Origin of the sequence: Avibacterium paragallinarum, from assembly GCF_900450705.1 — a bacterium.
GTDB lineage: Bacteria > Pseudomonadota > Gammaproteobacteria > Enterobacterales > Pasteurellaceae > Avibacterium > Avibacterium paragallinarum.
This window is the reverse complement of record NZ_UGHK01000002.1, coordinates 625,567-683,237: the sequence shown is the minus strand read 5'-3', so window position 1 is coordinate 683,237 and position 57,671 is coordinate 625,567. Positions and strand designations below refer to the sequence as shown.

The 57,671-nt window shown below is 42.2% G+C and carries 46 protein-coding genes and 3 pseudogenes (1 of these 49 running past the window's edge); 29 read left to right on the top strand and 20 right to left on the bottom strand.

Going from position 1 to position 57,671, the window contains the following annotated elements:
- From rsmH to lpxC, 15 genes are all read left to right on the top strand, one after another.
- Nucleotides 1–82: the final stretch of a 16S rRNA (cytosine(1402)-N(4))-methyltransferase RsmH gene (gene rsmH, locus DXZ23_RS07990; protein WP_021724169.1), read on the top strand. 884 nt of this gene lie to the left of the window's left edge; the window shows 82 of its 966 coding nt (coding positions 885–966); its start codon lies beyond the left edge, outside the window; the stop codon is at nucleotides 80–82.
- 2 nt (nucleotides 83–84) lie between these two features.
- Entirely contained in the window at nucleotides 85–405 is a 321-nt protein-coding gene (ftsL, locus tag DXZ23_RS07985) for a cell division protein FtsL (protein WP_017805966.1), read from the top strand.
- A 12-nt stretch (nucleotides 406–417) separates the two neighbouring features.
- Nucleotides 418–2,220, top strand: a complete 1,803-nt coding sequence (gene ftsI, locus DXZ23_RS07980) for a peptidoglycan glycosyltransferase FtsI (RefSeq protein ID WP_017805967.1) — start codon at nucleotides 418–420, stop codon at nucleotides 2,218–2,220.
- A gap of 21 nt (nucleotides 2,221–2,241) precedes the next feature.
- Nucleotides 2,242–3,717 carry a UDP-N-acetylmuramoyl-L-alanyl-D-glutamate--2,6-diaminopimelate ligase gene (gene murE / locus DXZ23_RS07975; RefSeq protein WP_017805968.1) on the top strand — a complete coding sequence of 492 codons (1,476 nt, stop codon included), beginning with the start codon at nucleotides 2,242–2,244 and terminating at the stop codon, nucleotides 3,715–3,717.
- Nucleotides 3,714–5,108 (top strand): UDP-N-acetylmuramoyl-tripeptide--D-alanyl-D-alanine ligase, encoded by a 1,395-nt coding sequence (murF, locus tag DXZ23_RS07970; RefSeq protein ID WP_017805969.1) that lies wholly within the window; start codon nucleotides 3,714–3,716, stop codon nucleotides 5,106–5,108. Before murE ends, murF begins: the two co-directional genes overlap by 4 nt.
- Nucleotides 5,102–6,184: a phospho-N-acetylmuramoyl-pentapeptide-transferase gene (gene mraY / locus DXZ23_RS07965; protein WP_017805970.1), complete on the top strand. Its 1,083-nt coding sequence runs from the start codon at nucleotides 5,102–5,104 to the stop codon at nucleotides 6,182–6,184. Before murF ends, mraY begins: the two co-directional genes overlap by 7 nt.
- Nucleotides 6,185–6,215: 31 nt before the next feature.
- A complete protein-coding gene (murD, locus tag DXZ23_RS07960; RefSeq protein WP_021724166.1) occupies nucleotides 6,216–7,538 on the top strand; it encodes a UDP-N-acetylmuramoyl-L-alanine--D-glutamate ligase in 1,323 nt (440 codons plus the stop codon).
- A gap of 9 nt (nucleotides 7,539–7,547) precedes the next feature.
- Entirely contained in the window at nucleotides 7,548–8,726 is a 1,179-nt protein-coding gene (gene ftsW, locus DXZ23_RS07955) for a putative lipid II flippase FtsW (protein WP_035687578.1), read from the top strand.
- Nucleotides 8,719–9,804, top strand: a complete 1,086-nt coding sequence (gene murG, locus DXZ23_RS07950; protein ID WP_017805973.1) for an undecaprenyldiphospho-muramoylpentapeptide beta-N-acetylglucosaminyltransferase — start codon at nucleotides 8,719–8,721, stop codon at nucleotides 9,802–9,804. Before ftsW ends, murG begins: the two co-directional genes overlap by 8 nt.
- 22 nt (nucleotides 9,805–9,826) lie before the next feature.
- Nucleotides 9,827–11,257, top strand: a complete 1,431-nt coding sequence (gene murC, locus DXZ23_RS07945; protein ID WP_017805974.1) for a UDP-N-acetylmuramate--L-alanine ligase — start codon at nucleotides 9,827–9,829, stop codon at nucleotides 11,255–11,257.
- A 13-nt stretch (nucleotides 11,258–11,270) separates the two neighbouring features.
- Nucleotides 11,271–12,197, top strand: coding sequence for a D-alanine--D-alanine ligase (locus DXZ23_RS07940; RefSeq protein WP_017805975.1), 927 nt, complete (start codon nucleotides 11,271–11,273; stop codon nucleotides 12,195–12,197).
- On the top strand, nucleotides 12,197–12,964 hold the full coding sequence (locus DXZ23_RS07935) for a cell division protein FtsQ/DivIB (protein WP_017805976.1): 768 nt from the start codon (nucleotides 12,197–12,199) through the stop codon (nucleotides 12,962–12,964). Before DXZ23_RS07940 ends, DXZ23_RS07935 begins: the two co-directional genes overlap by 1 nt.
- A 42-nt stretch (nucleotides 12,965–13,006) precedes the next feature.
- Entirely contained in the window at nucleotides 13,007–14,284 is a 1,278-nt protein-coding gene (ftsA, locus tag DXZ23_RS07930; RefSeq protein ID WP_017805977.1) for a cell division protein FtsA, read from the top strand.
- 81 nt (nucleotides 14,285–14,365) lie between these two features.
- A complete protein-coding gene (gene ftsZ / locus DXZ23_RS07925; protein ID WP_017805978.1) occupies nucleotides 14,366–15,673 on the top strand; it encodes a cell division protein FtsZ in 1,308 nt (435 codons plus the stop codon).
- A gap of 42 nt (nucleotides 15,674–15,715) precedes the next feature.
- A complete protein-coding gene (gene lpxC, locus DXZ23_RS07920; RefSeq protein WP_026138506.1) occupies nucleotides 15,716–16,633 on the top strand; it encodes a UDP-3-O-acyl-N-acetylglucosamine deacetylase in 918 nt (305 codons plus the stop codon).
- A gap of 60 nt (nucleotides 16,634–16,693) precedes the next feature.
- On the opposite strand, the gene DXZ23_RS07915 is transcribed toward lpxC, so the two are convergent.
- Nucleotides 16,694–17,614: a LysR family transcriptional regulator gene (locus DXZ23_RS07915; protein ID WP_017805980.1), complete on the bottom strand. Its 921-nt coding sequence runs from the start codon at nucleotides 17,612–17,614 to the stop codon at nucleotides 16,694–16,696.
- 141 nt (nucleotides 17,615–17,755) lie between these two features.
- On the opposite strand from DXZ23_RS07915, the gene hchA reads away from it, so the two are divergent.
- From hchA to pheA, 4 genes are all read left to right on the top strand, one after another.
- On the top strand, nucleotides 17,756–18,622 hold the full coding sequence (gene hchA / locus DXZ23_RS07910) for a glyoxalase III HchA (protein ID WP_017805981.1): 867 nt from the start codon (nucleotides 17,756–17,758) through the stop codon (nucleotides 18,620–18,622).
- A gap of 80 nt (nucleotides 18,623–18,702) precedes the next feature.
- A complete protein-coding gene (locus DXZ23_RS07905; protein WP_017805982.1) occupies nucleotides 18,703–19,452 on the top strand; it encodes an SDR family oxidoreductase in 750 nt (249 codons plus the stop codon).
- 74 nt (nucleotides 19,453–19,526) lie between these two features.
- Nucleotides 19,527–20,522, top strand: a complete 996-nt coding sequence (locus tag DXZ23_RS07900; RefSeq protein WP_021724159.1) for an NAD(P)H-quinone oxidoreductase — start codon at nucleotides 19,527–19,529, stop codon at nucleotides 20,520–20,522.
- Between the two features lie 326 nt (nucleotides 20,523–20,848).
- On the top strand, nucleotides 20,849–22,012 hold the full coding sequence (gene pheA, locus DXZ23_RS07895; RefSeq protein WP_017805984.1) for a prephenate dehydratase: 1,164 nt from the start codon (nucleotides 20,849–20,851) through the stop codon (nucleotides 22,010–22,012).
- 239 nt (nucleotides 22,013–22,251) lie between these two features.
- Here the strand turns inward: pheA and xerD are convergent, their stop codons facing one another.
- From xerD to proC, 3 genes are read right to left on the bottom strand one after another with little or no spacing between them, the layout of a single operon-like run.
- On the bottom strand, nucleotides 22,252–23,145 hold the full coding sequence (gene xerD / locus DXZ23_RS07890; protein WP_017805985.1) for a site-specific tyrosine recombinase XerD: 894 nt from the start codon (nucleotides 23,143–23,145) through the stop codon (nucleotides 22,252–22,254).
- A 9-nt stretch (nucleotides 23,146–23,154) separates the two neighbouring features.
- Nucleotides 23,155–24,327: a 3-phenylpropionate MFS transporter gene (locus DXZ23_RS07885; RefSeq protein WP_017805986.1), complete on the bottom strand. Its 1,173-nt coding sequence runs from the start codon at nucleotides 24,325–24,327 to the stop codon at nucleotides 23,155–23,157.
- Nucleotides 24,324–25,142 carry a pyrroline-5-carboxylate reductase gene (gene proC, locus DXZ23_RS07880; RefSeq protein ID WP_017805987.1) on the bottom strand — a complete coding sequence of 273 codons (819 nt, stop codon included), beginning with the start codon at nucleotides 25,140–25,142 and terminating at the stop codon, nucleotides 24,324–24,326. Before proC ends, DXZ23_RS07885 begins: the two co-directional genes overlap by 4 nt.
- 69 nt (nucleotides 25,143–25,211) lie before the next feature.
- On the opposite strand from proC, the gene rdgC reads away from it, so the two are divergent.
- Nucleotides 25,212–26,117, top strand: coding sequence for a recombination-associated protein RdgC (rdgC, locus tag DXZ23_RS07875; protein WP_026138508.1), 906 nt, complete (start codon nucleotides 25,212–25,214; stop codon nucleotides 26,115–26,117).
- A gap of 651 nt (nucleotides 26,118–26,768) precedes the next feature.
- On the opposite strand, the pseudogene DXZ23_RS16210 reads toward rdgC, so the two are convergent.
- A pseudogene (locus DXZ23_RS16210) lies at nucleotides 26,769–27,011 on the bottom strand (LysM-like peptidoglycan-binding domain-containing protein); the annotation flags it as partial.
- Nucleotides 27,012–27,916: 905 nt separating this feature from the next.
- On the bottom strand, nucleotides 27,917–28,930 hold the full coding sequence (gene epmB / locus DXZ23_RS07865) for an EF-P beta-lysylation protein EpmB (RefSeq protein ID WP_026138510.1): 1,014 nt from the start codon (nucleotides 28,928–28,930) through the stop codon (nucleotides 27,917–27,919).
- Nucleotides 28,931–28,964: 34 nt separating this feature from the next.
- Here epmB and efp point away from each other — a divergent pair, with 34 nt between their 5' ends.
- The 4 genes from efp to DXZ23_RS07850 all read left to right on the top strand — a co-directional run bounded on the left by efp (nucleotide 28,965) and on the right by DXZ23_RS07850 (nucleotide 30,648).
- Nucleotides 28,965–29,531: an elongation factor P gene (gene efp, locus DXZ23_RS07860; RefSeq protein WP_017805992.1), complete on the top strand. Its 567-nt coding sequence runs from the start codon at nucleotides 28,965–28,967 to the stop codon at nucleotides 29,529–29,531.
- Between the two features lie 121 nt (nucleotides 29,532–29,652).
- Entirely contained in the window at nucleotides 29,653–29,790 is a 138-nt protein-coding gene (locus DXZ23_RS16140) for a zinc-ribbon domain-containing protein (RefSeq protein ID WP_103846592.1), read from the top strand.
- 40 nt (nucleotides 29,791–29,830) lie between these two features.
- A complete protein-coding gene (locus DXZ23_RS16135; protein ID WP_021724155.1) occupies nucleotides 29,831–30,058 on the top strand; it encodes a hypothetical protein in 228 nt (75 codons plus the stop codon).
- Between the two features lie 41 nt (nucleotides 30,059–30,099).
- Nucleotides 30,100–30,648, top strand: a complete 549-nt coding sequence (locus tag DXZ23_RS07850; RefSeq protein ID WP_017805994.1) for a hypothetical protein — start codon at nucleotides 30,100–30,102, stop codon at nucleotides 30,646–30,648.
- A gap of 19 nt (nucleotides 30,649–30,667) precedes the next feature.
- Here the strand turns inward: DXZ23_RS07850 and DXZ23_RS07845 are convergent, their stop codons facing one another.
- From DXZ23_RS07845 to DXZ23_RS07835, 3 genes and pseudogenes are all read right to left on the bottom strand, one after another.
- Nucleotides 30,668–31,327 carry an IS1595 family transposase gene (locus DXZ23_RS07845; RefSeq protein WP_017805094.1) on the bottom strand — a complete coding sequence of 220 codons (660 nt, stop codon included), beginning with the start codon at nucleotides 31,325–31,327 and terminating at the stop codon, nucleotides 30,668–30,670.
- A gap of 21 nt (nucleotides 31,328–31,348) precedes the next feature.
- Nucleotides 31,349–32,146, bottom strand: a pseudogene (locus DXZ23_RS16130) (tetratricopeptide repeat protein); the annotation flags it as partial.
- A 65-nt stretch (nucleotides 32,147–32,211) separates the two neighbouring features.
- Nucleotides 32,212–32,862, bottom strand: coding sequence for an IS1595-like element ISHpa1 family transposase (locus tag DXZ23_RS07835; RefSeq protein ID WP_017805439.1), 651 nt, complete (start codon nucleotides 32,860–32,862; stop codon nucleotides 32,212–32,214).
- A gap of 51 nt (nucleotides 32,863–32,913) precedes the next feature.
- Here DXZ23_RS07835 and DXZ23_RS07830 point away from each other — a divergent pair.
- From DXZ23_RS07830 to DXZ23_RS07820, 3 genes and pseudogenes are all read left to right on the top strand, one after another.
- Nucleotides 32,914–33,279: pseudogene (locus DXZ23_RS07830) on the top strand (TRAP transporter small permease); the annotation flags it as partial.
- Entirely contained in the window at nucleotides 33,280–34,551 is a 1,272-nt protein-coding gene (locus DXZ23_RS07825) for a TRAP transporter large permease (protein ID WP_017805997.1), read from the top strand.
- Between the two features lie 13 nt (nucleotides 34,552–34,564).
- The gene (locus DXZ23_RS07820) at nucleotides 34,565–35,413 is read left to right on the top strand and encodes an SDR family oxidoreductase (protein ID WP_017805998.1); all 849 of its coding nucleotides are present in this window, start codon (nucleotides 34,565–34,567) and stop codon (nucleotides 35,411–35,413) included.
- A 50-nt stretch (nucleotides 35,414–35,463) separates the two neighbouring features.
- On the opposite strand, the gene aroA is transcribed toward DXZ23_RS07820, so the two are convergent.
- From aroA to serC, 3 genes are all read right to left on the bottom strand, one after another.
- Complete coding sequence (gene aroA, locus DXZ23_RS07815; RefSeq protein WP_017805999.1) at nucleotides 35,464–36,756, bottom strand: 3-phosphoshikimate 1-carboxyvinyltransferase; 1,293 nt, start codon at nucleotides 36,754–36,756, stop codon at nucleotides 35,464–35,466.
- Entirely contained in the window at nucleotides 36,756–37,865 is a 1,110-nt protein-coding gene (gene hisC, locus DXZ23_RS07810) for a histidinol-phosphate transaminase (protein WP_017806000.1), read from the bottom strand. Before hisC ends, aroA begins: the two co-directional genes overlap by 1 nt.
- An 87-nt stretch (nucleotides 37,866–37,952) precedes the next feature.
- On the bottom strand, nucleotides 37,953–39,035 hold the full coding sequence (gene serC / locus DXZ23_RS07805; RefSeq protein ID WP_017806001.1) for a 3-phosphoserine/phosphohydroxythreonine transaminase: 1,083 nt from the start codon (nucleotides 39,033–39,035) through the stop codon (nucleotides 37,953–37,955).
- 216 nt (nucleotides 39,036–39,251) lie between these two features.
- On the opposite strand from serC, the gene DXZ23_RS07800 reads away from it, so the two are divergent.
- A complete protein-coding gene (locus tag DXZ23_RS07800; RefSeq protein WP_021724151.1) occupies nucleotides 39,252–39,587 on the top strand; it encodes a DUF496 family protein in 336 nt (111 codons plus the stop codon).
- A 107-nt stretch (nucleotides 39,588–39,694) separates the two neighbouring features.
- On the opposite strand, the gene DXZ23_RS07795 is transcribed toward DXZ23_RS07800, so the two are convergent.
- The 5 genes from DXZ23_RS07795 to DXZ23_RS07775 all read right to left on the bottom strand — a co-directional run bounded on the left by DXZ23_RS07795 (nucleotide 39,695) and on the right by DXZ23_RS07775 (nucleotide 52,703).
- The gene (locus DXZ23_RS07795) at nucleotides 39,695–48,469 is read right to left on the bottom strand and encodes a YadA-like family protein (RefSeq protein ID WP_021724150.1); all 8,775 of its coding nucleotides are present in this window, start codon (nucleotides 48,467–48,469) and stop codon (nucleotides 39,695–39,697) included.
- A gap of 53 nt (nucleotides 48,470–48,522) precedes the next feature.
- Nucleotides 48,523–49,862, bottom strand: a protein-coding gene (locus DXZ23_RS07790) for an IS3 family transposase (RefSeq protein ID WP_114995487.1) whose coding sequence is annotated in 2 segments (ribosomal slippage) — nucleotides 48,523–49,412 and nucleotides 49,412–49,862 — 1,341 coding nt in all. Because the reading frame shifts where the segments join, the coding sequence is not laid out codon by codon here.
- Between the two features lie 54 nt (nucleotides 49,863–49,916).
- Nucleotides 49,917–50,156 (bottom strand): hypothetical protein, encoded by a 240-nt coding sequence (locus DXZ23_RS07785; RefSeq protein ID WP_017806006.1) that lies wholly within the window; start codon nucleotides 50,154–50,156, stop codon nucleotides 49,917–49,919.
- Between the two features lie 2 nt (nucleotides 50,157–50,158).
- Nucleotides 50,159–50,803 (bottom strand): ESPR domain-containing protein, encoded by a 645-nt coding sequence (locus DXZ23_RS07780; RefSeq protein ID WP_017806007.1) that lies wholly within the window; start codon nucleotides 50,801–50,803, stop codon nucleotides 50,159–50,161.
- A 442-nt stretch (nucleotides 50,804–51,245) separates the two neighbouring features.
- Nucleotides 51,246–52,703, bottom strand: a complete 1,458-nt coding sequence (locus tag DXZ23_RS07775) for a sucrose-specific PTS transporter subunit IIBC (RefSeq protein WP_035686802.1) — start codon at nucleotides 52,701–52,703, stop codon at nucleotides 51,246–51,248.
- Nucleotides 52,704–52,984: 281 nt separating this feature from the next.
- Between DXZ23_RS07775 and adk the strand changes: the two genes are divergently transcribed.
- Nucleotides 52,985–53,629 (top strand): adenylate kinase, encoded by a 645-nt coding sequence (gene adk, locus DXZ23_RS07770; protein ID WP_017806009.1) that lies wholly within the window; start codon nucleotides 52,985–52,987, stop codon nucleotides 53,627–53,629.
- A 121-nt stretch (nucleotides 53,630–53,750) separates the two neighbouring features.
- Here the strand turns inward: adk and menH are convergent, their stop codons facing one another.
- From menH to DXZ23_RS07755, 3 genes are read right to left on the bottom strand one after another with little or no spacing between them, the layout of a single operon-like run.
- The gene (gene menH / locus DXZ23_RS07765) at nucleotides 53,751–54,491 is read right to left on the bottom strand and encodes a 2-succinyl-6-hydroxy-2,4-cyclohexadiene-1-carboxylate synthase (RefSeq protein ID WP_026138511.1); all 741 of its coding nucleotides are present in this window, start codon (nucleotides 54,489–54,491) and stop codon (nucleotides 53,751–53,753) included.
- An 18-nt stretch (nucleotides 54,492–54,509) separates the two neighbouring features.
- On the bottom strand, nucleotides 54,510–56,216 hold the full coding sequence (menD, locus tag DXZ23_RS07760; RefSeq protein WP_017806011.1) for a 2-succinyl-5-enolpyruvyl-6-hydroxy-3-cyclohexene-1-carboxylic-acid synthase: 1,707 nt from the start codon (nucleotides 56,214–56,216) through the stop codon (nucleotides 54,510–54,512).
- 15 nt (nucleotides 56,217–56,231) lie between these two features.
- The gene (locus DXZ23_RS07755) at nucleotides 56,232–57,506 is read right to left on the bottom strand and encodes an isochorismate synthase (protein ID WP_017806012.1); all 1,275 of its coding nucleotides are present in this window, start codon (nucleotides 57,504–57,506) and stop codon (nucleotides 56,232–56,234) included.
- Nucleotides 57,507–57,671 lie beyond the last annotated feature (165 nt).

Genomic DNA, 57,671 nt, shown 5'->3' with positions numbered 1-57,671 from the left:
AGCCATTATGCCGACAGAGCAAGAAATTGCTCAAAATGCCCGTTCTCGAAGTGCGGTGTTGCGTGTTGCGGAGAAATTATAACGATGTTGGATAACTCAGAACGCTACCCGCTACGCCAAATTCTTTTAGAAGACCTTTTTGCATCAAATAAATTGGTGCTGTTTTTGTTTATCGCCGTTTTAGTGAGTGCGTTGGGAACAATTTGGATTACGCACCAAACACGCGGGCTCATTGCGGAAAAAGGTGAGCTGATTTTACAAATTCAAGCCTTAGAAAATGAAGCATTAAATTTAAAATTAGAAGAAGCAACGCAAAGCGATAATACGCGGGTGGAAGCCATTGCGAGGGGAAAATTAGCAATGAAAATGGTTTCTCCAGAGCAAGAAGTGTTGTTGGTTGAATAATGAGGCAGGGTGATGATTAAAAAAAATAATAAAGCCAAACGCCCGACGAATAACAAGGGAAGTGCGGTACGCCGTAATAAGCCGAAAGTTACTTTTGAAAGTAGCTTTATCAAAAAACGTTTTAATATCGCCGTTGCAATGGTGGGGATCTTACTGATTATTTTAGTAGCAAAAGCGGCGAGCGTGCAAGTGATCAACTCTGATCCCCTTTCAACGGAAGCGGATAAACGTTCCGTTCGCACCCAGCAAGTGCTTTCGGTACGCGGATCTATTTTAGATCGTAACGGGCAGTTGCTTTCAGTGAGCGTGCCGATGTATTCGGTTGTGGTCGATCCCAAAGTGGTCTTTGAAGAAAATGCCTTGCAAGATAAAGATCGCTGGCGTTTATTGGCGAAATCTTTAAACGTGCCGTACAAAGACTTAATCAAAAAAATTGAAAAGTCCCCTTCTGCCCGCTTTGTTTATTTAGCACGCCAAGTTTCTCCAACGGTGGCAGATTATGTCAAACAATTAAAAATCAAAGGCTTAGTGCTAAAAACGGAAGCTCGCCGCTTTTATCCTCGCGTAGAAGAAACCGCCCATTTGATCGGTTATACCAATATTGACGGCGAGGGCATTGAGGGCATTGAAAAAAGTTTTAATTCCTTATTAGTGGGAAAATCAGGCTCTCGCACTTACCGCAAAGATAAATTGGGCCACGTTGTTGAAGAAATCGCCGATGTCAAAAAATACGATGCCCATAATGTTATCCTAAGCATTGACGAAAAATTGCAATCAATGGTGTATCGTGAAATCAAAAAAGCGGTTTCAGAGAACAAAGCAGAATCAGGTTCGGCGGTGTTAGTGGATATTCGCACGGGGGAAGTGCTGGCGATGGTGAATGCCCCGTCATACAACCCAAATAACCGCACAGGGGTGAAAGCGGATTTAATGCGAAACCGTGCGATTACAGACACCTTTGAGCCAGGTTCAACAGTAAAACCCTTCGTGGTTTTAACCGCACTTCAACGGGGTGCGGTTCGCCGCGATGAAGTGATTAACACGGGCCCACTAGTGTTAAACGGACACGAAGTGAAAGACGTTGCCCCACGAGATCGCCAAACCCTTGATGAAATTTTGGAAAACTCCAGTAACCGCGGGGTGAGCCGTTTAGCCTTGCGTATGCCGCCAAGTGCGTTAATGGAAACTTACAAAAATGCGGGGCTGGGTAAACCCACTGAGCTAGGTTTAATCGGTGAACAATCGGGGATTTTAAATGCAGATCGCAAACGCTGGGCGGACATTGAGCGTGCCAACGTGGCTTATGGCTACGGGATCAACGCCACGCCACTGCAAATCGCTCGTGCCTATGTTACTTTGGGCAGTTTTGGGATTTACCGTCCGTTATCCATTACCAAAGTTGATCCGCCTGTGATCGGACAGCGTGTGTTCCCCGAAAAAATTACCCGTGAAGTAGTGAATATGATGGAAAAAGTGGCGATCAAAAACAAAAAAGCGATGGTGGAAGGCTACCGCGTTGGGATCAAAACGGGGACGGCGAAAAAAATCGAAAATGGGCGATATGTGGATAAATATATTGCTTACACCGCAGGGGTCGCGCCGATTAGCAACCCTCGCTATGCCTTGATCGTGCTGATTAACGATCCGAAAGCGGGGCAATATTACGGTGGGGCAGTTTCCGCACCGCTGTTCTCCAATATTATGGGGTATGCCTTGCGAATGAATAACGTGCCACCTGATGCGGTTGAGCCGCAAAAAGTGGCGAAACGCACGGTGCGACTGAATAATCAGAAAAAAGATGAAACCACCAATTAGCTTCTGAGAAAGGAAAAATCAATGAAAAATCTCACCGCACTTTTAGGCATCACCCCGTTGCCGCAAGAGGTTGAGTTAAAAGAAATGACCCTAGACAGCCGCTCTGCAAAGACTGGCTGTCTTTTCGTTGCAATAAAAGGGCATCAAACAGACGGCAGAAACTACATTTCGCAAGCGATTAGCAATGGAACAAGTGCGGTGCTTTTTGAAGCCGATTTTCCAGAACAGCATTTAACTGTGCAAATGGAGCAAGGCGTTCCGATGATTGCTTATTACGCATTGCCTAAGCATTTGTCGGCGATTGCAGGGGCGTTTTATGGCGAGCCTTCTCATCTGCTCACATTGGCTGGCGTAACGGGAACGAACGGCAAAACCACCGTGGCACAGCTTTTAGCTCAATGGACGACGTTGCTCGGACATCGTAGTGCGGTAATGGGAACGATCGGCAACGGGCTATTGGGGCAAATCAAAGAAGCAGCGAACACCACAGGTTCAGCGATCGAAATTCAAAAAACGCTAGCGGAGTTTGTACAGGCGGGAGCAGATTTTGCCGCTATTGAAGTGTCCTCACACGGCTTGGTGCAACATCGTGTGGAAGCTTTAAAATTCGCGGTGGCGATCTTCACCAATTTGAGCCGTGATCATTTGGATTATCACCACACAATGGAAAATTATGCGGCGGCAAAATTCCGTTTATTCAATGAATTGGATTGTCAGCACAAAGTGATCAACGCCGATGATCCGGTGGGTGAACAATGGCTACAAAACTTGCCTGATGCCATTGCGGTGAGTTGCCAAGCGGATTTCCAACCGCAACATCAACAATGGCTAAAAGCGGAGCAAATCCAGTTTCATCAGCACGGGGCGACAATTCCCTTCGCTTCAAGCTGGGGAAAGGGCGAATTACATAGTCCTCTAATTGGAGCATTTAATGTGAATAATTTACTGTTCGCTTTTGCTAGCCTGCTCGCCTTAGGTTATGAACTGCCAGCACTGTGTGAAAGTGCGGTGCGATTACAGGGCGTTTTGGGGAGAATGGAACGCTTGACCGCACCAGAGCAAGCCACCGCGATTGTGGATTATGCTCATACGCCAGATGCCTTAGAAAAAGCCTTGCAAGCCGCCCGTTTACATTGTGAGGGCGAGCTTTATTGTGTGTTTGGCTGTGGCGGTGATCGCGACAGGGGAAAACGCCCACAAATGGCACGCATTGCGGAGCAGTTTGCCGATCGCGTAATCGTTACTGATGACAACCCGCGCACGGAAGATCCCGCAGCCATTATGCAAGACATTCAGGCAGGTTTTGAGAACGTGGATAAGGTGGCAATCATTCATCAGCGGGATTTTGCTATTCGTTACGCCCTGAGCCTTGCACAACCGCGAGATGTGGTGCTGATTGCGGGCAAAGGACACGAAGATTACCAAATTATCGGCACAACGAAGTTGCCATTTTCCGATCAAGAAACCGTAAAACAATATTTTAGTGAAACAAAATGATTAAATTAACCACGCAGCAATTAGCTGAAATACTCCACGGCACGCTTCACGGCGATGGCGACATTGCGATTGAAAATGTCAGCACCGACACTCGCCAAGCCAACCCGCAAGGGCTGTTTTTTGCCTTACGAGGTGAACGTTTTGACGGGCATCAATATTTAGCCGAAGCGGTAAAACAAGGGGCGTTGGCTGCGGTCGTAGATCATCAATGTGAGCTTGAAGCCTCGCACAGCGTGCCGCAAATTGTGGTGGTAGATACCCGCTTGGCGTTAGGTCGCTTAGGGCAATGGCTCAAGGCGGAAATTAACCCTTTAACCGTAGCGATTACGGGCTCATCAGGCAAAACCACGGTGAAAGAAATGACCGCGTCCATTTTGCAACAAAGTGCGGTCAGTTCTGAGCAAGTTTTATTTACGCAGGGCAATTTTAATAATGACATCGGCGTGCCGCTCACCTTATTGCGTTTAACTCCACAGCATAAATTTGCAGTGATTGAGCTAGGGGCAAATCACCTTGGCGAAATTGCTTATACCACAAACTTAGTGCGTCCTAACGTGGCGATGGTGAATAACGTTGCCGCTGCTCATTTAGAGGGCTTTGGCAGCCTTGAAGGTGTGGCTCAGGCGAAAGGCGAAATCTATCAAGGGCTGGCTTCGCAAGGTATCGTATTGATTAATTTAGATTGCCATTATCTTGATGATTGGCAGAAAAATATCGGCGACCATCAAGTGCGGTCATTTTCTTTGGCAAATTCTGCGGCAGATTTTTATGCTTCAGACATTCAGCTTAATGAGCAAGGCTCGCATTTTATTTTGCACAGCCCGCAAGGAAACGTGGCGATCACCCTGCCTTATTTGGGCGAGCATAACATCAGCAATGCCCTAGCTGCTGCCGCCTTGGCGATGAGTGTGGGGGCAACACTTGCTGATGTACAACAAGGCTTAGCAAAAGGCACAAAAGTGAAAGGGCGTTTGTTCCCTCTCCAGCCGTGCGACAATTTATTGTTACTTGATGACACCTATAATGCCAATGTGGATTCTTTGCAATCCGCCATTCAAGTGTTACAAAAATATCCCGCTTTTCGTATTTTAGTGGTTGGCGATATGGCGGAATTAGGCGAAAATACGCAGTTTTGTCATCAGCAAGTGGGCGAGGTGGCAAAAGCGGCACAGCTTGATTATGTGGTGAGCTATGGCGAACACAGTGCGGAAATTTCAGCCCAATGCGGCGGAATGCACTTCACCGATCAAGGGCAATTAGTGGATTTTATTCGTCCGTTAATTGCAGAAAAATTATTGCAAAATCAAAACGTGGTGCTGTTAGCCAAAGGCTCTCGCCGAATGCAGTTAGAAAATGTAATTGAATTATTAAAGGATAGCTTCCAATGTTAGTTTGGCTCGCGGAATATCTCCAGCAATATCACAGTGGCTTTAATGTCATTTCTTATATTACCGTGCGTGCGATCTTGGCTTTATTGATCGCACTGTTGATTTCTTTGTGGGTGGGCCCAAAGGTGATCCGCCGTTTGCAAATTCTCAAATTTGGGCAAGAAGTGCGTAATGACGGGCCTGAAAGCCATTTGAGCAAAAAAGGCACGCCAACAATGGGCGGCATTATGATTTTGTTCGCTATTACTATCAGCACCTTGCTGTGGGCGAATTTAGCCAATCCTTATATTTGGTTCAGCTTATTTGTGCTGTTAGGTTATGGTGTGGTGGGCTTTGTGGACGATTACCGCAAAATCACGCGTAAAAATACCGATGGCTTGATCGCTCGTTGGAAATATTTTTGGCTATCCGCCATTGCGTTAGTTGCTGTGTTTGGAATGTATGCCATCGGCAAAGATACCAATGCCACTCGCCTTGTTGTGCCATTCTTCAAGGAAATTATGCCGCAACTGGGCTTGTTCTATATTGTGTTGGCGTATTTTGTGATTGTTGGCACAAGTAACGCGGTGAACTTAACCGACGGCTTAGACGGCTTGGCGATTATGCCAACGGTCTTTGTAGCAGGAGCGTTCGCCTTAATCGCGTGGGCGACGGGGAATGTGGAATGGTCGAGCTATTTATACATTCCGCACATTAAATACACCTCTGAACTGGTAGTGTTCTGTACCGCGATTGTCGGGGCTGGGCTAGGCTTCCTTTGGTTTAATACTTATCCCGCACAAGTGTTTATGGGCGATGTGGGATCGCTTGCCCTCGGCGGAGCGTTGGGCGTGATCGCCGTGTTGGTACGACAAGAGTTTTTATTGGTGATTATGGGCGGAGTGTTTGTAATTGAAACCCTCTCAGTGATTTTGCAAGTGGGATCATACAAATTGCGTAAGCAACGTATTTTCCGAATGGCACCGATTCATCATCATTTTGAATTAAAAGGCTGGCCCGAACCACGTGTAATTATCCGCTTTTGGATTATCTCGCTAATGTTGGTGTTGCTTGGCTTGGTTACCTTGAAGCTACGTTAAGAAAACCTGAGAAAAGAGGGTGGGGAAAACAATGAATCCATATCAGCATAAAAATATCTGCGTTATCGGTTTAGGCAAAACGGGGCTGTCTTGCGTGGACTTTCTGCTCGCCCGTCAAGCCAATGTGCGAGTAATGGACACTCGCTCAACGCCTGCGGGGATAGAGCAACTACCGCCCTCTGTTGTGGTGCATACAGGCGGGCTGAATCAGCAATGGCTGTTGGAAAGCGATATGATTCTCATCAGCCCAGGGCTTGCGGTAAAAACGCCTGAAATTCAGACCGCACTTCAAGCAGGCGTTGAAGTGGTGGGCGATATTGAATTGTTCTGCCGTGAAGCGGACAAGCCAATTATCGCCATCACAGGTTCAAACGGCAAAAGCACCGTTACCACACTGGTGGCAGAAATGGCGAAAGCAGCGGGCTTAACGGTGGGAATGGGCGGAAATATCGGCATTCCTGCCCTATCGTTGCTCAATCAAGGCAATGACATCTATGTGCTTGAGCTGTCGAGTTTTCAACTGGAAACCACTTACAGCTTGCAAGCCATTGCCGCTACCGTGCTGAATGTGAGCGAAGATCATATGAACCGCTATGTGGATTTGGAAGATTATCGCCAAGCGAAACTCAAAATTTATCATCATTGCCAAACAATGGTGGTGAATAGTGAAGATCCGCTTACCTTGCCCTCAGATCAAAATGAGAATAAAAGTGCGGTACAAAAACAAGTATATTTTGGTGAGCAGAACGCGGATTATTGGTTAAAAACCGAAAACGACAAGCAATATTTAATGGCATACGATGAAATGATCTTGCCTTGCGATGAAATGAAATTAACGGGTCGCCATAACTATTTGAACGCCCTTGCCGCGATCGCTTTGGCACAAAGTGCGGGGATAAATTTACACGGAATTTGCACCGCACTTCGCGAATTTACGGGCTTAGATCACCGCTTTCAACTCGCCCATTTCGCTAACGGCGTGCGTTGGATCAACGATTCCAAAGCCACCAATGTAGGTAGCACCGTTGCCGCTTTAACGGGCTTACAAGTGGCTGGCAAACTCTATTTATTGCTCGGTGGCGACGGCAAAGGGGCGGATTTTTCCGAACTGGCGGCGTTGATTAACCAACCGCACATTTATTGTTACTGCTTTGGACAAGATGGCGAACAGCTCGCCGCCTTATCCGCCCAAAGCCAATTATTTGCCACAATGGAGCAAGCCATTGAGGCTTTCCGACCGCACTTAGTGGCAGGGGATATGGTCTTGCTTTCGCCTGCTTGTGCGAGCTTGGATCAATTTGCCTCTTTTGAAAAACGTGGTGAAGAATTTACCCGCTTAGCCAAATTAAGCTAGAGAATAAGAATGCGATTGATAGACAATTTGAAAGAATATTCACGAATTACGCCCACCAATTTGCTGTATGACCGAGCGTTATTATGGCTATTTGTGAGCTTATTGCTGATTGGTTTGATTGCGGTAACTTCCGCCTCAATCCCTGTAGGAACGCGATTATTCAATGATTCTTTCTATTTTGCAAAACGTGATGCCATTTATGTGGTGCTTTCCATTTTCGCTTGCTACACGGTGTTGAATATTCCTACGTCCTTTTGGGAAAAATATTACGGCTATGTGTTTTGGCTCGCGGTCATTTTGTTACTGTTGGTATTAATCCCAGGGATTGGAACGCGAATTAACGGGGCAAGGCGTTGGATTCCAATGGTCTTTTTTAACTTCCAGCCTGCCGAGTTCGCCAAGTTGGCACTCACTTGCTTTCTTGCTAGCTATTTTACTCGCCGTTATGATGAAGTGCGAAGCCGTAAGTTGAGTGGCTTGAAGCCGATGATCGTAATGGGCGTATTTGGGGCGTTATTATTGTTGCAACCCGATTTAGGAAGTACCGTAGTGCTGTTTGTGATTACCGCGGGAATGCTGTGGATTGTGGGGGCGAATGGCTGGCAGTTTTTTGCCTTGTGGGCTTCTGGGGTATTATTGCTTCTCTGGCTTGCCATTTCTTCCGCTTACCGCTTGAAACGTTTAACGGGCTTTATGGATCCGTTCAAAGACCCTTATGGCACAGGCTTTCAGCTTTCCAATTCCTTAATGGCATTTGGGCGTGGCGAGTTTACCGGCGAGGGGCTAGGCAATTCGATCCAAAAATTAGAATATTTACCCGAAGCTCATACCGACTTTGTAATGGCTGTCGTGGGGGAAGAATTTGGTTTAATCGGCATTGTCTTTATTATTTCTCTCTTAGCGTTATTAATTTTCCGTGCGATGAAAATCGGGCGGGAGGCCTTGCAAATGGAGCAACGTTTTAAAGGCTTTTTTGCATTTGGGATCAGCTTTTGGATTTTCTTTCAAGGCTTCGTGAATTTAGGAATGGCATTAGGCTTATTACCGACAAAAGGGCTGACCTTTCCACTCGTGAGCTACGGGGGATCGAGTTTGATCATAATGTCGGTGAGTGTGGGAATTTTGCTCCGCATTGATCACGAAAATCGAATGATGCGAAGCGGACACGCACGCTTGCGTGATGATTAAAAGAAAAGGATATATTGTGGCACAACAACAAAAAAAACGTTTATTAGTGATGGCTGGCGGCACGGGAGGACACGTTTTCCCTGCCATTGCGGTCGCACAATATTTACAGGCTCAGGGCTGGGAAATTTGCTGGCTTGGCACGCGTGATCGAATGGAAGCTCAACTCGTGCCAAAACACGGCATTCCCATTGAATTTATTCAAATTTCGGGGTTACGCGGAAAGGGCTTAAAAGCCTTACTTGCCGCTCCGTTTAATATTTTACGAGCCATTTGGCAGGCGAGAAAAATTATCAAGGATTATCAGCCTAACGTAGTGCTTAGTATGGGGGGGTATGTGTCAGGTCCTGGTGGTGTGGCAGCAAAACTTTGCGGTGTGCCTATTGTGTTGCACGAGCAAAATGCCGTCGCGGGGCTAACCAATTCGTGGTTAGCGAAAATTGCCACCCGCGTTTTACAAGCCTTTCCGAACGCCTTTAAAAATGCTGAGGTGGTGGGAAACCCTGTACGCCAAGCATTATTTGAGATGCCAAGCCCCGAACAGCGTTTTGCGGCACGTTCAGGTAGACTCAATGTGCTAGTAGTGGGGGGAAGTCAAGGGGCGAGAGTACTCAATTTAACCTTGCCAAAAGTGGTTGCCGCATTGGGTGAGAAATTACGCGTGCGTCATCAAGTGGGTAAAAATATGGTGCAAGAAATCACCGCACTTTATCCACAAGGTGCGGACGTTGAAGTGACGGAATTTATTGATGATATGGCAGAAGCCTATGGTTGGGCGGATATTGTTATTTGCCGTTCAGGTGCTTTAACGGTGTGTGAACTCGCTGCTGTGGGAACACCTGCGATTTTTGTTCCTTTCCAACATAAGGACAGACAGCAATATTTAAATGCGAAATATTTAGCCGATGTGGGGGCGGCACAGATTATTGAGCAAAAAGATCTCACCGCAGAGGCATTAATTGAGCGTTTAACCCAATTAGATCGCCCACAATTATTGGCAATGGCGGAAAAAGCCAAAGCAATGGCAAAGCCAAAATCTGCTCAGCAAGTGGCAGAAGTGATTATTAACGTGGCGAAATAAAAGAATAATAAGAGGCAAGCAAATGAAAGAATTTCAAAAACGCGTCAGACAAACCGTGCCTGAAATGCGTCGGGTAAAACAGATCCATTTTGTAGGGATTGGTGGAGCTGGAATGGGCGGAATTGCGGAGGTTTTGCTTAACGAGGGCTACCAAATTACAGGTTCAGATATCGCAGAAAATGCGGTAACAAATCGCTTAACTTCTTTAGGGGCAAAAATTTATTTTTCTCATCAAGCTGCCAATATTGAAGGGGCGAGCGTAGTGGTGGTGTCCAGTGCCATTAAAGATGACAATGTAGAAGTGGTGGAAGCCCATAAAAATCGCATTCCCGTGATCCAACGGGCTCAGATGTTGGCTGAAATTATGCGTTTTCGACACGGTATTGCCATTGCGGGGACGCACGGCAAAACGACTACCACTGCAATGATTTCAATGATTTATGCACAGGCTGGGCTTGATCCAACGTTCGTGAATGGCGGATTGGTGAAATCGGCAGGCACAAACGCTCATTTGGGAGCGAGCCGTTATTTAATCGCTGAAGCGGACGAAAGCGATGCCTCTTTTTTACATTTACAGCCAATGGTTTCAGTGGTTACCAATATTGAGCCTGACCATATGGAAACCTACCACGGTGATTTTGAAGAAATGAAGCAAACCTATGTGAATTTCTTGCACAATCTGCCGTTCTATGGGCTAGCGGTGCTGTGTGCTGATGATCCTGTTTTGACGGAATTGATTCCGAAAGTGGGTCGCCAAGTGATCACTTACGGCTTCAATGAAAATGCGGATTATCGCATTGAAAATTACCAACAAACGGGCTTTCAAGGGCATTACACGGTGGTTACGCCACAAGATGAACGCGTCAATGTGTTGCTTAATGTACCGGGGAAACATAATGCGTTAAATGCTACCGCCGCTTTTGCAGTGGCAAAAGAAGAGGGCATTAGCAACGAGTCAATTTTAGCCGCCCTTGCCGATTTCCAAGGGGCAGGGCGACGTTTTGACCAGTTGGGACAATTTATTCGTCCAAATGGCAAAGTGATGCTGGTTGATGATTATGGTCATCACCCAACGGAAGTGGGCGTTACCATTGAAGCCGCGAAAAAAGGCTGGGAAAACAAGCGAATTGTGATGATTTTCCAACCACATCGTTATTCCCGTACGCGAGATTTATTTGATGATTTTGTGCAAGTGCTATCGCAAGTTGATGTGCTGATTATGCTTGATGTTTATGCTGCAGGCGAGGCCCCGATTGCGGGGGCAGATAGCCGATCGCTGTGTCGCTCCATTCGCAATTTAGGCAAGGTTGATCCGATTTTCCTTGCAGAGCAAGAGAATTTGGCACAAATTTTGGATCAAGTGATTCAAGACGGCGATTTGATTTTGGCACAAGGGGCGGGAAATGTGAGCAAGTTATCCCGTCAATTAGCAGAACGTTGGACAGAAAATTAATGGGAATAACTCAATGACAAAAACATTAAAACAAGAAAAAATTGCGGTATTACTGGGTGGCACATCGGCGGAGCGTGAGGTTTCCCTCAATTCAGGGCAAGCGGTGTTAGCGGCATTACAAGCTCAGGGATTTAATGCTCACCCAATCGATCCCAAAACCTTTCCTGTGGCAGAATTAAAAACGCAGGGTTTTGACCGCGTATTCAATATTTTGCACGGACGCGGCGGGGAAGACGGCACAATGCAGGGGCTATTAGAACAAATTGGCATTCCATACACAGGGTGCGGGGTGATGGCTTCGGCACTCACAATGGATAAAATGCGTACTAAAATGCTGTGGAAAGCCTTTGGTTTGCCTGTGGCAGAAATGGAAATCGTAACAAAATCAACGCGATCCGAACTAAATCCGCAAGCGGTTGTCGAAAAATTAGGTTTGCCGTTAATGGTGAAGCCTTCTTTGGAAGGCTCAAGCGTGGGCTTAACTAAAGTGAATCACCTCGATGAATTAAAAAGTGCGGTGGATTTTGCCTTAGAATTTGATGACACCATTTTAATTGAGGAATGGCTCTCGGGTGGCGAATATACCGTACCTGTGCTTGATGACGAAGTCTTGCCCGCAATCAAAATTGTGCCAGAGGGGGAGTTTTATGATTATGAAGCCAAATATGTTTCTGACAATACGCAATATTTTTGCCCAGCAGGATTAAGCGAAGAACGCGAGCAAGAATTGCGACAACTGGTTAAACGGGCTTATGACGCGGTGGGTTGTCGAGGTTGGAGTCGCATTGATGTGATGATGGACGGGCAAGGGCAATTCCGCTTAGTGGAAGTGAATACCAACCCGGGAATGACTAGCCATAGCTTATTTCCTAAATCCGCTGCGGTGGTTGGCTATTCTTTTGAGCAACTGGTTGTGAAAATTTTGGAGTTAAGTATTTAATGAATGTATTGCGGCATAAAGCAACGCTGGGAATCAAAAATGTAAAGCAAAAATCCCGTTTTTTTATGCAAGTCAAGCCGTTAATTGTGCTATTATTCATCGGACTTTTGTTTTATGTTTATAACAACTGGCAAGGCTGGTTGGAAAAATTAGACGCTCGCCCGATTAGTGCATTTAATTTAGTTGGCACGCCAACGTTTACCACCGATGAAGATGTGCGTGATATGCTGATAAAAATGGGGAAACTGAAAGGCTTTTTTGGGCAAGATGTTACGCTAGTTCGAGAGCAAATTCAAAAAATGCCTTGGATTAAGCAAGCGGTAGTGAGAAAAATTTGGCCTGATCGTTTAAATATTTGGGTGAGTGATTATTCACCTGTTGCTATTTGGAATGATAATGAATTGTTATCCAGCGATGGCACCATATTTAAGCTCCCAATGGATAAATTAAAAGATAAAAATCTACCGCACTTAATCGGTCCCGACTATCAAAGTTTAGTTGTGCTAGAAGCGTGGAAGAAAATTTATAGTGAGCTGAAATCGAAAGACTTAATTTTAAAATCAGTAGCCTTAGATGAACGTGACGCTTGGCAACTTGAGCTAGATAATGGGGTCATTTTGAAATTGGGACGGGGTGAGTGGCAATCAAAACTAGATCGTTTTGTGACCATTTATCCACAAATTGAAGTTCCAGAAAATAAAAAATTGGTTTATGTGGATCTGCGTTATAACGTAGGGGCAGCGGTTGGGCTAGCGGATAATGATTAGCCCGCTAAGATGAGCGAGTTGAAATAATTAAGAAGTGATAAAATGGCAAAGATTGTGGAATCAAAAACAATTGTTGGATTAGAAATCGGCACATCTAAAGTTGTCGCGGTTGTCGGTGAGGTGTTACCTGATGGCGTTGTGAATGTGTTAGGCGTGGGAAGTTGCCCCTCTAAAGGCATTGATAAAGGTAGCATTACGGATTTAGGTGCGGTGGTTAATTCGATTCAGCGTGCAATCGAAGGGGCGGAATCTGTTGCGGATTGCCAAATAATGAGCGTTACCTTAGCAATTACGGGCGATCATATTCAAAGCTTAAATGAAAGCGGCTTTGTTCCCATTGCAGACGGTGAAGTAACGCAAGATGAAATTGATTCCGCAATGCATACCGCAAGCACGGTGCAAATTGGTGAGGGGCTTTCCTTATTGCACATCATTCCACAAGAATATGCCGTTGATAAACAAGTGAATATTAAAGATCCGCTAGGGCTACAAGGGGTTCGCTTAAAAGCTCAAGCTCATTTAATTGCGTGTCATCAAGATTGGCTAAATAACCTGAAAAAAGCGGTGGAACGTTGTAAATTAAAAGTGGATAAAATTGTTTATTCGGGCTTAGCTTCAGGTTATTCCGTACTGACGGATGATGAAAAAGATCTTGGTGTTTGCCTCATTGACTTCGGGGCTGGCACAATGGATATTGTGGTGTACACCAATGGAGCATTGCGTTTTAGTAAAGTGATTCCTTACGCCGGAAATCGGGTTACTGATGACATTGCTTACGCCTGTGAAACCTCAAGGACTGAGGCCGAACGCATCAAGGTGAATTACAGTAGTGCTTGCACCCCACCATCGCAACACCCAGAGAAGCGAATTGAGGTAAACGGCATTGCGGGAAGAGCCCCGAGAATTTTAAGCAAAGAACAATTATCTGTTGCTACTTCAGCACGTTACGAAGAGTTATTGGGACTTGTTCGCCAAGAATTAGACCAATTACGTTACGAATTAGAAAGTAAGCAAATGAAATTTGAGCTGATCGCAGGCATTGTGATTACTGGTGGCGGGGCTCAAATTGAAGATTTAAGACAATGTGCGTCTAACGTTTTTGGAATGCAAGTGCGGATTGGTAGCCCAATGAATATTACCGGTTTAACCGATTATGTGAATAAACCGCAATATTCAACCGTAGTAGGGTTGTTGCAATACAACCATAATGATAGTGATGAAAGCCCAATAAATGATCAATTTGGTTCAGGCGAACATTTTTTAGTTTCAGTTTGGTCTGGATTTAAAAAATTTGTGAATAAAGTGCGGTCTGAATTTTGAGAATTTTTATTTTTCATCTACAATAAGAGCAATTTAAGTTTTAATTTGTGCCACAGGTGTTGGCATTAACGGAGAATACATATGTTTGAACCAGTGGATTATGATCTTGGTGATATGAATGGCGCCTTGATCAAAGTAGTGGGTGTTGGCGGCGGTGGCGGTAATGCTGTAAACCATATGGTCGCCAATATGGTTAAAAATGAGGTCGATGGAACTTTGGCTGGGACTGATGAATTTACATTCCCAATGGATAATGAGGAACACGACAGAATCATTTTCTACGCTGTTAATACCGATGCCCAAGCATTGCGTAAAAGTAATGTACAACAAACTGTTCAAATTGGTGCAACCACTACGAAAGGATTGGGTGCTGGTGCAAACCCTAATGTAGGACGTAAAGCTGCAGAAGATGATCAAGACGCAATTCGAGCAATGCTTGAAGGGGCGGATATGGTCTTTATCGCTGCGGGAATGGGCGGTGGTACAGGAACAGGGGCCGCACCTATTGTCGCCCAAATTGCGAAAGATCTTGGTATTCTCACCGTTGCCGTGGTAACCAAACCGTTCTCATTTGAAGGCAGAAAACGTATGCAGTTTGCCGAAATGGGGATCAAAGAACTTTCTAAGCACGTTGATTCACTGATCATTATTCCAAATGAAAAATTACTAAAAGTTTTAGGTAAAAATACGACTTTATTTGATGCTTTCGCTGCCGCAAATGATATTCTCCGTAATGCAGTAACAGGTATCTCTGATATGATTACCTCGCCAGGCTTAATGAACGTGGACTTTGCTGACGTTCGTACGGTAATGTCTGAAATGGGACGTGCTATGATGGGAGCCGGAATTGCGGAAGGTGAATCAGGCGATGGGCGTGCAGAAAAAGCAGCTCAAGAAGCTGTAGCGAGTCCATTATTAGAAGATGTTGATTTATCTGGTGCAAGAGGCGTTCTTGTGAATATTACCGCTGGATTTGATTTAGGTTTAGATGAATTTCATGTAGTAGGGGAAACAATTAGGGCATTTGCTTCTGATGATGCCACTGTTGTAGTAGGAACTTCACTTGTTCCAGATATGACGAATCAAATTAAAGTAACGATCGTTGCGACAGGAATTGGTGATATTGATACACCTGATATTCAGCTTGCACCACACAATGTTCCGCTCGGGCAACCAATGCAAAAAGGAAATGCTGAGCCATTTATGCAGCCGCAACAAACAGGTTACCAACCTTATAATCAACAGCAAAATTCGATGCCAAATCGCCCAGCGGATTTAACTAATCGAAAAATTTTAGATACGCCAATTACTGATCGTTTAAATTCTCTTAAAAGAGAGGACAGTTTAGTGAATGCGAACAGTTTTATGCGTAAACCAGAAGATAAATAAAGGAATAAATCTTATTGTTATGCAATGGATTTAGAAAACATTATGATTAAACAAAGAACCTTAAAACAGAGTATTAAAGTAACAGGTGTAGGGCTACATAGTGGCAATAAAGTAACTCTAACTTTACGTCCTGCAATGGCAAATACTGGGGTGATTTACTACCGTACGGATTTAAACCCACCAGTAACGTTCCCAGCCAATGCAAATGCCGTACGTGATACAATGCTTTGTACTTGTTTGATAAATGAAGAAGGCATTCGTATTTCAACGGTAGAGCATTTGAATGCTGCCTTAGCAGGCTTAGGCATTGATAATGTGATTATTGAAGTGGACGCACCAGAAATTCCAATTATGGACGGCAGTGCCAGCCCATTCATTTACCTTTTATTAGATGCGGGTATTGAAGAACAAAATGCGGCGAAAAAATTTATTCGCGTGAAAAAGCCAATTCGTGTGGAAGACGGTGATAAATGGGCAGAATTTAAACCTTACAACGGTTTCCGTTTAGATTTCACCATTGATTTCAATCACCCAGCGATTGGTAAAGATGTGCGTAATTATGTGATGGATTTCTCCGCACAAGCTTTCGTGCAACAGATTAGCCGTGCAAGAACCTTTGGTTTTATGAAAGACATTGAATATTTACAATCACAAGGTTTAGCGTTAGGTGGTAGCCTAGATAACGCCATCGTGCTTGATGATTATCGCATCTTAAATGAAGATGGTCTTCGCTTTAAAGATGAGCTAGTACGCCACAAAATGCTTGATGCCATTGGTGATTTATATATGTGTGGTTATAACATCATCGGTGATTTCAAAGCCTATAAATCAGGACACGGCTTAAATAACAAATTATTAAGAGCCTTGCTTGAAGATCAAGAAGCGTGGGAGTTTGTTACCTTTGAAGACAAACAGCAAGTTCCACAAGGTTATCTCGCTCCAAATCAAGTATTTATCTAAATCATAAAATGAATAAAGCCATATTAAAAAATATGGCTTTATTTTTCACCGCACTTTATTTTATTCACTTTTTTCCATTTCTATCTGCTTCACAATATCTTGTAAAATCGTTTTTAATTTCTCAAAAACAAATAATACCCGTTCACTCACCACGTTTTGATAAGGGCGATACAAATAAAGCCGCCATTTTTGTTTTTCCACCTCTGGAAACAGTTCTACCAATTTCCCTTGATCGATATAAGGCTGGCATAAAATGTCGATCAACTGTGAGCAAGTTCGCCCCGCCAAGGCAGATTGCAATTCGCTATACATATCGGAAGCCAAAAATTTCGGGTGAGTTGGAATAAAATGCTGTTGAGTATTAATTTGCCAGTGCCAAATGCGTTTTAGTTTCGGGTTAATCAAGCCACTGAGCGGATAGTTTAACGCCAGATCTTGTAGGCTCTCAGGCGTGCCTAAACGTTGCAATAATTTTGGTGCAGCAACAATTTTTTCTTGCAAGGTAAAGATATGATGGGCTATCCAATCTTGTTCTGGCTCAAGGCACACGCGCAGCCCAATATCAATTTGATCATCAATAGTTTTCAGCTTATCTAAAGAAACACGCCAATCAATGACCAAATCGGGATAGGGTTCAAGTGCGGTCAATAATTCATATAAAAGCTGATCGTTATAAGGCATCGGCGGTACGGTAATTCGCACAATGCCTTGCATCGCTTTATCATTAATTTTTTGTGAAGAAAAAAGCCGTTCGCTATCGACCAATAATTGTTGTGCTTGGGGCAGAAATTGCTCGCCAAATTCGGTGAGTTTAATGCTACGTGTATTGCGTTGAAATAAGCGTTCACCCAGCAGATTTTCTAGCTCGGCAATCATTCGGGTTACCACTTGTGGCGATACCGCAAGGCGTTGTGCAGCTTCGCGAAAATTTAAGGTTTCACTGGCAACACTAAAATAACGAAGTGCATCAAGTTTATTCATATTATTCCTTTTTTGCGAATAGTCTATTCCGATTTTATCCCTTTTCAATGTAATTATCTAGGGATAGAATGCACGCCAGAAAAAACGCTAAAACGGTTTTTTATAGTGAACTTTATAAGATAAAAACTTTTGGAGAGTAAAATGACAGATTTAAGTAAAAAACCAGTGGCGGATCGCGCTGAACACAATGCGTTCTTCCCATCAGAATATTCTTTAACACAATATACCAGCAAAAAAACAGACTTTGATGGTTTCAAATTCGATAAACCTTATACTGGTGGTAAACACAAAGTATTAATGATCGGTACAGATGAGCGTTATATCGAAATGCAAAACGGTAAATTATTCTCAACAGGTAACCACCCTGTTGAAATGTTATTACCTATGTTGCATATGCACCACGCAGGCTTTGAAATTGATGTAGCAACCTTATCAGGTAACCCAGTTAAATTAGAAATTTGGGCAATGCCAGAAGAAGACAAAGCGGTAATGGATTTATATAACCAATACTTGCCAAAATTAGTGAATCCGAAAAAATTAGAAGATATTTTACCTGAAGTGTTAGCGGAAGATTCACCTTATATCGCCGTATTTATCCCAGGTGGTCACGGTGTATTAGCTGGCGTGCCACACAGCAAAGACGTGAAAAAAGTGTTAGATTGGGCATTAAATAAAGATAAACACGTGATCACTTTATGTCACGGCCCAGCGTCTTTATTAGCGGCTGGCGTAGGCGAAAAAGCGGAAGATTTCCCATTCAAAGGCTATGAGCTTTGCGTATTTCCAGATTCATTAGATGAAGGCGCAAACCAAGCAATCGGCTATATGCCAGGTAAATTACAATGGTTAGTGGGTGAAAACCTTGCTAAATTAGGCGTGAAAATTATGAACGAAGGCATCACAGGCCAAGTTCACAAAGATCGCAAATTGCTTACCGGCGACAGCCCATTGGCATCAAATAACTTAGGGATTTTAGCTGCTGATGAATTATTGAAAGCAGTGAAATAACCCCCAAGAGCGGTGTAAAATTGAGAAAATTTTCACCGCTCTTTTTTTATCTAATAAAATCAATGAAATAAGGAATGACAATGAGCAATAATATTCAAGGCAAAGTGGTATTAATCACAGGGGCATCAAGTGGATTAGGTGAAGAAACCGCGCGTCATTTGGCGTCATTAGGGGCTAAAGTGGTGTTAGGCGCAAGACGCTTAGAGCGTTTGCAAGCCCTTGCTGAGCAAATTCAACAGCAAGGTGGTGAAGCCGTTGTGGTGCAAATGGACGTATCAAAACGTGAAGACGTAGAAAAATTGGCACAAGCCGCGTTACAACAATTTGGTCGCATTGATGTGTTAATCAACAACGCAGGCATTATGCCGGGGGCGGTGATGAGTGCATTAAAAGTGGACGAATGGGATCGAATGATTGATGTGAATATCAAAGGCGTGCTATATGGCATTGCGGCGGTGCTGCCAACAATGCTTGCACAAAATTCAGGGCATATCATCAACCTTTCTTCTGTGGCTGGTTTGAAAGTGTCATCAGGTGGCGGTACAGTATATAGTGCTACAAAATTCGCTGTGAAAGCGATTAGCGAAGGGTTGCGTGCCGAAATGGCAGGACATAATATCCGCGTAACCACCCTTTACCCAGGGGCGATTGAAAGCGAACTAAAATTCAGCAGCAGCGATCTTGAATCTCGCGAACGCGTGCAAAAATTCTATGCCGCCCACGAAATTCCAGCCAGTTCTATTGCTCGTGCCATTGCTTATGCGGTGGAACAGCCAGACAACGTTGCTGTGAACGAAATCACCGTTCGCCCAACGGTGCAAGAGTTTTAATTCACGTTCATTTTTATCACAGAATGCCGTTTTTGAACGGCATTATTACTTTTACGGGAATAAGGAAAATATCAATGCAGCAATTAATGCAACAAATTAATATGCGAGAAGCAGGCTCGCCCGATGTGTTATTTATAGAACAAGCCACCATTCCAACACCGCAAGCAGGTGAGCTGCTGGTTAAAGTGGCTTATGCAGGGGTAAATCGCCCTGATATTATGCAGCGCCAAGGGTTGTATCCAATGCCTAAAGGCGTTACGCCCATTATGGGCTTGGAGCTTTCAGGCACAGTGGTTGCGCTGGGTGAAGGTGTGAGTGAATTTCAGCTAGGTGATAAAGTTTGCGCCTTAACGGACGGTGGTGCTTATGCCGAATATTGCCTTGTGCCAGCCAGCCAAGCCTTACCCGTTCCTAAAAATTATTCGTTGCTAGAAGCCGCCGCGCTGCCCGAAACCCTTTTCACCGTTTGGGTAAATTTGTTTATGCAACAACAGGTTAAAGCAGGGGAAAGTTTATTGGTTCACGGCGGAACAAGTGGCATTGGACTAATGGCACTCGCGATTGCACAAAGTTTAGGCATTAAAACCTATGCCACCGTAGGTAATGCGAAAAAATGTGCTGTTGTTGAACAATATGGAGCGATTGCGATTGACTATAAAACGCAAGATTTCGCTGAGGTTATTCAAAGTGCGGGTGGAATTGACGCGATTTTAGATGTGGTGGGTGCGAGCTATTTCCAACGAAATTTAGCTTGTTTAAAACAAAATGGCAGATTGTTTTTAATCGGCTTTATGGGCGGGACAGTGGCACAAAATGTGGATTTATTGCAAATCGCCTTAAAACGCCTCCATATCACCGGCTCAACAATGCGTAGCCGCACAAAAGCTGAAAAAGCGGAAATTGCCCAATCGCTAAAACAAAATGTATGGAATAAATTAGAAAACGAACAAATCGCCAAGCCAATTATTCACCAAGTCTTTGATTTTAAAGAAGTCAAAGATGCCCACGAAGAAATGGACAAAGGCACGCACATTGGAAAAGTGATGCTAGCGTTTGATGAAATGCAGTAGGTAAACGCTCTATTTATGTAAAATGGGGTAAAAAATGACCGTATTTTATAAGCAAAAGTGCGGTGGGATTTTTTGTTTTTTCGGTGAATAAATGGCATGGGCGGACACATAGGTCTGCCCTTACATTTGAAAAATGCGGTTGAAAAAACTGTTTAAAAAAGTACCGCACTTTTTAGATTTGAGTCATTTTTTAGATTTTTTGAATAATTCAAAGAAAATTGCTTGACGGCTGAAACGCACTATATTTAACAAAGAAAAACTATTCATTTGATCTCACCAAAAATCTTGTTTATCCTAACCCAATTCCAAATAAATGAGATAATAAAATGGCATTAGATTTATCCGAGATTCGACAACAAATCACCCAAATTGACCGCAGTCTATTGAAATTGCTCTCTGAGCGTCATCGCTTGGCTTATGATGTGGTGCGTAGCAAGGAAATCACGCAGAAAGCCTTGCGTGATGTTGAGCGTGAACAGCAGTTATTACAAGAACTTATTCAATATTCTGAAAATGAAAATTATCAGCTTGACCCACAATACATTACGCAAATTTTCCAGAAAATTATTGAAGATTCTGTGCTGACTCAACAAGCCTATTTGCAAAAGAAACTCAATGAACAGCGTGAGCAAAATAGCCACATTGCTTTCTTAGGTAAACGCGGATCTTATTCTCATCTTGCGGCACGCAGTTATGCAACCCGTTATCAAAAACCGTTCATTGAACTGAGTTGCAGCTCTTTTGAGCAGGTGTTTGAAAAAGTGCAAAATGGCGAGGCAGATTACGGCATTTTGCCGTTGGAAAACACGACTTCAGGTTCTATAAATGAAGTCTATGATTTGTTGCAGCATACAGATTTATCGCTCATTGGTGAATTGGCATACCCGATCAAACATTGCGTACTCGCAACGGAACACAGTGAATTAAGCCAAATTGACAGCCTATACAGCCATCCGCAAGTGATCCAACAATGCAGACAGTTTATTCGTAGCCTTGATCGTGTACATATCGAATATTGCGAAAGCAGCTCGCACGCAATGCAGTTAGTGGCAAGCCTGAATAAGCCAAATATTGCAGCATTGGGGAATGAAGATGGCGGCCATCTTTATGGCTTACGCGTGCTGAAAAGCAATATTGCCAACCAAGAGAATAACATTACCCGCTTTATTGTGATTGCCAAAGAGCCTGTGGTGGTATCGCCGCAAATTCACACTAAAACCCTGTTATTGATGACAACAAATAAACGCCAAGCCGGCTCACTGGTGGACGCGTTATTGGTGTTCAAAAAGCACAATATTAATATGACGAAACTGGAATCCCGCCCAATTTACGGGCAGCCGTGGGATGAAATGTTCTATCTTGAAATTGATGCGAATATTAACAATCCAGAAGTTCAACAAGCCCTTGATGAGTTAAGAGAATACAGCAACTATCTGAAAATTTTGGGCTGTTACCCAAGTGAAATTGTAAAACCAGTAGATGTTGTATAAAAGTGCAACTCTAAAGGAAATCATTCAATTTTTGATTAGTTTAAGCAAGGGGCTGGAGAATATAGGGTAATCTAGCAATATTATACTATGTGAAAATAAAATGTTTATCTAATTCAGAGGGAAAGTCAGTATTCCAAGTGCTTATGATGTCTGCAAACTTTATAAGTTGATTAGGATTGAATGAGAAAAGAGTAAAAACAGACCGCACTTTGAAAGTGCGGTAATTTTTTTGAGCGTTTTTACCCTCTTGGGTGAAAGCGTTCGTGTAGATGCTTCAAGCGTTCTTTTGCAACGTGAGTATAAATTTGCGTGGTGGAAAGATCGCTGTGTCCGAGTAGCATTTGCACTACGCGGAGATCCGCACCGTGATTGACCAAATGGGTGGCGAAAGCGTGGCGGAGGACATGGGGGGAAAGGGCATCACAATCAATTTCCGCTAAAATGGCATAATGTTTTATGCGATGCCAAAAGGTTTGTCGCGTCATTTGTGTTCCACGCCGACTAGGAAACAGCACATCGGAGGGCTGTCCTGCTAATAACGCCGTGCGACCATACAGCACAAATTGCTTGATCCAATGGGCGGCTTCTTCCCCCATTGGCACGATCCGCTCTTTGTTGCCCTTGCCGATAACCCGCACGACACCTTGTTGCAAGCTGATATTATCAACGCTCAGCGAAACCAGCTCCGTAACCCGCAGGCCTGTGGCATATAACAGTTCGAGCATTGCTTTGTCGCGTAATTCTAACGGCTCGTCCACGTTGGGGGTGTTGAGCAAATCGGTAACTTGTTGTTCTGTCAAATATTTAGGCAATCGGCTTGGTAACTTGGGCGAGCTTAGCACCGCACTGGGATCGTCAGTGCGGTATTTTTCCCGATATAAATATTGAAAAAATTTGCGTAATGCACTCAGCAAGCGTGCGGTGCTAGTGGCTTTATAACCCGCCTCTAAGCGTTCGCCTAAAAAACGTTGTAAATCAATGGCATCAAGGGTTTCAAAACGTAGATTTTGGCTTTCAAGCCAATTCGCCAAAGCAGTTAAATCCAAGCGGTAAGATTGAATGGTGTTTTCGGAAAGCCCTTTTTCCAGCCATTGTTCATTCAAAAAAAGATCGATTAATGCATTGTCTTTCATCTTCGTTCCTTATTTCACGCTTTCCACTCGACGAACCAAAAACGCGTCCACTTTGCGAGGAATGATCGGGAACGCGAGCAAGGCAAAAATCATCATTGAAGTAAAGGTGAGCTGCGGTGAAATGGGGTATAGCACTCCCGCAAATGCGGTGATGAGGGCGATCACCGCCGAGCTTGAAATGCCATTATACAGCCCTTGCAACTTGGCGATGTGATTTTGCGGTTGGGTGGTGATGTATCGCACCATCGCATAATGCCCTAAGGCAAAGGTAAGGCTATGCAATAGCTGAGTTAGGGCGATGATGGTAAGGCTATCGGTACTCCCTAGCACAGCCCAACGCAACACGGCGGCGGAAGCACCGCAGTAAAACAGCGTGCTGACTTTCCAAAATCGGAATAATTTGGTGGAAAAGAAAAACAGTAAAATTTCTGCCACCACGCTCAAACCCCATAGCAAACTGGTGGTTGGCACCGAAATGCCGAGGCTTTGCCAATACAGCACGCTATACGCGTAATAAGCGGCGTGCGAGCCGTGAATCAGGGAAATGGCGAGGATTAAGCGAAGCGTGGTTTTATTTTTCAATAATTGTGAAAAACTAACGTGATTTTCCACCGCACTTTGTGAGTTATCCTGTGGCATTACACTAGGCGTTGCCATTTGAATGAGAGCATAGAAGCAGAGTAAGGCAGTGAGAATGGCGACAATGTAATTTTCGCCAATAAACCCGATCAGGCTACCAAATAGGCTAACGCCGACCACAAACGCCCCTGAACCAATCAGCCGAGCTTTGCCGTAATCCAAATGAATTTGCTGTTGCCAAGTGTTAGCGAGGGTATCACCAATGGGCATTCCCGCCGCATTCAGCATCGCAAAAATGGCAATGCCCACACACAGCAAAGGGAAATTTTCTGCCACCAAGCTGATATACAACATCGCCCCACAACTTGCCCAAGCAAGACCGCGTAGGGCTTTGATTAAATGTCCCGCTTTTTTGATCATCGCGGAAAAACCAACGCCGCCTAAAAAACGAAAAACGTAGGAACTGGCAAGGATAAAGCCGATAATTTCCTCGTTGTACGCCTGCGATTTCAGCCACGCGGGGAAAAACGGCATAAACACGCCGTAGGCACAGTAATAACCGAAAAAACTCAGTGCGAGCCAATTAAAGGGAGCGAGTTTCATTCAAATAAGGTTTCCATTTCTTGAGAGCGTTCCACGCAGGAGGCGATGGCTTGATTGACCGTTTGAGCGAGCTGCTGTTGCTGAAACACCGCTAACGCCGCTGCGGTTGTGCCGCCCTTTGAGGTAACGTTTTCGCGTAAGGTTGAAAGGGGAACATCGGGCTGTTCTATCGCCATTTTCGCTGCCCCCAATGCGGATTGTTGCACCAGCATTCTCGCGGTTTGGTTGTCTAAGCCCAATGCTTTCAAACTGTTTTCCATCACTTCCATAAAGAAGAAAAAATAAGCAGGACTGCTGCCCGATCCCGCTGTGATGAGGTGCATTTCCGCTTCGTCTTTCACCCAGCAAGATTTGCCCACGGCATTCATTAAATCTTCGGCAAAGTTTTTGAGATCCACAGGCGTGTTTTGCGGGGCGAATAATCCTGCCATTCCCTCAGAAACCAAGGCTGGCGTGTTGGGCATTACGCGAATGATGTGGCGTGCGGAGGGTAAAAGTGAGGTCAGTTTTTCCACCGAAATTGCCGCCGCAATGGAAATCACTAATTTATCGGAAAAATCCACCGCACTTAATCCTTGACAAACTTGCGAGAGGGATTGTGGTTTCACCGCCAGCACCACGGCTTCTGCCCCTTGTAAGGCTTGCACATTGTTCTCTGTGGTATTGACTTTATGTTGAGCAAATAAGGCACGTTTTTCTTCGTTAGGATCGGACACGGTGATTTTTTCAGCGGGGTAGCCTTGCTTTAACAAACCGAACACAATGGCTTGTGCCATATTGCCACCGCCGATAAAGGTAATGAATTTCTGTTGCATATTTTCCCCTTAAATCAGTTACAATAAGTTTTCGTCCGCTCATTTTACCTGAATAAAGAAGGAATGCCTATGTGGTTTAAGAACCTTATGACCTATCGTTTAACGAAAAAATTAGATTGGTCAGCAGAGAATTTACAAGCTCAGCTCGCACAATGCGAATTTCACCCTTGCGGGCAAGGAGATATGCAAAAATTTGGCTGGATTTCTCCGCTTAAAACCAGTGAACAGCTCCATTTTCGCGTCGCAGATCAAATTTTATTGCTTGCTCGTAAAGAAGAAAAAATGTTACCTGCCCAGGTGGTGAAGCGAGAGGTGGATAGCCGAATTACGGAGTTGGAGCAAAAAGAAAATCGTAAATTAAAGAAAACGGAAAAACAGGCGTTAAAAGATGATGTGGTGGCAATGTTGCTACCGCGTGCTTTTAGTAAATATCAACAAACCGCCATTTGGATTGACGGTGATAAGCAGTTGGTTTATGTGGACGCGGCTTCAAGTAAGCGTGCGGAAGACGCGTTAGCCTTGTTGCGGAAATCTTTAGGCTCATTGCCCGTTGTGCCACTGGCATTCGCCACCGATCCCAGTTTAGTAATGAGCCATTGGGTGAGCAATGAAGCCACACCAAATTGGTTGATTCCTTTAGAAGATGCGGAATTGCGAGGCAGCCAAGATAATGCAGTGATCCGCTGTAAGCAACAGGCGTTAGATGCCGAAGAAATCCTTTCCCTTTTGCAAGCGGGCAAAGCCATCACAAAATTGGCGTTGGAATGGGAGGGCAACCTCAGCTTTATTTTAAATGAAGACGGCACGATGAAACGCTTAAAATTCGCTGATGAAGTGCGGGAGAAAAATGACGATATTTTGAAAGAAGACATCGCCCAACGCTTTGATGCGGATTTTGTGTTAATGGCGGGTATTCTCAGTAAACTCACCGAAAACTTGCTTGATGAATTTGGCGGGGAAAAAGAGCGGTTGTGATTTTTGGGGGGGGTTTAACCGCACTTTGGTGCGGTTTTTGTTATACTGCCTTTGTAGCAAGGAGAATATTATGCTTAAAAACGCTCCATTGATAGGGACACGTTAGACGCTTGGGCAAAAATGCTTGAAGACATTGCCAAAGCTGCCTTGCTTGCCGGTAATATTTGGTCAAAATCAGGTCTTCTTTAAAATTGCAAGTAGCCTCGCATTATTGCTTATCGCCTACTTCGCTTTAATTGGTGGAAAACAAATCCGCAAACACAAACCTTACTTATCAAAGGAGGACTAAATGGCTCTTACCATTGGATTATTTACCTTAGCCGCTGTAATGTTGGGTAGATTAATAACGCGGTCAAAAATGATAAAAACGTCTAATTTTCTAACCGCTCTTTTGAGCAGTTTTTAATAACTGCAAAATCGTTGCTTATCGCTAAATTTCCCCTTTACTATGCCCGCCCATGCATCAACATCTTATGCTTAAATCGCACCAAAAAGTTTTAATAGATTGTGCTGATTACGCAAAAAGTTCAGCGGACATTAGAATCAGCAAGGTGTGAAGATAAAAATATGAAAAGGTAACGTAACGCGTATTATTTTGAAACAAAATGACGATAAAACAATGGCGGAATAATCCGCCATTTTCTTTATGCGTTATTTTTTGTATTGATAAGTGCCGTTTGCCTGACGAATAAATGTTGCACCGTTAGATAAACGAAGTTGTGCCACGCGACCTTGAGCATTTAGATAAACTTGTACTTTATCGCCTGGCTTGAAATTGCTTAACGCATTACCGACACCTTTTGCTTTTGTCATAGCGTTTACATCAGAGATATTCAGATTGTTATTACGGAAAACTTGCATTAATGACGCACCTTGCGGAATGATTAAAGTTTTGTTTATTCCCGAATTTAATACAGTGTTATTTACTGTAGCAGGTTTTGCTTCGGTAATAGGGGGGCGGCTATCTGATTTTGCTGTTTGTGGCGTATTTTTTTCTAGATTCGTTTTATTTGATGTTTGGTGCTGAAGGGGAACCTTTTCAGAGATATGTCTCATTTCCTTTTTTTTCATAGCATCAGATGTTGCACTTGTTGGCTGGGAAAGTGAAGTATCAGAGGTTGTAATTTTTGAGAGGGTATCTTTGTTTATGCTATCTTGTGGAACAACAGATTCTTCAGAATTATTCTGTTGTATTTTTTGGATAAGCATTGTTAAGTCATCTTCTTGTGTTGTTTTAGGAGGGAGTTGTTGAGTCAAATTATCCAGTGGATGTTCTTCTGTTGATTGATTTTGGTACAATGATTGAAATTGAGTAGGGATTTCATTGGTTGCTTGATTAAAAATCACGGTTTCTGGGCTAGGTTTTAGCCAAGAAATGAGGAATAAAAGAAATATGGTAATTAATAAAGCAATAAAAATTCGACGATATTTAGGGGGAATAAAGCCTAATATGCCCCAGTGTTCTGGTGAATTTAAATAAAATTTCATATTCTTTTTACTCGAATCCGTATGGAGATCTTCTTGGTTTTCTTGCTCAGACATATCCTGTTCAATATTTTTCTTAGATGAACGAGTTGGTAATGTATGTAGGGCGTTTTTCAGTCTTTGTATAATTGAAGCGTGAGAGTGCATCATTTTTTTCGGCATAACAGGCTCAATCTGATTAAATTCTAAATCAAGTTGTAAAGAGTTTTCTGAATTATGTTGAATATCTTTTTGTTCTGTCACAGGAATACCTTTTCCAATTTTAGAGGGCGGAATTTACATCCCCTTATTCTATAAAATATTTATTTGTTATTCTATGAAGAATACAAAGTTTTATTCGGCTCGTGGGCGATTTCGCGGGCGAGTTTCGGTACTAGATAGCCCGAAGTGATGCTTTGTAATTCTTTGTAAATTTTTACCGCACTTTCATCGTCAAGATAAAAATGGCTCGCACCCTCCACTTTATCGAACAAGTGCAAATAATAGGGCAAAATGCCAATGGCGAATAATTTCTCGCTCAAGGCTTTCAAGGTGAGGGCATTATCGTTGATGTTTTTCAACAAAACCGCTTGGTTGAGCAACGTAACGCCCGCTGCTTTCAGTTTCGCCATTGCGGTGGCAAGTGCGTCATCAATTTCATTCGGGTGATTAATATGGGTAACCAACACCACTTGAAAGCGGGATTGTGCCAGCAAAGCACAGAGTTTTTCCGTGATTCGTTGTGGAATCACCACAGGCAAACGGCTGTGAATGCGTAAACGCTGTAAGTGCGGTATGTTTTCGAGGCGTTTTATCAGCCATTCTAATTCGTGATCTTTTGCCATTAGCGGATCGCCGCCAGAAAAAATCACTTCATCAATTTCTGAATGTTGCGCGATATAGTCCAAGGCTTTTTGCCAATTTTTCTTATCGCCCTTGTTTTCAGCATAAGGAAAATGACGGCGAAAACAGTAGCGACAATTAATCGCACAGCTATTTTTTACCATAAATAACAATCGGTTATGATATTTATGCAAAATATTTGGTGCGGCGGTTTGCTGTTCTTCCAACGGATCGGGGCTAAATCCCTCCGCTTGCACAAATTCCAGTTGTGAGGTCATCGCTTGCAAAAAGAGCGGATCATTTGGATTGCCTTTTTCCATTCGTTCCACAAAAGGCAAGGGAACACGTAGGGCAAATAACTGGCGGGCGGCAAAATCTTGTTCAAATAAATCAAGGGGAAGACCCAATTTCTCAATTAACACTTTGGGATCAGAAATGGCAGTGGCAAGATAATCTGTCCAATTTTCTTCTTCTCTAATGAGGCTATTTTGGGTTAAAATACGCACTTTTAAAAACAATCTCTTTTTATTTGAGGATAATATGGCTACATATACTACCAGTGATTTCAAACTAGGTCTAAAATTTATGCAAGACGGTGAGCCTTGTGTGATCGTTGAAAATGAATTTGTAAAACCAGGTAAAGGACAAGCATTCACTCGTACGCGTATTCGTAAATTAATTTCAGGCAAAGTGTTAGATGTAAACTTTAAATCAGGTACGTCTGTGGAAGCGGCTGACGTAATGGATTTAAACTTAACCTATTCTTACAAAGATGACGCTTTCTGGTACTTTATGCACCCAGAAACATTTGAACAATATTCAGCAGACGCGAAAGCAGTAGGCGAGGCTGAAAAATGGTTGTTAGACCAAGCGGATTGTATCGTAACTTTATGGAACGGTGCGCCGATTTCGGTAACCCCACCAAACTTCGTTGAATTAGAAATCGTAGAAACTGACCCTGGCTTAAAAGGTGATACCGCAGGCACAGGCGGCAAACCAGCCACATTAAGTACAGGTGCGGTAGTGCGTGTTCCATTATTCGTACAAACGGGCGAAGTGATTAAAGTGGACACCCGCTCAGGTGAATATGTATCGCGTGTGAAATAATCATTCGAGTGTCAAAAAATCCGTGCTTTTGAGTGCGGATTTTTTATCGCATAACGTTAAAATTTTGTTTTTCATTCACTATCTAGTAAATAGATAAAATCAAGTTATAGGAGTTAATTTTATGTATTGTGGAAATTGTGGAAAACCCATTGATAAAGAGCAAAATTATTGTAGCTACTGTGGAAAAATGCAAAAAAGTCTTGCTAAAAATAGTTATTCCCCTCATACTGAGCAGTCCCCCCCCTCCCCCGCACGATGATGATACTGTAGCATTTGACAAGATTTTTGCAAAAAATAATGTGAGTTTAAAAGATCGCTGTTTAGCATTAAGCGGTGAATTTTTCTTAAATTTTTGGATCATACTTCTTCTTTTCGGCATTCCTTTTGGTATTTTGGGGACGTCTCTTTCCAGCGACCAAATGGCACTTTTATTTCTTGTTGAAGCCATTCTTTTTATCGCTTTACGCCCAATTTTTTATGCTTCTAAGAAAAAAGGATTTTTGGTTCTCTTCTTGGTATTTCATTAAAAACGGATTATAACGAAAGTATCTAATTAAAAAGATATATAATGAGAATTGCAGTGAAAGTTGTGCTTATCTTTATCTTAACCGCTATTGGCTATATCTTGACTATCAGCCTTTTTATCGCGGATAGTAAATTTGGCACACCTATTTTTTCAAGAGCAATATTACCATTTTTAGGGTTTGGCGGTATTCCCATTTTTCTCTATTTTATTAGCTTTTTTCTCAGTAAAAAAACTACACCACGATTATTTTATGATAAATGGCTAGGTGTTTATGTGCAGAAAACAACCGCTCCGAAATGGGGGGGTGCGTTCACCCATATTTTTCTGATCATTAATACGATACTTTTTCTACTAATTACACTTCAAAAATATTCACCTGATACGTTGAGTGGCTTAGTTGATAAGTTAGCTCATCGTGATCATCACATAACAGACTGTATAAATGCTTATGATCAAAAACAGTACGAATTGGCTGCTTCTTCTTGTTTATTAGCCAAAGATTCTGGAAATGGTGAAGTATTGAACGTTTTAGGTGAACTCTATACCTTAGGGAATGGTGTACCTCAAGATTATCAAAAAGCAAAATATTAGGAGCTGTAGTAGATTAGCTCTAAATTTCACACCATTTTCGCAATATTTTTAACTGCTCTTTTGGTGTCCCAAAGTTAAACCGAAATTCACATTCCTTCAAGAATAAAGGAAAGTTTTTTCGGTTAATTCCATTATATTTTCGCAGTATCCGCTTCGCCTGATTCCAAAAATTTTCAATGCCATTAATATGATTTTGTTTCACCGCAAATAGCTCGGAATGATTGATTCGTTCGTGGTGAAATTCACTCACATCAAGTGCATCATAACTGCGATAAGTGTCCGTATAAACCCAGCTATCAGGCTTGATTTTTCTTTTAATAACAGGGAGTAATGTTTCACTCTTGGTGTTTTCAACCACAACAGTAAATACCTTTCCTTGTCGTTTTAGTAACCCAAAAACAGCAACTTTTCCAGCCGCTCCTCGTCCTCGTCCTCGTTTTCCCTTTCGATGACCACCAAAATAGCTTTCGTCTAGTTCAATTTCCCCCTCAAAAATCTCGTTAACTTCAAGGGATAAATGATAGCCAATCACAAGCCTGATTTTATGGTAGAACAAAGCGGCTGTATTCGGTTGAATATCTAGCAAATTTGCTGCTGTTCTTGCAGTAACTTCTGCGACAAAAAACTCAAGTAGTTTTTTCTGTATGGATTGCTTTAATTTACAATATGTTATCTTCATTTTTGTAGTATAGCATTGTTACTAATCTACTACAGCCCCTTTATTTAATATATCTAAAAGCTCTATAGCCTTAGTATTCCCCTGATTTGCACTTAATCTTAAATAGTATTCCGCTTTTTCTTGATTTCGAGTTACTCCCTTGCCAAAAATGTAAAGATCTGCTAAATACAGCAGTGCATTACTATCACCTTGATTAGCACTTAATTCATAATAATATTTCGCTTTTTGAGAATCTTGATGGACACCTTTTCCATTATAATAAAGAGTGCCTAAATTTAATTGTGCATCGCTATCACCTTGATTAGCACTCAATTCATAATAATATTTTGCTTTTTTATAATCTTGGGGTACACTATTCCCCAATTCATAAAGCACACCTAAATTTAATTGTCCATACTGATTACCTTGATTAGCACTTAATTCATAATAATGTTTTGCTTTTTGGTAATCCTGCGGGACACCCTTTCCATCATCATAGAGCTTACCTAAAAAGAATTGTGCATCACTATTACCTTGGCTAGCGCTTAATTCATAATAGTATTTCGCTTTTTGGTAATCTTGAGAAACTCCTATTCCTTTATCATAAAACACACCTAAATTAAATTGTCCATACTGATTAGCTTGATTAGCACTTAATTCATAATAATATTTTGCTTTTTGGTAATCTTGAGGAACACCATTCCCTAAGTCATACAGCTTACCTAAATTAACTTGTGCATAACTATTACCTTGCTTAGCACTTAATTCATAATAGTATTTCGCTTTTTGGTAATCCTGCGGGACACCCTTCCCAGCGTTATAAAGCAAACCTAAATTTAGTTGTGCCTCACTATTACCTTGATTAGCACTTAATTCATAATAATATTTGGGACTGTCCTAGATAACTAGACTAAACTCCCTTTAACCAATTGTTTTAAAATAGAAATTTGACTTTTTATGTTGCTGTAATTAAAACGCCATTCACATTCCTTTAAATAAAGCTCAAAATGCGCTTTTGGGATACCATTAAATTTGCGTAAATGGCGTTTTGCTTGGCTCCAAAAATTCTCAATTCCGTTAATGTGGTTATGATTTTCAGCAAAATGTGTGCTGTGATTGATACGAAAATGACTAAATTCACTCACATCAAGCACGTCATAACTACGATAATTATCGGTGTAAACAATACTATCAGGCTTTACCTGCTCCCGAATAATGGGTAACAAGGTGGCAGATTGCGTATTTGGAACCGCAACGGTATAAACCTTGCCATTGCGCTTGAGAAGCCCGAATACCGCAATTTTCCCTGCCGCACCACGACCACGTTTGCCTTTGCGAGCACCGCCAAAATAACTTTCATCGGCTTCAATTTCACCTTCAAACATCTCTAAGTGAAGGCTGTTTTGATAGATGAGTTGGCATAAACGATGAAAGTAATATGCGGCAGTCGTTTTGTTTACATTGACTAACTCTGCTGCTGTCCTTGCAGTAACACCTGCAACAAATAGCTCAATGAGTTTATTTTGTTTGTGCTGACTTAGACGACTTTTTCTCATTGGTTCATTCTAACCTAAATAGATTTTTTAGTTGTTATCTAGGACAGCCCCTATTTTTTTAATTCTGGAATTGCTTGGTCAGAAGAGTTTGCAAGAATATGCTTTGTCTATATGATCTTTTTAGGCATAATTATTGTAGCTAAAGATAAGGGACATCTAACTGTCGATATTCTGATCTCATCACTACCAGAAAAGTTTAAATTTATATTTAGAATAATTTCTGATTTATTCATTCTCCTTGCGACTTCTTTTCTTGCTGTTGGTGCATACCAATTAATGATACTAACTTATACTCAAAAAATGCCCGCAACAGGAATTTCTTCGGCTTTTCTTTATGTCATTGCTGTTTTTTCAGCTGTGTTATATTCCATATTTATTATTCGTGATTTATTTAATAAAAAACAGGAGGAAATATAAATGCTAGTATTATTTTTATGCAGCTTATTTCTGCTTCTATTTATCGGCGTTCCTGTGGCTTTAGCAATGCTATTAAGTGCGAGTTTTATGCTTTTTAAAATGGATATGTTTGATACTCAATTAATTGCAGAAAACTTTGTAATGGGAACAAACAATTTTCCATTAATGGCAATTCCATTTTTTATGCTGACAGGTGAAATAATGAAACACGGGGGAATTTCCGAACGCATCATTAATTTTGCAATGAGTATAGTCGGGCATATTAAAGGGGGACTAGGTTATGTTGTAATAATTTCTGGATTAATTTTTGCTGGTTTATCTGGCTCAGCAGTTGCAGATACTGCTGCTTTAGGTGCAATATTAATTCCAATGATGGCAGCTAGAAAATATGATATTTCTCGTTCTACTGGATTAATTTGTGCCACTGGTATCATTTCCGTCGTTATTCCACCGAGTATTCCAATGATTATTTACGGCATAACCGCGGGAACATCAATTACTAAATTATTTATGGGAGGAGCTGTTCCAGGATTATTAATGGTTATTGGTTTATGGGCAGTATGGAAATTTTTATATCGAAATGAAACATCTTCAGTCAAAGAAAAACAAAGTACACAACAACGATGGCTTGCCTTTAAAAAGGCATTTCTTCCTTTATTACTTCCCGTTATCATTATTGTTGGTTTAAGAGGAGGAATATTTACTCCAACTGAAGCTGGTGTTGTTGCAGCAATATATGCAGCAATAATCAGTATTTTATATAAAGAATTAAACGTTAATAAAATCCAAGAAATATTTTTAAATACAATAAAAACAACATCAATGGTAATGTTTGTTGCCGCAGCAGCAATGATTTCCGCTTTTGCAATTACCGTTGCTCAAATCCCAATGGAACTGGTTGAATTTCTAAAAGGCGTTACAAATAACCCAACCATATTGATGCTAATTTTAATGCTTTTCTTATTATTAGTTGGCTGTGTGATGGATTTAATTCCAGCAGTTCTCATCTTTGTTCCCGTTATTTTACCATTATTACGGGCATATCATATCGATCCAACTTACTTTGGAATTATGATGGTAATTAATTTATCTATCGGTCTTATCACACCGCCAATCGGCACTGTTTTATATGTAGGTTCGGGAATATCAAAATTAGGAATAGGATCAATATCTAAAGGAATACTCCCATTTCTTTTGGTTTACATTGCTATTTTATTATTAATGGTCTTTTTCCCAAATATTGTTATTGTCCCGATGAATTGGTTATCTTAAGAAGGAAACAAAAATGAACAACATCGCTCAACACCACAATCTCAAGAATAAAGTTATCGTGATTTCAGGCGCTGGCGGCGTGCTTTGTGCATTTCTTGCCAAAGCACTGGCAAACACGCGAGCCAAAATCGCCTTACTGGATATTAATTTGGACGCAGCAAACCAAGTTGCTGAAGAAATCAACCAAGCGGGCGGCATTGCGAAAGCCTATCAAACCAACGTGTTAGATTTAGACAGCATAGTGCAAACCCGCAACGCCATTACACAAGATTTCGGCACTTGCGATATTTTAATCAACGGTGCGGGAGGCAATAACCCTAAAGCCACTACCGACAACGAATTTCATCAATTTGATTTGCCCGCTAACACCAAAACCTTTTTTGAATTGGATCAATCAGGTATCGAATTTGTGTTTAATCTCAACTACTTAGGCACATTATTGCCAACGCAAGTTTTCGCCAAAGATATGATGGGGAAAGCAGGAGCAAATATCGTCAATATTTCCAGTATGAACGCTTTTACGCCACTCACCAAAATCCCTGCTTACTCGGGAGCCAAAGCGGCAATCAGCAACTTCACTCAATGGCTTGCCGTCTATTTCTCAAAAGTGGGGATTCGCTGTAACGCCATCGCCCCTGGCTTTCTTGTCAGCAACCAAAATAGGGCATTATTATTTGATGAAAATGGCAATCCAACCGCCCGAGCCAATAAAATTCTCACCAACACCCCAATGGCACGTTTTGGTGAACCAGAAGAATTATTAGGGGCATTATTATTTTTGATCGACAGCCAATATTCCAGTTTCGTCAATGGCGTCATCATTCCTGTTGATGGTGGATTCTCTGCATATAGTGGGGTGTAAATAAAGTGCTACATTATAACAACCTGCCCCATTTGGGGCAGGTTTTCTATTTATCGTACAATCTTCGCAAATTCGTCAAAGAATGTTGGGAAGGTTTTCGCGGTGCATTTGGGATCGAGAATGGTAACGGGGGTGTTGGAAAGTGCCACAAGGGCGAAGCACATTGCCATTCGGTGGTCGTTGTAGGTGGCGATTTCTGCGGTTTTGAACGCGGATAAGTCGAGAGGTTGAATGCGGATATAATCTTCGCCCTCTTCCACTTCAGCCCCCACTTTTCGCAGTTCCGTTGCCATTGCACTCAGGCGGTCGGTTTCTTTTACTCGCCAGTTGTAAATGTTGCGAATGACGGTTTCCCCCTCAGCAAATAATGCGGTGGTGGCAATGGTCATTGCGGCATCGGGGATATGGTTCATATCCATATCAATGCCTTTTAGTTCGCCTTTTTCTGCTTGGATAAAATCCTCGCCCCAAGTAATTTTTGCGCCCATTTTTTCTAACACATCGGCAAATAAACGATCCCCTTGAATAGAGTTTTTGCCGATTCCCGTTACTTTCACTTTGCCTTTAATCGCCCCCGCTGCGAGAAAATAAGAGGCAGAAGAGGCATCGCCCTCCACAAAATAGGTTTGTGGTGAAATATAACTTTGTTTGCCTTGCACGAAGAATTTTTGGTAGTTGTCATTACGAACAGATACGCCGAAATCTTTCATCATCGCGAGGGTGATGTCAATGTAAGGTTTGGAAACCAGATCGCCGATGATTTCAATCTCCATATCGCCCGAAGCCAATGGGGCTGCCATTAAAAGTGCGGTCAAAAATTGGGACGAAATTGAGCCGTCAATTTGCACTTTTCCCCCATTTAAACCACGATTTTGAATGGCAATGGGTGGGTAGCCCTCATTTTCTAAATAGCTAATTTCTGCCCCGACTTGGCGTAACGCCTCAACCAAATGCTTAATTGGACGCTCTTTCATTCGCGGTTCACCCGTTAAAATGATTTCCGCAGGCACTTCCCCTTTTAAGCATAATGCAGCGCTCAAAGGACGCATTGTAGTGCCGGCATTGCCTAAATAAAGGGATAAACCGCTTTGCCATTGGAATGCCCCGCCTACACCTTCAATTTCACATTCACGCTTATCTTCCGAAAGCTGATACTTCACGCCTAAGGCTTGTAAGGCGTTGAGCATATGGCGAATGTCATCGCTGTCGAGCAAGTTTTTCACGCGTGTTGTACCTTTTGCTAAAGCGGCGAGAAGCAAAGCACGGTTGGACAAACTTTTTGAACCGGGAAGATTAATTTCTCCCTCCACAAAAGAAATGGGTTGTAGTGTTAATTTTTCCATTATTCCCCCGTTCCTTGCTTTAAGACATTTAAAAGTGCGGTGAAAAATTTGTCATTTTCTTCAGGTAAGCCAATGCTAACACGCAGGTGATTTGGCATTCCATACCCCGCAATCGGGCGGACGATCACGCCTTCACGCAATAGCCCTTCATAAATAGGCTGTGCAGGGCGTTTGAAATCAATGGTGATAAAATTGCCCTTTGACGGGATATAGTCCAACTGATGTTGTTGGCAAAATTGCTCATAACGTTGCATTTCTGTGCGGTTGTTTTGTGCCACTTTCTCCACAAATGCGTCATCTTTCAACACCGCTGCGGCGGCGGATAAGGCTAATACATTGCAATTAAAGGGCTGGCGAACACGGTTTAATAAATCCGCAATTTCAGGATTAGACACCGCATAACCAATACGCAATCCTGCCAATCCATAGGCTTTGGAAAGAGAACGAGAAATAATTAAATTCGGGTATTTTTTCGCTAAGGCAAAAGAATCAATGCGTTCTTCTGGGCGAGTGAATTCCGTATAAGCCTCATCAAGCACCACGATAATATGGGCTGGCACTTGAGCTAAAAAGGTTTCAAGCGCTTGTTGTGAAAGGAAATTTCCCGTTGGATTATTCGGGTTAGCAATGTAAATCAACTTGGTTTTCGCGTTGATCGCTTGCAAAAAGCCGTCCAGATCGTGTCCCCAATTTTTGGCTGGAATTTCTCTTGCCACCGCATTAATGGCTTTGGTAACCAGCGGGTATACAATAAAGGCGTATTGCGAATAAATAATTTCATCTTTTTCACTCGCAAAGGTGTGAGCAAACAATTCCAAAAGATCATTTGAGCCATTGCCAAGGGTGATTTGCTCTGGTTGCACACCAAATTTCTCGGCGATTACGGCTTTTAACTCAAAACCGTTGGCATCGGGGTAACGGGTTAAATGGGGCAACTGTGCTTGGATCGCGTCAATGGCACTTTGCGGAAAGCCAAAAGGGTTTTCATTTGAAGCGAGTTTCACAATATTTTGAATGCCCAACTCACGTTCTAATTCTTCAATGGGTTTTCCCGCTTGATAAGGGGAGAGGGATTTCACGCCCTCATTTGCAACATCAATAAATTGCATTGTTGTTCCTTGTTTTTAATTGTTGATACAGCGAATAACAAAGGCTTGTCTAGATAAATCAACAAGCCTTTGATGATAAAAATAAAATTAACGATTTTCAGCGGCAAATTTTTCCATAAAGGCAATTAAGGCTTGCACGCCCTCAATTGGCATAGCGTTATAAATAGAAGCACGCATTCCGCCAATCACTTTATGGCCTTTTAAGGCTTGCAATCCTGCTTCGGTGGCTTCGCTAACAAACTTCATATTGAGTTCATCGTTGCCCGTGGTAAAGGTAACGTTCATTAAAGAGCGGTTGTTTTTTGCTACAGAATTATGATAGAAATCGCTTTGATCTAAATAATCGTAAAGCAACTGGGCTTTTTCTTGATTGCGTTTTTCCGCCGCTTTTACACCACCGAGTTCCAGCAAATATTTGAACACCAAAGAACACAAATACCACGCAAAAGTTGGTGGCGTGTTGATCATCGAATCACTGTTGGCTTGCACTTCATAATTCCAAATTGACGGCGTAGCTTTGCGTGCTTTGCCGATGAGGTCTTCACGCACAATCACAATGGTAATGCCTGCGGGCCCTAAATTTTTCTGCGCGCCGGCGTAAATAATGCCAAATTGGTTAATGTCAATTTCACGGGAAAGAATATTAGAAGACATATCCGCCACCAACACCGCATTGCCCACTTTTGGCACATCAAAAATTTCCACACCGCTGATGGTTTCATTCGGGCAATAATGCACATAATCATACTGCTCAGCGATATCGCTAAAATCAAGATTACCAATTTTGAGTTCTTCGCCTTCAGCTAAAATATTGATTTCATCAACTTCGCAAAACAAGCGGGCTTCTTTCGCTGCCGTTGCCGACCAATGTCCGCTCGTCAAATATAAGGCTTTGCCTTTCTCGCCAATTAAATTCATTGGCACGGCGGCAAACTGCCCCCTTGCCCCGCCTTGTAAAAAGAGAATTTTGTAATTATCAGGAATATGATAAAGGGTGCGAAAATCTTTTTCAGCTTGCGTAATCAGCTCCATAAACAATTTCCCGCGATGGCTCACTTCCATCACTGAAGTATGCTGACCTTGCCAATTTAATAGTTCCGCCTGTGCTTGCTCCAAAACTTCACGCGGCATCATTGCCGGCCCCGCACTAAAATTAAATACTTGTGTCATTTTCACTTCCTAATCGTCATAAAACAATTTGTTAGTTTTATCACCTCAGGGAACGGTAATCAACCGACTTTTATTTAATTCAGAAAAATTTTTGATTTTCCCCACAAAAAGTAGCGGAATGCTTTGACGAAAAAAGCAAAAAAGACTACATTAACTCAGGCAACAGGGTTACACCCGCTTGAATTTCCTTTTAATCTAATCAGAGAGTTTAACTTTATGGAAACTGTGAATAAACAATCTTTCCAAGATGTCTTGGAGTATGTGCGTATGTATCGTTTAAAAAACAAACTATTGCGTGATATGGAGGACAACAACCGCAAAATTCGCGATAACCAAAAGCGTGTCCTTTTACTTGATAATTTAAACCAATATATCCGCGATGATATGAGCGTGGAAGACATTCGCATCATCATCGAGAATATGCGTGATGACTATGAAAGCCGTGTTGATGACTACACTATCCGCAACGCCGATCTTTCCAAACAACGCAAAGAAATCAGCCAAAAAATGAAAGAGCAAAAAAAATTACACGCGGAGCGTTTAAAAAAATAGCTTCCCCATAAAAAAAGGACAGGTTGAATAAATCTGTCCTTTTTTATTAATGTCAAATTTCAGCGTATCTCAAATATCGCCCTCTTAAACTAAGAGGGCAGATTATCTTACCACTGATACCCAACGCCAATTCCACCAGTAAAGTCGTTTTGCGTATTATGGCTAGCACTTGCTCTAATAATCAAGTTTCCATTATCCGCAATACGAGATACCCCTAAGGCAATAGCAGATTGCCCTTTATGGTAACCCGTGGAAACGGCAACCATACTTTTACCTGGAAGATAAGCTTGAGGTAAATTCGCCATTGCAGCGGAAGAAGCCGCAACACCACTGATGTTTTGAGAAAGATTATTCAGTTGTTGATTGATATTTGATGCAACACCTTTCAACTGACTTACATTCACCGCATCAGTATCGGCAGCTCCAGCAGCTACGTTAGTTAAACGGCGGTATTCTCCCTCTTTACCGAAAGATACCTCACCAATAACCTCACTGCCTTTACCTACAGCTTGCTCGTGTGCATACACAGTGGCAGCTTGTAACGCTTCTAAAGATTGTAAAGCGTGAGCACCACTACCTAATGCAACACTACTTGCATTTGTATCAACACGGGTGTTATTACCAATGGCAATACCTTGTATGTTTGTATCAAGTCCACTATTGAGTACATTAACATAACTGTTGCTTCCCATTACTAAGGCTCCGTTTGATCCTTGTGTAACAGTTATATCATTCCCCATTGCCATAACACCTTGGGTTTTCTCACTTAATGCGGTGATTTTCTCATTAATTGCCTCGCGTTTTTCCATATAATCCGCAAGTGCGGTGTTATATTCCATCATTTTTTCTAAATGATCATTGACTCTGTTTTGATAGTCTTGATCGGATTCCGTTGCACCTTTCTTTTCCAATTTACCTAGACGCGTAGGGCGAGTTAATGCTTTCCGTTCTTCAACTAATTTTGTCAATTCATCTCCTGAACCAAGCGTACTATCATTACCAACTAAGTAACTGCTTGTTGCATTAATAATACTCGGGTCACCGAAAGCCCCTGAGTTATTCCCGAAAACTTCATTACCTGTTCCGACACTAATGCTATCACTACCGTGAACACTGCCTTCAGAACCAATAACAATACTGTTTTCACCTTTAACCACAGAACCGCTACCTATCGCCAAAGAATTTTCTCCTTCAGCACTTGATTGATAGCCGATAGCTGTCGAATACGCACCACTTGCACTGGAGTCTTCTGTATTGCTCGCTTGATTCGTCTGTTGTGTTTTGCCATCATTGGTATGGAAGAACTTAATCCCTTGCTCGTTCATATTGCTAATTGCAGTATATACCGAGTTGGTCAAGTACTCTTTCTGTTCAGAAACATTATAGGTTTTAAGTACAGGTTTACCATCTTGTACAAGAACATCACCACTCGTTTCACCTTCAAAGATGGTACCGTCATCTAATACTTTAGTATCTTTATTAACCTCTTTATTCGCGATATTAATATCACTACTTCCCGTTACAGCTTGAGTAAGTTCTTTTAACTGTGCAATAGTCACAGCATCACCATCATCCTCACCTTTTGCCAAGTTAGTGATCTTATTACCACCGTTATCTAAACCCTTACTAGTCAGTGAAACGGAAGGTGCAACACTACCATCATCTTTTGCTGGAGGTGTAATAGTGATTCCCGCCCCATTTACAGTGGTTGTATTTCCTTCTGCGTCTTTAAATTCAGATGATGTTAGGTTTTCCAGATCTTTAGCTAACTGCACTGTTAAGCTATTATCTGTGGCATTACTTTTCACATTAATATTGCCTGTTGCACTTTCAAAGTCTTTTGCTTTAGCGGCATCAACGCCATCACCTACCACTTTCAGTTGCGTACCTAATGGACGATGAACATTTTCTTCATTGTTACCCACAAAGTCCAATCCAGCTTGAGCAAGTGCTTGTAAATCACCAACCGTTGCCACTTTGTTTAAGTCTGCTCCAGATTTGGTTAATAAACCAGATTGCCCATCGGTTCCTGCAATGGCATTTTTTGCTGCTTCAGCAGTAATCGCTTTTGGATCAGATGGTGAGCCTGAAGTACCATCAGCCCCTTTGCCATCTAAACCTAAACCACTTTTCACATTGCCCATTTGGGTTGGTGTTGTGGTTGAGCCATCTGGATTAACGTTTGATATCACTATATTCGTTGATGGTACAGGTGTTGTATTCGGATTTGGTGTTAATGCTCCCGTTGTAGGATCTTTCGTTAAATCTCCCGCTTTATAATAAGCTGATGAACCATCTGGCGTCGTGATCTTCACTAAACGTTCACCTTGTTCATTGGTATAAACCGTATTACCCGCAGTTCCATCACGCAATGCTTGGATTTTATCTAACACAGAAGTTCCATTTAAACCATCAGCACCGCTTGGGCCAGTAGCACCATCAATTGGTAAAGTATTCGGTGTGCTTACACCCAATTTATCCGCAAGATCTTTTAATGCCCCTTCTGTAGCTGCATTATTACGGTTATCGCCTGTACCATAATCACTACTCAATGGGCCATTACCGTCTTGTCCCACTAGAGTGCGATCAGCCAAGTTTGAAATAGTGCCATCTTTACCATTAACACTGATACCTTTTGAGCCGTCTTCTTTAGTAAAATTCAAACTATCTTTACTCAGTGAAGACTTAGCCCCATCAGGATTTGTCGCATCACTAAAGGTCAGAGATTCTGGCTTAAGTTCCGCCTTATTTTCTCCATTCGTAAGCGTTGTGCCGCCTAAACCATAGCTCGCACTTTGTCCTGCTTTGTCATCAGAGCCTGTAATTGTCATTCCCGCAGAATTAAAGGTAGCACTTTGCCCATCTTTCGTTTCCGTTGTAATAGAAGAAATATTTGAAATCTCTTTCGCCAATTTCACTATTAACGCATTGTTATCAGGATCAGTAACCACACCAATATTATCATCGGTTAATTTCGCTGGATCAGTTACCCCACCTTTCACATCCAGTTGTTCACCTAATTTGCGAGAAACCTTCTCACCACTGTCGCCACCAAAAGATAAGCCTTTATCAGTCAATTCAGTTTCTAACGCGGCGGTAACCTCTGCAAGATCTTCCACATTCACAACACTAGAACCTTTATCTTTTGCCGCTTCTTTAAGGTGATCTAACATTGTTTTATCTTGTGTTTCTGTTGCAGGTTTAATCGCACTTTTCACACCAGATAAGGTTTTATTATTTAATGCGAGATCATCGTCATTAAAGGTTAATTGTGCCTTTTGATCTTCTGGGTTTGTCGATGTTTTATCTGTTACTGAATCTTTGACGCCACCGCCGATACTCGTGATATTCGTCAGCACCTTGCTTAACTGAATCACTAATTTGTTATTCGTTGGGTCGCCAAAAACATTGATATTTCCGACCGCACTTGCAAAATTAGTTGCTGGGCTATCGCCTACAATCTCTAATTTCGTGCCAAGTGGACGGTGAACAACCGCATCAGTATTATTTCCATTAAAATCCAATCCTGCTTGAGCCAAGGCTTGTAAGTCGCCAACAGTAGCCACTTTGTTTAAGTCAGCTCCAGATTTGGTTAATAAACCAGATTGCCCATCGGCTCCTGCAATGGCATTTTTTGCTGCTTCAGCAGTAATCGCTTTTGGATCTGCTGCATTAGCATCTTGACCATTATTGCCAGCTGATCCATCCAACCCTAAGCCACTTTTCACATTCCCCATTTGAATTGGGTTTGCTGTGCTACCATCTGGATTCACTGCTGTTGAAACAATGCTATCTTTAGCAACTTCTTTTGGCGTATCTGTATCAGCTAAAGCGGTAGCTGAAGAACCATCTTTCGCAATAGGATTGCCATCTTTAAATGTTGTGCCTTCTGGATACCATTTACCATCAGTCCCTTGCACTTTATTACCCACTTGTTCAGCAGGATAATACTTACCATCAGAACCTTTTACTAAGCGGTTACCATTTGGATCGGTATAAACCACATTGCCTGCCAGACCATCACGCAAGGCATTGGCTTTTTCGGTTAATGTTTTGCCGTCTAAGCCATCTTTTCCTGCTGGGCTTTCCGTTGGAGATACTTCTGGTGTATCCGATAAACCTAATTGATTTTTCAGTTCATCTAATTGGGCTTTATTAATTGCAGAATTCTCTGTTGTTCCCGCTGCAACACCTTTCAATTCAACTGGCATTGTTGATGAACCATCATCACTTGGTTTGCTAAAGGTTAAAGAAGAACCGTCTTCGCTAGGTGCTAAGCTAATTGGTGTTCCATCATTTGTTGCTAGTTTCACACCCTCAAAAGTTGGGGTTTTCAACATTTCAATGCGTAATGTGCGACCATCATTATGGGTAATTAGATTATCCGCACTGTAGTTAGCTTTATTACTATCATCATAAGTAGTGTTAGATTTCCCTTCAATTTTCAAGGTTGAACCTAAAGTTTTGTGGATTGCCTTCCCTTCAGCTTCATTGCCTAAGAAATCAATACCCGCTTGAGCAAGGGCTTGTAAATCGCCAACGGTTGCCACTTTGTTGAGGTTATTAGCCCCTTCCATTGCCAATAATCCCGGATTACCATTTTTACCATTTTTACCATTTAACGCCTCTTTCGCTTTTTCAGCCGTAATGGCTTTTGGAGCAGATGGTGAACCAGAAGTACCATCAGCCCCTGTGCCATCTAAGCCTAAACCACTTTTCACATTGCCCATTTGAACTGGAGAGGTGGTTGAACCATCAGGATTTACCGTAGTTGCAATTAAATTTTCTGTTGGAACAGCCGCAACAGGTTGCCCTTGTTTATCTACAGGCTGTCCTTGATCATTAAATTGCGTACCCGCTGGATAATATTTGCCATCATCCCCTTTCACTAAACGGTTACCATCTGGATCGGTATAAACCACATTGCCCGCTGTACCGTCACGAAGTGCATCGACTTTTTCAGCTAAGGTTTTTCCATTTAAACCATCAGCTCCCGCAGTACCTGTTTTATCCTCAGGCACAGGCGTACCAATTTGTGAAGCAAGTTCATCAAGTTGCCCTTTCGTTACAGCTGAATCTGCTGTTTCACCTGCTTTTAAGCCATCAAGGACTACTTTGTTATCCGCAGGATTATCTAACGGTGAACCATCTGCTTTGGTTTTTGCTAAAGTCAATTTTCCGTTATCCGCATCAGGTGTTAATGTAATTTTTTCACCTGCAGAAGAGCCTAACTGAACGCTCTCAAAGTTAGGGTTTTTCAGCATTTCAATGCGTAACTTGCCGTTATCACTATGAGTGATCAAATTATCTGCACTATACTTATCTTTATTCGTATCGCTATATTTCTCTCCAGATTTCCCTTCAATACTTAACGTTGAACCTAAGGTTTTGTGGATCGCTTTATTTGTATCCTCATTACCTAAGAAATCAATACCCGCTTGAGCAAGGGCTTGTAAGTCGCCAACGGTTGCCACTTTGTTAAGGTTATTAGCCCCTTCCATTGCCAATAATCCTGGATTACCATCTTTACCATTTAACGCCTCTTTCGCTTTTTCAGCCGTAATGGCTTTTGGATCAGATGGTGAACCAGAAGTACCATCAGCCCCTGTGCCATCTAAACCTAAACCACTTTTCACATTGCCCATTTGGGTTGGTGTTGTGGTTGAGCCATCTGGGTTTACTGTGGTTGTAACAATTTGATCTTTTGCCACTGGTTGAACAGTTTTATCCGTTGGCAAACCATCAGCACCAAGTGCGGTGTCTTTTGGATAATAATTTCCATCTGCCCCTTTTACTAAACGGTTACCCGCTGGATCGGTATAAACCACATTGCCTGCCGTGCCATCACGCAAGGCGTTAATTTGCTCTGTTAGGCTTTTGCCATTTAATCCATCAGCCCCTGCAGGCGAAGTTTGTGCATTCGGTGCGTCAGCTGGAGCAGTACCAATTTTGTTATTAATGGTTTGTAAACTTTCATTCACATTGGTAGGGAGATTATCTAATTTCCCTTTTAAATCGCTATCTAAATCAATGGTTAAGGTTTGTCCTTCTGCTTTTGTTGTAACATAACCTGAAGTACCATTCACGGCAAGTGCTTGGTTTTTCAAATCAACACTTGGTGCATTTGGATCTTTAAGATTTTCTGGAACATTCATATCCCCAGTAAACTTCAAGCTTGAGCTTAAACCAGAGATTTGCGTATTAGTATAAGTTTTCGCTTCAGTAACTGCTGCCTCTTTCGCTGTAGTAATATCACTTGTCCAATCTTTCGCTTGGAACAGCACTTCACCATTATCATTCGCTGTAATGGTTAATTTATCATCTGGCGATTTAAAGTTCAGCCCTTGCGATAAAGAAACTGTTTTCGCAGGACTCGCTGTTGATGTACCATTTGTTGAGGTGTAACTTAGATTCACATTCGCAGCAAGTTTATCGGGATCAACGGCATTATTCACTACAGTGGCAAGGTTTCCGGCAGTGACTAATTTATTTTCATCGCCCGCCGTTGGTGTCGTAATTGTCCCTGTTGTGCTGTCATTTGCTAATGTCGTCGTGTTTACACTAAAACGCACGGTGGCAGGTTTGTCTGCGGTTTTTGCAGTAACTGTTGCTGTGGTGTTGGTGCCATTAACAAAATCCACCGCTTCGGTTGCACCAATATCCTCCACTTCAGAGCCATTGCCTTTCAACTTCCAACCTGTGTTCACTGCGGTAGTAAGTTGATTAACTGCATCGCTAATTGATGTAGGTGCGGTGTTATTTCCGTTAATTTTTGTGGTTGGGTTAGTATCACCAAGTAAATTTTTAATATTGGTAATATCTCCTGCCGCACTTGTAGAAGAGTTTTCTAATTGGGTCAATTTATCGGTAATTGCCGAATCCAAACCAATCTTTAGCCCATCCACTGTTGCATTTGTTTTAATTTGATCTTGAGTGCCTAATACTTTAAGAGTTTGAGTTTTTAGATCAACTTTTGTATTGTTTGCATTTGATTCAGATGCTTCTACTTGTTTATTATTATCCCCTCTGAATGCCAAAGAAGAACTTAAGCTACTGGTAGCTTTATTAATAGCTGTTGCGATGTTTTCAGCAGACACCAATTTATTTTTATTTTCGTCTGTTACGGAAACAACACCTGTGTCGTCATCATTGGTTAGGTTTGTGGTTTGCACATCAAACTTCACCGTTGCCACATCGCTATCAGTTGGCATTTCCACACTTGCAGTAGTTAGGTTACCATTGGCAAAGTTCACTTTTTTACCTGCACCAATATCCCCTTTCTTATTGCCGACTTGTTGAATTTCCCAACCAGAATTTACCGCATTTGTAATTTGGTTGATGGCTTGCGTAATCGTAGTTGGTGTGGTGTTGCCATTAACGGTTGTTAATGCTGTGTCACCTAATTTATTCGTAATATTTTGAATATCTTGTGTGGCATTAGTCGGTAAATTATTTAATTTATTCTTTAATGATTCAGCAAGATCAATGGTTAGTTCTGTACCACTTGCTGAAGTTGTTACAAAATTTTCTTTTCCCTTAATTTTTAAGGTTTCCGTTTTTAAATTAACCTGAGGCTCATCTGTTTTAGTGTCACCCTCAAATTTTAATGTTGAACTAAGGTTATTAATTTTGTTAGTGGTAAAACTATTTGCTTCATTTATTGCTGCTGTTTTTGCTGCCTCAATATCGCCAGCTAAATTTGTCGTGCCAGCAAGTTGTTTAATGCCTGCTTCATCTAGGCTAAGTTCAAAGGTTTTCTTTTTCGTTGCGTTATCTGTTGATGGAGAAACAGTCAAGGCTTGTGAAGAGCTTGTTACATCCACTAACCCTGTAATGACATTTTTACCTTCATCAGTAAGATTACTTAACGCAGTATCAGCTTTACCTGATGAAAGCTGATTTACCGTATTTTGGATATTGGTTACATCGCCTTGGGTTGTTGCAAGATCATTTTTTGTCGTTGCAAGATCGCTCTTCGTCGTAGCTAAATCCCCTTCAATGGTGGTTACTTTGGTTTCCATTGGGGCAACTTTAGCTAAAGTATCTTTAGTTGTTTGATCAAGGGAAATTTGCACATCAGAGCCTGAAGCTGTGGTGGTAATGCCCCCATCATCTGCCCCCTTAATACCAAAACTAGAATTAGTTTGACGATTTTGTGCTGTCGTTGTACCACTATTGCCTGCTAGAGTTACTGTACTATCTGCAATTTTCTGGATTGCTCCGTGTACGGTATCTTGCCCTGTGTTTCCAATATTAGAAAAACTCAACTGACCTAATGTATCGCCATTTGTATTAACAACTGCCGCATTACCACCTAAATTGCTAACAAGCGTTGTAGCTAAATTGCCTAAAGCAAGGTTTGTACGATAAAGTTGTGAACCGTTGATCGCGTCTAAAGAAGTTGCACTGATTTGTCCAGCTGCAACGTGTTGTAAGGTTCTGCCCCCTGCTGGTCCAATGCTAAACACACTTGTTGGATTTCCTGTGAAACCACCATAAGTTAAACCGCCAATAGTTGCAGAATCATAAAAACTTGTCCCACGCGTTTCACCGTTGGTTGCAATGGTGGATTGATGACCGATAACAACCGAACTGTTATTGCCAGATGCTAAAGTGATTTCATTACCTAGTACAAGAGCATTCTGTGATTGATTTGAAGATCCATTACCTAACACAATAGCATTTTCTGTATTTGCTTTTGCTTGTTGACCAATTGCAATCGCCCTTTCTTCCCAAGCTTTAGCTTGATAACCTTGGGCAATGGTATAATTTGTTCTTGCAATTGATTCAGTGCCTAAAGCAAGAGCAGCTGTATTATTCGCAATGGTTTTTACCCCAACAGAAACTGCCCTATCACCAAAAGCAAGTGCTGTTGAACCCAACGCTGTTGTTTCCTCCGATGTCTGAGAAGTTGATCTGCCCCCAAAAAGTTAGACTATATTCTAATTTCATTCAAGGACTGAGTTCTGTATTCCACAGGGCTTAGTCCTTTGAGCTTCACTTGAATACGCTCATTGTTGTAGTAATGAATGTACTCGTGAATCACTTTTTCAAGCTGTTCAAAGGTTTCAAACCGCTTGCCAAAGTAACATTCCGTCTTCAATCGCCCGAAAAAGCTTTCCATCGCACCATTATCAAGGCAATTACCTTTTCTCGACATACTTTGCGTAATACCGTGTTTTTTCAATATCTCCCGATAACCCATCATTTGATACTGCCATCCTTGGTCGGAATGCAGTATCGGTTTTTCCCCCGCTAATCGGTTCACCGCCTGGGTCAACATTCTGGTTATCTGCTCAAAATTCGGACTTCTCGCCACATCATAAGCAATAATTTCGTTATTAAACAAGTCTTTAATCGGCGATAAATACACTTTGCCTTCCGCACATTTGAACTCGGTGATATCCGTTACCCACTTCTCATTCGGCATCGTTGCCGTAAAATCCCGTTGCAACAGATTATCGGCAATGTGTCCCACTTTGCCTTGGTAAGAACGATATTTTTTCTGCTTACTTTTTCCTTTTAACCCCAAACGTTGCATTATCGCTTGCCCCCTTTTGTGGTTGATAATCAAGTATTTCCTTAATTCCAAGGTAATTCGACGATAACCATAATTTTCGTCATTTTTGCGATAAATTTCCTCTATTTTCTGTGAAATCGCTACATTTTTATCCGACTTTGGCTTGAGATGATAAAAGAACGAACTGCGTGCCAATCCGATTAGCCTGAGTAACAATTCCAACGGGAAACGCGAGCGTAAGGCATTTACGATGACGGCTTTTTCTGCATTTTTTGTTGGTTGAGTTCCTGCAACTTTTTTAGCATTGCATTCTCCGCTTCTAATTCCAAAATTCGGTAACGCAAGCGTTCTTCTTCTGTTTTGGGCGTTGGTGGCATTTTAGGTGAGTTGAGTTTCATACTTGGACGACCTTTAGGTTTGAGTAATAACCCATCTATACCTTGTTTTTCAAAGCGTTGCAACCATTGACTAATTATCCCTGAACTGGGGATATCAAAGTGAAAGCAGGCGGCTTCAGCGGAGCACTGGCCTTTTTTGATAGCTTGAATAACCTTTAATTTAAACTCAACAGAATAACATCGTTTTTTACCTAACACAGCTAATCCATTGATTCCATTATGATTAAATTTCGCAATCCAACGTGCTAACGTGCTTTGGGGAAGCTGAAAATACTGGCGAGTAAGCGAACGGTTTTTTCCATTTTGATGATAAAAGTCGAGCACTTGTTGTTTGAAACGTTGAGTATATTTAGTCATAAAAAATCTGCACCTTAATCAGTTGGTTATTTAGTCCAACTTTTGGGGTGCAGATCAAGTTAATGCATTATTCTTATTTTTAACAAACATAGATTTTGGAATAGCATTAGGGACATTATCGGTTAGATCAGTCCACGAACTAGAGTCAATATTATTAAAATTAGCCAAATTAATAATATGTGTACCTACAGCATGAGCTGAAGAGCCGACGGCAACAGAATTAATTCCGCTACTTTTTGACTCATTTCCCACCGCTAAAGCATTATTGGCAATAGCCTGAGAACGGGTCCCCAAACTTACTGCATTATTACCACTTGCAATATTTTCATACCTACAGAAACAGACTGTAATCCAAAAGATAGAGCTTTAAAGCCTAGAGCCACATTATCTCCGCCACCCCCTCCACGACTTACGACACGTCTACCGTTAGTTAAAACCCAATATTGCCCATTAGTTACTAAATCATCAAAACTATTCCCTAATACAAAATTAGGTCCTAACACTTGCGAGCCATTCGCCTGAGAATATGTACCATATACTGTATCACCGGTGTTATACGCTCTAGCGTAACTCCCCACAACAGTTGCATTATTTCCCTTTAAATGACCAGTTCCATCTACCCCTAATTTAGCTTCATTCCCAATAGCAATCGCATTAGTAGCATTATCGATTACAGTAGCTCTAGGTGTGTCTCCACCACTTGTTCTACTCGCTCGAATAATCATACCGTTATTATTAGTAGGCTCAGTACTCCCAGAAGAAGCCGTTGCAATACCATCATTAGCGATGAGTTCTTGTGGAAATACAAATGCTAAAGCCAGCAGAACGGCTTTAGATTTTAAACTTTTTGAGTTTGTTTTCCCCTTCCCCTTTGCTAACTCCGAAACCACTTTAAATAAGCCTAAAATCGGGTCAAAAATAATTTTATAAACTTTGTTCATTGCAATGCCTCATAAATTCCTAATTGCGATTCTTTAAACAAAAAAGAACACGCGTTTGATTGTGCTTCTTTTTTGCTAGAAATCCGTTTCCTACAAAGAATATTATTAATAAAAAACGAAATTTTATAAAAGCACTAATCAGTACTAACATATCATATGAAAAAATGAGTTAGAGTTTATAGATATAAATGAGGCATAACCATACCTCACTTTAATTAGATCGATAATAATTTGGCTATCAATAAGATAGATGAAAGGAATTTACATACAGAAACAGGCTTACAAATAACATATAGATATAAAAAGCATTTTTTAAATAACTATTTTTGTTTTCGGCTGTAAAATATATTTCCTTGCAGGTTTAACACGATGGTGAATTTCCTATGCCTTCTTAAATATAAAAAAGCAGATCGGGGATCTGCTTTTCTTCGTATTTGCTTTTTTATTTTACTTGAGCTCGTTTGACCAAAATCACAGAAAGGCTGAAAGCAACAACAAAGGAAATCACCATTCCAATGCTGTACATCGCAAGGCTATCTGGTTTGATAGATGGAATCCCCAACAACCCTGCCGCTCCCAACGCTTGTGCTTTTACATTGAAGAAGGCAATAAACGCACTGGATAAACCTGAGCCAATCATTGCGGCTAGGAATGCTTGGCGATAGCGTAAATTCACCCCAAACATTGCGGGTTCGGTGATACCTAATAATGCGGAAATCCCTGAAGGCACGGCTAAGCCACGTACTTTTGGATCTTTCAATGCGAATGCCACACCTAAACAAGCCGCACCCTGTGCGATGTTAGACATTGCGGCGATTGGGAAGATGAATGTACCGCCTGATAATGCCATATTAGAAAGCAGTTGCGTTTCCACCGCGATAAAGGTTTGGTGCATACCTGTAATCACAATTGGAGCATAGAATGTTCCGAAAATACCACCGCCGATAAAGCCAAGTTTATCATATAACCAAGTTAAGCCGATGGTGATCAAATCCCCCGCTTCACGTCCAATAGGCCCAATCACCGTAAATGCTAATAATCCCGCGATAAATAGCGAGAACATTGGGGTGATAAGGTTATCTAAATAAGAAGGGATAAATTTGCGGAAGGTTTTTTCTAAGGTTGCCAATACCCAAGCGGAAATTAAGGTTGGAATCACTGTGCCTTGATAGCCCACTTTTTCAATTTCTAAACCGAAGACATTCCAGTGGGTAATTTTGCCTTGTGCGGCGGTGAGGGCATAATTCCAGCCGTCAGCTAATGCGGGGTGAACCAACAACATTCCCAATGCTGCCCCTAAAAATGGGTTTCCACCAAATTTGCGTGTTGCGGAAAAACCGAGTAGCACAGGAAGGAAAACGAAGGGTGCGTTAGCAATGGTATTAATAAAATCAACCAAATCAGAAAGATTGCTGAAGCGATCCACAACAGAATAACCCGTGATAGGTTGCCCTGAATCGCGTAAGGCTTGTGGCACGTCCCAGAAAAACCCTTGAGCCGTGAGCATACTGTGAATACCCATTAACAAACCGCCTGCCACAATCGCAGGGATAATTGGCACAAAAATATCTGCCAAGCCTTTCACCAAACGCATTAGTAGCCCTTGATTGTCCGCCGAGGCTTGTGCCACTTCGTTTTTGGTCATATCGCCGATGTTGAGCTGTTTTGCCATTTCATCGTGAACTTTATTTACCGTTCCCGAACCAAAAATAATTTGATATTGCCCAGACACCGAGAATTGACCTTTCACCCCGTCAATATTTTCAATGCCTTGTTTGTCAATTTTGTTTTCATCTTTCACGACAATGCGTAAACGCGTCGCACAATGGGCTAAAGCATTAATATTGTCTTTGCCGCCCAGTTTTTCAATCACTTGTTTAGCGATATTGGGGAAATTCATAAGATTGTCCTCTTAATTGCGATTAATAAAATGAACGAATTCTAACTAAAACGATTAAGCGTGGCTAGTCTGAAAGCGAAAAAATTTCACTGCGAGATCAAACTACACTTATTTAACCACTAAAAAACGACACGCTCTAATCCTCCCAAAAACATACAAAAAAATCACCGCACTTTTTCGTTATTATTTTGAGTAAAATTGATCCATATCGTTATGCGAGTATTGAGTTTTTGGGGCAATAAAGGTATGGTATTGCCACATTTTTGATTAATGAGGTGATTATGAAAATTATTCTTCTAGGTGCACCAGGTGCTGGAAAAGGCACACAAGCACAATTTATTATGAACAAATTTGGCATTCCGCAAATTTCAACGGGCGATATGTTGCGTGCGGCGATCAAAGCGGGAACAGAATTAGGCAAACAAGCTAAAACCCTAATGGACGCGGGGCAACTTGTGCCAGATGATCTCATTATTTCGTTGGTGAAAGAGCGAGTCGCACAAGCAGATTGCGAGAAAGGTTTTTTATTAGACGGCTTTCCGCGTACCATTCCGCAAGCAGATGCCTTGAAAAATGCGGGGATCAGCATTGATTATGTCTTAGAATTTGATGTGCCTGATGAAGTGATTGTTGAGCGAATGGGCGGCCGCCGTGTACATCAAGCCTCTGGACGCACTTATCACATTATTTACAACCCACCAAAAGTGGAAGGCAAAGACGATGTAACGGGCGAAGAATTGATTATTCGAGCTGATGATAAACCTGAAACCGTGTTAGATCGTTTGAAAGTGTATCACAACACCACAAAACCACTAGTGGATTACTACCAAGCAGAAGCCGCCGCGGGCAACACACAATATTTCCGCCTCGACGGCACGCAAAAAGTGGAAGCAGTGAGTGCCGAGCTAGACAAAATTCTCGCTTAATTTACACCGCACTTTTGTGATAAAAAATCTAAATACCCGCTGGCTATACAGCGGGTATTTTTATATTCTTTTGAATTATACTGCATGATCTCGTGAAGCCCTGAATTACAGGGCTTTATTATTAAACGGCTATACTATTCATTAACAACACTAACTTTTCTGCAAACGCTTGGGGATTTTCGAGGTGGGCATTATGTCCTGCGTTGGGGATTAGGTGATAATTGAGCAGGTTTTCTTCAGCCATTCGGCGGAATTTGTTATCTTTTTCACCGCACAGATAAAAAATGGGTAGAGAATTTGACCGCACTTTTGGGCGGAAATCAGGTTGCTTGGCGAGGCTGGTGGCTTTGAGCATTTGAGCGATGTTCTCACCACAGTTGGACTGGCGTAGTTGGATCAGGCGTTGCCGTTGTATAGCGGTTAAGTGAGCGAAAACCGGTTGCTGATACCAATCTTCTAACACTTGATGAGGCGGTTGCTGTGCAAAGCGTTCAGCCCAAAGACAATCATTTTGCCAGCGTTGTTGTCGTTCTTGTTCCGTGCATAAGCCTAAATTTGCTCCCTCTAAAATAAGCCCTTGTAAATTTCCTTTTGCAACCTTGGCTTCTAAGCCGTAATAAAGAGCAATCCGTCCGCCGAGTGAATAGCCCACCAAAAAATACGGTTGATTTCCCACCGCACTTTGAATTTGCTCGCTTAACACGCTAGCGGTTTCAGTAAAATTGGTTACGCGAAGCCCTTTATTCTCCCCGTGTAAGGGGAGATCGAGAGCGGTGCAAGTAAAGTGCGGTAAGTTTTTGATGACGTTTTTCCAATCAGCTTTCGTGCCGAGTAAACCGTGCAAGAAAACAAGGTGAGGCATCATTTTTCCGCCTCTGTGTTAAGCACCGATAACCGCGTTGCTAATTTGTTCAATTAGGCGTTTGTAAATGGTGCTGCCGTCCGTGCTGTTCACTTTAATTTCAATTAAGGTGGTTTCGCGGCGGAAGTAGGCTTGTTTGAGAACGGAACTCAAATCTGCCCAAGTGTAAGGGCGGGCATATTTGAGATCAAACATTGCCGCGGCGTGTGAAAGATCAAGATTATGCGGCATTCGATAAAATTTCTCTTTCATTTCCTCATCCACAGGTAGCATATCAAAAATCGCTCCACCATTATTATTGATCACAAACAGAATGGTCGGTTGATTGACCTGTTTGAACAAGGCAAGGGAGTTGAGATCGTAAAGGGCGGAAGTATCGCCTAGCATTGCCACAAGCGGTTGATTTGAGCCAATACTCAAGCCCGCTGCGGTGGCGAATAAGCCATCAATGCCACTTGCACCGCGATTGGTGTAAACAGGGTAACCTTCAGGCAATTTTGTGAGGGCATCGACTAGACGCACAAACAAGCTATTGCCTAAAAAGAGTATGCCGTTACTCGGCAGTAAACGCTCTAAATGGTGTGCAAGTGAAGCCTCATTGAGATTGCCCCCTACTTGCTGTTCTACAAAGCTCGCACAGAATTTGGCGAGAGCGATTGGCTCTAACAGCCAAGGTTTTTGACGCAATGGCGGGTGAGAACGCAACCAATGATAAATTTTGCCGTTAAAGCGAGTGTGGGCGTGATGATGGGGATCGACTGCCTTATCAGAAGGCTCAACGATCCAATATTCCCCTTTGAAGGCTGACATAAATTGATTAATTCGTTTGCTGATAAAATGCGAACCGAATTGCACGACAATGTCCGCCTGCAATAATTTTTGTTGTACAGTTTTGTTCGCCAGCCAAATATCCGCGTAAGGGAGCGTTGGCTCAACGCCTGATTGAATATCGGTGAGCATAATCCAGCCTTGCGTTTCCGCCCAAGCACGAATGCCCATTGCTTGCTCCAGAGGGAGCTTGCCGACCAAAATAATTCCGCGTTGGGTTCGCCAGTGATCCCAATTTTCGTGCATTACCACTTCTTTTTGTGGTTTTTGGTAGTTGTTCCAGCTTTTATGTTGATTAAACCAAGTTTGCAATGGAGCAAGCCAAGGGTGATGCTCAATCGCGTCCTCATTGGCTTCATACATCGGTTCAGCAAATGGCACATTGATATGCACCACGCCCGCTTGATTTCGTTGGCGATAACAAGCCTGTTCCAACGTGGAAATCAACCAATTCGGGGCATAATCTTGGCTTGGTCGAGGCAGATTGATACTCGCCACTGGGTAGTCAGCGAAAATATGTTGTTGCAAAATGGCTTGATTTGCTCCGCATTCAAGTAACTCAGGCGGGCGATCCGCACTCAGCACGATTAAATTCCCCCCACTTTGGCGGGCTTCGATCACCGCAGGATAAAGGTTCGCCACTGCTGTTCCTGAGGTTACGATAATCGCCACTGTTTTTTTGCTCGCCTTGGCTAAGCCTAAAGCGAGAAAGCCTAAACCGCGTTCATCAAAATGCGTATGGCATTTTGCTCGTCCCCCTTGTTCAAGGCGTGCTGCCTCTAAGGTGAGCGGGGTGGAGCGTGAACCAGGAGCAATACAAAAATGGCTAACGCCTTGCCGCACAAGTGTTTCTAAGATCACTTTTGACCAACAACGATTAAATACACTCACTGACATAGTATTCTCCCTTTCTTATTCTTGTAATAATGAAATTAATCCTAAGGCTTTACGTTCAATTTCTTGCCATTCTAACAAGGGAATTGAGTCTTCAACAATCCCTGCCCCCGCAAAAACGCGAATTTGCTCTCGTTCAATGAATGCGGAGCGAATGGTTACGCAAAATTCTGCCCATTTTTGGCTCATAATGCCAAATGTTCCCGCGTACCAATGGCGATCAAAGGTTTCCGTTTGGCGTAAAAAGGCTAGGGCTTCATCTCGCCTAAAACCTGCCACCGCGGCGGTGGGGTGAATGGCGGCTAACAAGGTGCTATCGCCGTATTCGGGCTGAAGTTGCACGCAGATTTGCCGTCTTAAATGTTGCACTTGTCGCAGCGGCTTCAAGCCTAATTCAGCAATCTGAATTTGCTGGCTATAAGGGGCTAAATGCTGCTGAATATCCTCGACCACTAATTGATTTTCGTAGATATTTTTTTCATCTTGCAATAGCCAGTTAGCGTGCTGTTGGGTTTCCTGCTTCGTTTCCCCCACTAACGCCGTGCCAGCTAACGCCTCCGTTTGGAGTGTATGGTCAATGCGTTGATATAATCGCTCTGGGCTTGAGCCAATGAAAACACGATCCGCATTTTCGGCAAATAAAAAATGGTAGCAACCCACATTATAGCGTTCACTTTCCGCCAAAAAATCCTTCGCATCAATCGCCCCTTCAGATTGGAACAAAGTTTCATTGGCGAGAACGATTTTATTCAGCCGCCCTTGCTGAATTTGGTCTAATGCCTTTTCCACCCAATCACACCACTCGGCTTGTTCCGCCCATTTTTTGACAAAATGAATGGATTGGCGAATCGGCAAAAGTGCGGTGTGTTTTTCAAAGGTTTTTAATGCCACAGCACAGGCTTCATATTCTTGTGCGAAAGGCTGGTTATTATCTATAAATAGTTGAATTTTTAGCTTGTTTTCTTGTTGTAAGAGCAAAAGACGTGGCAAGATAAACTGGCATTCGCCATAAAACTGCACGCCACCCACGAGCGGATAAGTGGTTTGTTGAATGAACGCTTGTACCAAATCTAGGCTCAAAAATGACCGCACTTTTCCAATCGTCGCGAAGGTGGTGGGGCTGTCGCGAAAATGCAAATAACATTGTGGATAGATGGTTTGCCCTTTTAACCAGCTTAATAAATTCAGATCCATTTCTGCCACATATTCCACGCAGGCAATGCTCTGCTGAGTGGCAGAAGCGTTGTAAAGCTGATCCATAAACCATTGTTTTATTGATTGCAAATTATCCATTGAAAAAGCGTTGTCTTTGCCAGAAAAATAAGTTAAAAATAGGGGCTAATTCTACCGCACTTTCAGAGATTTTTTTACAAAATCTTTCCATCTTTGCAAAATAAGCGTAAAGTGCGGGGAAAAAAGCCAATTTTTTTGAAATCGAATGGTGAAATTTACGCTAAA

Coding starts and splice junctions, on each gene's coding strand:
- DXZ23_RS07845 (WP_017805094.1), bottom strand. CDS start 31,327: ATGAAGATAACATATTGTAAATTAAAGCAATCCATACAGAAAAAACTA.
- mraY (WP_017805970.1), top strand. CDS start 5,102: ATGTTAGTTTGGCTCGCGGAATATCTCCAGCAATATCACAGTGGCTTT.
- DXZ23_RS07835 (WP_017805439.1), bottom strand. CDS start 32,862: ATGAGAAAAAGTCGTCTAAGTCAGCACAAACAAAATAAACTCATTGAG.
- murD (WP_021724166.1), top strand. CDS start 6,216: ATGAATCCATATCAGCATAAAAATATCTGCGTTATCGGTTTAGGCAAA.
- DXZ23_RS07780 (WP_017806007.1), bottom strand. CDS start 50,803: ATGAACAAAGTTTATAAAATTATTTTTGACCCGATTTTAGGCTTATTT.
- DXZ23_RS07940 (WP_017805975.1), top strand. CDS start 11,271: ATGACAAAAACATTAAAACAAGAAAAAATTGCGGTATTACTGGGTGGC.
- DXZ23_RS07775 (WP_035686802.1), bottom strand. CDS start 52,703: ATGAATTTCCCCAATATCGCTAAACAAGTGATTGAAAAACTGGGCGGC.
- pheA (WP_017805984.1), top strand. CDS start 20,849: ATGGCATTAGATTTATCCGAGATTCGACAACAAATCACCCAAATTGAC.
- rdgC (WP_026138508.1), top strand. CDS start 25,212: ATGTGGTTTAAGAACCTTATGACCTATCGTTTAACGAAAAAATTAGAT.
- DXZ23_RS07935 (WP_017805976.1), top strand. CDS start 12,197: ATGAATGTATTGCGGCATAAAGCAACGCTGGGAATCAAAAATGTAAAG.
- DXZ23_RS07905 (WP_017805982.1), top strand. CDS start 18,703: ATGAGCAATAATATTCAAGGCAAAGTGGTATTAATCACAGGGGCATCA.
- hisC (WP_017806000.1), bottom strand. CDS start 37,865: ATGCAATTTATTGATGTTGCAAATGAGGGCGTGAAATCCCTCTCCCCT.
- ftsZ (WP_017805978.1), top strand. CDS start 14,366: ATGTTTGAACCAGTGGATTATGATCTTGGTGATATGAATGGCGCCTTG.
- DXZ23_RS07800 (WP_021724151.1), top strand. CDS start 39,252: ATGGAAACTGTGAATAAACAATCTTTCCAAGATGTCTTGGAGTATGTG.
- ftsI (WP_017805967.1), top strand. CDS start 418: ATGATTAAAAAAAATAATAAAGCCAAACGCCCGACGAATAACAAGGGA.
- menD (WP_017806011.1), bottom strand. CDS start 56,216: ATGTCAGTGAGTGTATTTAATCGTTGTTGGTCAAAAGTGATCTTAGAA.
- proC (WP_017805987.1), bottom strand. CDS start 25,142: ATGCAACAGAAATTCATTACCTTTATCGGCGGTGGCAATATGGCACAA.
- serC (WP_017806001.1), bottom strand. CDS start 39,035: ATGACACAAGTATTTAATTTTAGTGCGGGGCCGGCAATGATGCCGCGT.
- ftsW (WP_035687578.1), top strand. CDS start 7,548: ATGCGATTGATAGACAATTTGAAAGAATATTCACGAATTACGCCCACC.
- murG (WP_017805973.1), top strand. CDS start 8,719: ATGATTAAAAGAAAAGGATATATTGTGGCACAACAACAAAAAAAACGT.
- DXZ23_RS07915 (WP_017805980.1), bottom strand. CDS start 17,614: ATGAATAAACTTGATGCACTTCGTTATTTTAGTGTTGCCAGTGAAACC.
- DXZ23_RS07900 (WP_021724159.1), top strand. CDS start 19,527: ATGCAGCAATTAATGCAACAAATTAATATGCGAGAAGCAGGCTCGCCC.
- efp (WP_017805992.1), top strand. CDS start 28,965: ATGGCTACATATACTACCAGTGATTTCAAACTAGGTCTAAAATTTATG.
- lpxC (WP_026138506.1), top strand. CDS start 15,716: ATGATTAAACAAAGAACCTTAAAACAGAGTATTAAAGTAACAGGTGTA.
- murE (WP_017805968.1), top strand. CDS start 2,242: ATGAAAAATCTCACCGCACTTTTAGGCATCACCCCGTTGCCGCAAGAG.
- adk (WP_017806009.1), top strand. CDS start 52,985: ATGAAAATTATTCTTCTAGGTGCACCAGGTGCTGGAAAAGGCACACAA.
- murF (WP_017805969.1), top strand. CDS start 3,714: ATGATTAAATTAACCACGCAGCAATTAGCTGAAATACTCCACGGCACG.
- menH (WP_026138511.1), bottom strand. CDS start 54,491: ATGCCTCACCTTGTTTTCTTGCACGGTTTACTCGGCACGAAAGCTGAT.
- DXZ23_RS07820 (WP_017805998.1), top strand. CDS start 34,565: ATGAACAACATCGCTCAACACCACAATCTCAAGAATAAAGTTATCGTG.
- DXZ23_RS07755 (WP_017806012.1), bottom strand. CDS start 57,506: ATGGATAATTTGCAATCAATAAAACAATGGTTTATGGATCAGCTTTAC.
- DXZ23_RS16140 (WP_103846592.1), top strand. CDS start 29,653: ATGTATTGTGGAAATTGTGGAAAACCCATTGATAAAGAGCAAAATTAT.
- hchA (WP_017805981.1), top strand. CDS start 17,756: ATGACAGATTTAAGTAAAAAACCAGTGGCGGATCGCGCTGAACACAAT.
- ftsL (WP_017805966.1), top strand. CDS start 85: ATGTTGGATAACTCAGAACGCTACCCGCTACGCCAAATTCTTTTAGAA.
- DXZ23_RS07850 (WP_017805994.1), top strand. CDS start 30,100: ATGAGAATTGCAGTGAAAGTTGTGCTTATCTTTATCTTAACCGCTATT.
- ftsA (WP_017805977.1), top strand. CDS start 13,007: ATGGCAAAGATTGTGGAATCAAAAACAATTGTTGGATTAGAAATCGGC.
- xerD (WP_017805985.1), bottom strand. CDS start 23,145: ATGAAAGACAATGCATTAATCGATCTTTTTTTGAATGAACAATGGCTG.
- DXZ23_RS07825 (WP_017805997.1), top strand. CDS start 33,280: ATGCTAGTATTATTTTTATGCAGCTTATTTCTGCTTCTATTTATCGGC.
- aroA (WP_017805999.1), bottom strand. CDS start 36,756: ATGGAAAAATTAACACTACAACCCATTTCTTTTGTGGAGGGAGAAATT.
- DXZ23_RS07885 (WP_017805986.1), bottom strand. CDS start 24,327: ATGAAACTCGCTCCCTTTAATTGGCTCGCACTGAGTTTTTTCGGTTAT.
- murC (WP_017805974.1), top strand. CDS start 9,827: ATGAAAGAATTTCAAAAACGCGTCAGACAAACCGTGCCTGAAATGCGT.